General features: G+C 71.4%; 41 protein-coding genes. 15 read left to right on the top strand and 26 right to left on the bottom strand.

The window, feature by feature from the left end; genetic code table 11:
* From ACGFIB_RS36520 to ACGFIB_RS36510, 3 genes are all read left to right on the top strand, one after another.
* Positions 1-515: hypothetical protein (locus tag ACGFIB_RS36520; protein WP_393378035.1), on the top strand; the 515-nt coding region annotated here is incomplete at its 5' end.
* 167 nt (positions 516-682) lie between these two features.
* Positions 683-1,303: a hypothetical protein gene (locus ACGFIB_RS36515; RefSeq protein WP_393378033.1), complete on the top strand. Its 621-nt coding sequence runs from the start codon at positions 683-685 to the stop codon at positions 1,301-1,303.
* On the top strand, positions 1,300-1,857 hold the full coding sequence (locus ACGFIB_RS36510; RefSeq protein WP_142576203.1) for a hypothetical protein: 558 nt from the start codon (positions 1,300-1,302) through the stop codon (positions 1,855-1,857). Before ACGFIB_RS36515 ends, ACGFIB_RS36510 begins: the two co-directional genes overlap by 4 nt.
* A gap of 133 nt (positions 1,858-1,990) precedes the next feature.
* Here the strand turns inward: ACGFIB_RS36510 and ACGFIB_RS36505 are convergent, their stop codons facing one another.
* The 14 genes from ACGFIB_RS36505 to ACGFIB_RS36440 all read right to left on the bottom strand — a co-directional run bounded on the left by ACGFIB_RS36505 (position 1,991) and on the right by ACGFIB_RS36440 (position 16,716).
* Positions 1,991-3,472: an endo-1,4-beta-xylanase gene (locus ACGFIB_RS36505; RefSeq protein ID WP_393378031.1), complete on the bottom strand. Its 1,482-nt coding sequence runs from the start codon at positions 3,470-3,472 to the stop codon at positions 1,991-1,993.
* A gap of 409 nt (positions 3,473-3,881) precedes the next feature.
* Positions 3,882-5,435 carry an acyl-CoA synthetase gene (locus ACGFIB_RS36500; protein WP_357266768.1) on the bottom strand — a complete coding sequence of 518 codons (1,554 nt, stop codon included), beginning with the start codon at positions 5,433-5,435 and terminating at the stop codon, positions 3,882-3,884.
* A gap of 134 nt (positions 5,436-5,569) precedes the next feature.
* Positions 5,570-6,028 carry a MaoC family dehydratase gene (locus ACGFIB_RS36495; RefSeq protein ID WP_357252839.1) on the bottom strand — a complete coding sequence of 153 codons (459 nt, stop codon included), beginning with the start codon at positions 6,026-6,028 and terminating at the stop codon, positions 5,570-5,572.
* Positions 6,025-6,915 carry an amidohydrolase family protein gene (locus ACGFIB_RS36490; protein ID WP_191055294.1) on the bottom strand — a complete coding sequence of 297 codons (891 nt, stop codon included), beginning with the start codon at positions 6,913-6,915 and terminating at the stop codon, positions 6,025-6,027. Before ACGFIB_RS36490 ends, ACGFIB_RS36495 begins: the two co-directional genes overlap by 4 nt.
* Positions 6,916-6,925: 10 nt before the next feature.
* Positions 6,926-7,852, bottom strand: coding sequence for an SDR family oxidoreductase (locus ACGFIB_RS36485; protein ID WP_393378029.1), 927 nt, complete (start codon positions 7,850-7,852; stop codon positions 6,926-6,928).
* 140 nt (positions 7,853-7,992) lie between these two features.
* Positions 7,993-9,240 (bottom strand): 2-hydroxyacyl-CoA dehydratase family protein, encoded by a 1,248-nt coding sequence (locus tag ACGFIB_RS36480; RefSeq protein ID WP_357266772.1) that lies wholly within the window; start codon positions 9,238-9,240, stop codon positions 7,993-7,995.
* Positions 9,228-10,379 carry a 2-hydroxyacyl-CoA dehydratase gene (locus tag ACGFIB_RS36475; protein WP_393378026.1) on the bottom strand — a complete coding sequence of 384 codons (1,152 nt, stop codon included), beginning with the start codon at positions 10,377-10,379 and terminating at the stop codon, positions 9,228-9,230. The genes ACGFIB_RS36480 and ACGFIB_RS36475 overlap by 13 nt, the downstream gene beginning before the upstream one ends.
* 1 nt (position 10,380) lies before the next feature.
* The gene (locus ACGFIB_RS36470; protein ID WP_393378024.1) at positions 10,381-11,631 is read right to left on the bottom strand and encodes a CaiB/BaiF CoA transferase family protein; all 1,251 of its coding nucleotides are present in this window, start codon (positions 11,629-11,631) and stop codon (positions 10,381-10,383) included.
* Positions 11,624-12,745, bottom strand: a complete 1,122-nt coding sequence (locus ACGFIB_RS36465; protein ID WP_393378022.1) for a CapA family protein — start codon at positions 12,743-12,745, stop codon at positions 11,624-11,626. The genes ACGFIB_RS36470 and ACGFIB_RS36465 overlap by 8 nt, the downstream gene beginning before the upstream one ends.
* The gene (locus ACGFIB_RS36460; RefSeq protein WP_393378021.1) at positions 12,742-13,563 is read right to left on the bottom strand and encodes an amino acid ABC transporter ATP-binding protein; all 822 of its coding nucleotides are present in this window, start codon (positions 13,561-13,563) and stop codon (positions 12,742-12,744) included. The genes ACGFIB_RS36465 and ACGFIB_RS36460 overlap by 4 nt, the downstream gene beginning before the upstream one ends.
* Positions 13,560-14,420 carry an amino acid ABC transporter permease gene (locus tag ACGFIB_RS36455; RefSeq protein WP_357252856.1) on the bottom strand — a complete coding sequence of 287 codons (861 nt, stop codon included), beginning with the start codon at positions 14,418-14,420 and terminating at the stop codon, positions 13,560-13,562. The genes ACGFIB_RS36460 and ACGFIB_RS36455 overlap by 4 nt, the downstream gene beginning before the upstream one ends.
* Positions 14,417-15,310, bottom strand: coding sequence for a transporter substrate-binding domain-containing protein (locus ACGFIB_RS36450; protein WP_357252859.1), 894 nt, complete (start codon positions 15,308-15,310; stop codon positions 14,417-14,419). The genes ACGFIB_RS36455 and ACGFIB_RS36450 overlap by 4 nt, the downstream gene beginning before the upstream one ends.
* Positions 15,311-15,460: 150 nt before the next feature.
* Positions 15,461-16,384 carry a PaaX family transcriptional regulator gene (locus tag ACGFIB_RS36445; protein ID WP_393378018.1) on the bottom strand — a complete coding sequence of 308 codons (924 nt, stop codon included), beginning with the start codon at positions 16,382-16,384 and terminating at the stop codon, positions 15,461-15,463.
* A 116-nt stretch (positions 16,385-16,500) separates the two neighbouring features.
* Entirely contained in the window at positions 16,501-16,716 is a 216-nt protein-coding gene (locus ACGFIB_RS36440) for a hypothetical protein (protein WP_393378016.1), read from the bottom strand.
* A gap of 418 nt (positions 16,717-17,134) precedes the next feature.
* On the opposite strand from ACGFIB_RS36440, the gene ACGFIB_RS36435 reads away from it, so the two are divergent.
* From ACGFIB_RS36435 to ACGFIB_RS36415, 5 genes are all read left to right on the top strand, one after another.
* Positions 17,135-17,257: a hypothetical protein gene (locus ACGFIB_RS36435; RefSeq protein WP_393378014.1), complete on the top strand. Its 123-nt coding sequence runs from the start codon at positions 17,135-17,137 to the stop codon at positions 17,255-17,257.
* A gap of 157 nt (positions 17,258-17,414) precedes the next feature.
* Entirely contained in the window at positions 17,415-18,335 is a 921-nt protein-coding gene (locus tag ACGFIB_RS36430; protein ID WP_393378013.1) for an alpha/beta hydrolase family protein, read from the top strand.
* Positions 18,335-19,732, top strand: coding sequence for an alpha/beta hydrolase family protein (locus ACGFIB_RS36425; RefSeq protein WP_393378011.1), 1,398 nt, complete (start codon positions 18,335-18,337; stop codon positions 19,730-19,732). The genes ACGFIB_RS36430 and ACGFIB_RS36425 overlap by 1 nt, the downstream gene beginning before the upstream one ends.
* A gap of 589 nt (positions 19,733-20,321) precedes the next feature.
* Positions 20,322-20,516, top strand: a complete 195-nt coding sequence (locus tag ACGFIB_RS36420; protein ID WP_142576182.1) for a hypothetical protein — start codon at positions 20,322-20,324, stop codon at positions 20,514-20,516.
* A gap of 33 nt (positions 20,517-20,549) precedes the next feature.
* Positions 20,550-22,058, top strand: a complete 1,509-nt coding sequence (locus ACGFIB_RS36415; RefSeq protein WP_357266795.1) for a non-reducing end alpha-L-arabinofuranosidase family hydrolase — start codon at positions 20,550-20,552, stop codon at positions 22,056-22,058.
* A gap of 85 nt (positions 22,059-22,143) precedes the next feature.
* Here the strand turns inward: ACGFIB_RS36415 and ACGFIB_RS36410 are convergent, their stop codons facing one another.
* The 5 genes from ACGFIB_RS36410 to ACGFIB_RS36390 form a co-directional block, all read right to left on the bottom strand.
* Positions 22,144-22,329 (bottom strand): hypothetical protein, encoded by a 186-nt coding sequence (locus ACGFIB_RS36410; protein WP_393378008.1) that lies wholly within the window; start codon positions 22,327-22,329, stop codon positions 22,144-22,146.
* A complete protein-coding gene (locus tag ACGFIB_RS36405; protein WP_393378006.1) occupies positions 22,326-23,366 on the bottom strand; it encodes an ABC transporter ATP-binding protein in 1,041 nt (346 codons plus the stop codon). Before ACGFIB_RS36405 ends, ACGFIB_RS36410 begins: the two co-directional genes overlap by 4 nt.
* Complete coding sequence (locus ACGFIB_RS36400) at positions 23,363-24,124, bottom strand: ABC transporter permease (RefSeq protein ID WP_393378004.1); 762 nt, start codon at positions 24,122-24,124, stop codon at positions 23,363-23,365. The genes ACGFIB_RS36405 and ACGFIB_RS36400 overlap by 4 nt, the downstream gene beginning before the upstream one ends.
* A 137-nt stretch (positions 24,125-24,261) precedes the next feature.
* A complete protein-coding gene (gene modA, locus ACGFIB_RS36395) occupies positions 24,262-25,053 on the bottom strand; it encodes a molybdate ABC transporter substrate-binding protein (RefSeq protein WP_393378001.1) in 792 nt (263 codons plus the stop codon).
* A 9-nt stretch (positions 25,054-25,062) separates the two neighbouring features.
* Positions 25,063-25,476, bottom strand: coding sequence for a TOBE domain-containing protein (locus tag ACGFIB_RS36390; RefSeq protein WP_142575717.1), 414 nt, complete (start codon positions 25,474-25,476; stop codon positions 25,063-25,065).
* A gap of 180 nt (positions 25,477-25,656) precedes the next feature.
* Between ACGFIB_RS36390 and trpM the strand changes: the two genes are divergently transcribed.
* A complete protein-coding gene (trpM, locus tag ACGFIB_RS36385; protein ID WP_378757233.1) occupies positions 25,657-25,821 on the top strand; it encodes a tryptophan biosynthesis modulator TrpM in 165 nt (54 codons plus the stop codon).
* Positions 25,822-26,187: 366 nt separating this feature from the next.
* Positions 26,188-27,015 carry a tryptophan synthase subunit alpha gene (gene trpA, locus ACGFIB_RS36380; protein ID WP_393377998.1) on the top strand — a complete coding sequence of 276 codons (828 nt, stop codon included), beginning with the start codon at positions 26,188-26,190 and terminating at the stop codon, positions 27,013-27,015.
* Here the strand turns inward: trpA and mgtA are convergent, their stop codons facing one another.
* The 5 genes from mgtA to gap form a co-directional block, all read right to left on the bottom strand.
* Positions 27,016-29,511 (bottom strand): magnesium-translocating P-type ATPase, encoded by a 2,496-nt coding sequence (gene mgtA / locus ACGFIB_RS36375; protein WP_393377996.1) that lies wholly within the window; start codon positions 29,509-29,511, stop codon positions 27,016-27,018.
* An 88-nt stretch (positions 29,512-29,599) separates the two neighbouring features.
* On the bottom strand, positions 29,600-32,107 hold the full coding sequence (locus ACGFIB_RS36370; RefSeq protein WP_393377993.1) for a cation-translocating P-type ATPase: 2,508 nt from the start codon (positions 32,105-32,107) through the stop codon (positions 29,600-29,602).
* A gap of 96 nt (positions 32,108-32,203) precedes the next feature.
* Positions 32,204-32,332, bottom strand: coding sequence for a hypothetical protein (locus tag ACGFIB_RS36365; RefSeq protein ID WP_357252891.1), 129 nt, complete (start codon positions 32,330-32,332; stop codon positions 32,204-32,206).
* A gap of 7 nt (positions 32,333-32,339) precedes the next feature.
* Positions 32,340-33,350 (bottom strand): zinc-dependent alcohol dehydrogenase, encoded by a 1,011-nt coding sequence (locus ACGFIB_RS36360; RefSeq protein WP_393377990.1) that lies wholly within the window; start codon positions 33,348-33,350, stop codon positions 32,340-32,342.
* Positions 33,351-33,475: 125 nt separating this feature from the next.
* Positions 33,476-34,468, bottom strand: a complete 993-nt coding sequence (gene gap / locus ACGFIB_RS36355; RefSeq protein ID WP_393378037.1) for a type I glyceraldehyde-3-phosphate dehydrogenase — start codon at positions 34,466-34,468, stop codon at positions 33,476-33,478.
* 167 nt (positions 34,469-34,635) lie between these two features.
* Here gap and ACGFIB_RS36350 point away from each other — a divergent pair, with 167 nt between their 5' ends.
* The 5 genes from ACGFIB_RS36350 (at position 34,636) to pdxR (ending at position 40,904) form a co-directional block, all read left to right on the top strand.
* Positions 34,636-35,337, top strand: coding sequence for a CBS domain-containing protein (locus ACGFIB_RS36350; protein WP_393377987.1), 702 nt, complete (start codon positions 34,636-34,638; stop codon positions 35,335-35,337).
* A 158-nt stretch (positions 35,338-35,495) separates the two neighbouring features.
* Positions 35,496-35,918 (top strand): Hsp20/alpha crystallin family protein, encoded by a 423-nt coding sequence (locus ACGFIB_RS36345; RefSeq protein WP_357252902.1) that lies wholly within the window; start codon positions 35,496-35,498, stop codon positions 35,916-35,918.
* 185 nt (positions 35,919-36,103) lie between these two features.
* Complete coding sequence (pflB, locus tag ACGFIB_RS36340; protein WP_393377984.1) at positions 36,104-38,377, top strand: formate C-acetyltransferase; 2,274 nt, start codon at positions 36,104-36,106, stop codon at positions 38,375-38,377.
* Positions 38,377-39,186: a pyruvate formate-lyase-activating protein gene (gene pflA / locus ACGFIB_RS36335; RefSeq protein ID WP_357252908.1), complete on the top strand. Its 810-nt coding sequence runs from the start codon at positions 38,377-38,379 to the stop codon at positions 39,184-39,186. The genes pflB and pflA overlap by 1 nt, the downstream gene beginning before the upstream one ends.
* A 218-nt stretch (positions 39,187-39,404) precedes the next feature.
* Positions 39,405-40,904, top strand: a complete 1,500-nt coding sequence (pdxR, locus tag ACGFIB_RS36330) for a MocR-like pyridoxine biosynthesis transcription factor PdxR (RefSeq protein ID WP_393377982.1) — start codon at positions 39,405-39,407, stop codon at positions 40,902-40,904.
* A gap of 9 nt (positions 40,905-40,913) precedes the next feature.
* Here the strand turns inward: pdxR and ACGFIB_RS36325 are convergent, their stop codons facing one another.
* Both ACGFIB_RS36325 and ACGFIB_RS36320 read right to left on the bottom strand, forming a co-directional pair.
* Entirely contained in the window at positions 40,914-42,287 is a 1,374-nt protein-coding gene (locus ACGFIB_RS36325; RefSeq protein WP_393377980.1) for an FAD-binding oxidoreductase, read from the bottom strand.
* A 283-nt stretch (positions 42,288-42,570) separates the two neighbouring features.
* Positions 42,571-43,398, bottom strand: a complete 828-nt coding sequence (locus ACGFIB_RS36320; RefSeq protein ID WP_393377978.1) for a MarR family winged helix-turn-helix transcriptional regulator — start codon at positions 43,396-43,398, stop codon at positions 42,571-42,573.
* Positions 43,399-43,804: the final 406 nt, after the last annotated feature.

Raw genomic sequence — 43,804 nt, 5'->3', positions numbered from 1 at the left:
ACATCCGCGTCAACGGCACCTACGCCGCCAAAGTCGCCGTCAGCGACATCCACACCACCTACACCTGGTCATGGAACCCCTTCACCCCCGGCACCGTCGACGTCACCTACACCCTCGCCAACACCGGCAACGTCCGCCTGGCCCCCGACAGCCGCATCCTGACCTCCACCCTCGCCGGCCAGAACAACTGGGACGACACCTCCGCCGCCAAAGCCCGGGAAATCATGCCCGGCGGCAAACGCACCTTCGCCGCCCACATCACCGGCGCCTGGCCCCTGGGACCCATCGACACCACGATCATGGCCATCCCCTCCCCCGCCGGTAAACCACTGCCCGGCGTCACCGCCGAACGCATTGCCATCGACACCACCCTGTGGGCCATCCCCTGGCCCCAACTCGCCCTCCTCACCCTCCTGCTCCTCACCCTCCTCACCATCCGCATCACCAGCACCCGACGCCGCAAGCGCATCGAAAAGCTCATCCTCAACACCCGCGGCACCCCCCTCGGAGCCTGAACACCCGGGTCCGCGAACGGGAGGAATCCGTTCCCCACCCGCAGGCCACTCCGACGCCCGGACCGAGGACTCACCCCACCCGATCACCGACATCCGCCCCTCAGGAGGTGGCGACCATCAACCGACCCAGGCAGCCGACGCCGGTCAGGCGTCCGATTTGGGGCCGCGTGCTCGCCCTCACGGTCGCGTTCGCGCTCGGCGCGCTCGTCGCCGGCGGTGTGGTGTTCGCAATGACGCGGCCGGACTCGATCGAGCAGATGGCCGACCAGATCCGCGCCGAGTCCGCTCTCCGGGACAAGACACAGATCAAGACTTTGACGGAGCTGGCCCGCACCACGCGGGACCGGCTCGTTCCCGTGCTCGACGGACTGGACCGGGCCATGCCCGCCAACGGCACCGCGGGGCCGGCCGTGGTGACCGCGTCCGACGTCGAGACCTGGCGGAAGGCGGCCACCGCGGCCGTCGAAGGCTTCGCCGACCCGCCGTCCGGTGAGACCGCCACCAATGTGACGAGGTCGAGTCTCGCCTCCGCCGTGCGGCAGATCGCCACGACCGTCGACACCTACGCGGCCGCGCGGGACCTCACCGGAGACGCCCGCACCACCGCGATGGGCCTGGCCGTGCGGCAACGCGCCGACGCGTTCTTCACCTGGTCGGTCGGAGCCACCGCCCTCGACGCCGTGAACGTCGACGCGGGCTACGGCCACCAGCATGTGTTCCTGCCGACATCATCCGGCGAGGGGGACCTCACCCCCGACACCGAACCCGAGGGGAGTCACGACTCGTGAACAAGACATTGAAATACGTCCTCACCGTCCTAACGGCCGGGCTCGTGCTGATGCTCGGCGCGCCGGCGGCCTTCGCCCACAGCGGGCCGATCAAGCTGGAGGTCACGGGGGACGGCGCCGACAACGTCAACGTGCTGGTCACGTACAAGAAGGACGGCCATCCCGTCACGGAGATCCTCAACGCGACGCTGGCCGCGACCTCGTCCGACGGCCGTTCCTTCGGGCCGGTGCCGCTCAGGTCGGCGCCCGAGGGCCAGAACCTCTACCACGCCGCCGAGCCGCTGCCGAACGGCGACTGGCGGGTCACCGTGACCGCGACCGAGCCCTCCAAGGCGCACACGACGGTGACAGTGAAGGCGGGAGAAATCGCCGCCTCGCCCGTGGCGGCGACCGGGCCGGCATCGGTCCAGGAGAGGTCCGCCGCGCAGAACGCGGCGGACGAAGGCGCGATGGGCATGCCCGTCAAGATCGGCATCATCGCTCTCGTGGCGCTCCTCGCCGTCGCGGCCTGGATCGGCCTCGTGCGGCGCAACCGGGCGAGCGTCCGGCGCTGAAGAAGCCCCAGGAGATCGGCGGCCGGAGACCCGGTGTGTCGATCACCACGATGGGCCGGGATGGGAATCCCGGCCCGATCCGGCCCGATCCCGGCCCGGTCCCGGCCCATCCCGGCGCTGTGCCGTGACGGGGTCAGGGGCTGGTGCAGGTGAGGGTGGGGGTGGCCGCGGTGCCGTTGGCGGTGAAGCCGAAGGTGGTGGACGCCCCGGCCGCGATCGAGCCGTTGTAGGCCGCGTTGCGGACGGTCACCGAGGATCCTGACACGCTCTGCGTGCCGTTCCACAGGCTGCTGAAGGTCTGCCCGCCCGGCCAGGTCCACTTCACGGTCCAGCCGTCGACCGCCGAGCCGCCCGCGCGCACCGTGACCTCCGACTGGAACCCGCCCGGCCAGCTGTTGACCGTCGTCAGGGTCGCCGAACACGCACCCGTCACCGGAGGAGTGGGGCTGGGACTCACCGACGGGCTGGGACTCACCGGCGGGGTGGGGCTGGGGCTGGCCGACGGGCTGGGACTCACCGGCGGGGTCGGGCTCGGCGAGGTGCCGGGGCCGCTGTCGAGGGCGTTCAGCGCCGCGGTGTACGCGGGCTTGGGCTGATAGCCGGAGTCCCACATCATGGGGGCGCCGTAACCGGGGAACGTCCCGGGGATCCACGTGTGGCCGTCGTCCACGCCCCACTGCGAGACGCCGACGCAGCGGGAGACCGCCATGCAGGCGCTCACGACCTTGCCGTAGTCGGTGCCCTGCTGCTGCAGTTCGGACGAGTCGGCCGGCATCGGGATGCGGTCGTCGAGTTCGGTGATGGCGACGTCCAGTCCCAGGTTGGCGAAGCGCTGCATGTTCGCCTGCAGGGACGAGGGAACCTGACCGACGATGAAGTGGCTCTCGAAACCGATGCCGTGCAGCGGAACGCCCCGGGACACCAGCGACTGCGCCAGTGAGTAGAGCGCGTTGCTCTTCGCGTTGGTGCCCTCGATGTTGTAGTCGTTGATGTACAGCTTGGCGTTCGGGTCGGCGGCGTGCGCGGCCCGCAACGCGTTCGCGATGTAGTCGGCGCCCATCGCCTTGTAGAACACGTCCTGGCGCAGCGTGCCGTCCTCGTTGTACGGCTCGTTGACGACGTCCCAGGAGTAGACCTTCCCCTTGTAGTGGGTGGCCTCGTTGGTGATGTGGTTCTCCATCGCGCTCTGGACCTGGTTCAGCGGCAGGCTGCTGACCCACGAGGGCAACTGGTTGTGCCACACCAGGGTGTGCCCGCGCACCCGCATGCCGTGGGACTGGGCGAAGGAGACGATCTGGTCTCCCGATCCGAAGTTGAACGAGCCTCTGGACGACTCGGTGGCGTCCCACTTCATCTCGTTGCCGGGGGTCACCATGTCGAACTGGGCCGCGGCGAGGTTGACCTCGGCGCTGATGCCGAGGTCGCCCCGCGTCAGCGCGGTGCCGAAATACCGCCCCTTGGCCTCGGCCGACGCCTTAAGCGTCGACGCCGCCTGCGCGGGCATCGCCAGGCCGACCGCGACGGCGGTGGCCGCGGTCACAACGGCGGCCACAACAGCGGCCGGACCGCGGGCGCGGCCTCCTGACCGGTCCATCGGATGGTTGGGCGGTTTCATCTCGGCCCTCCAGTGGTGATTCAGAGCTGTGTGCGGGCATGGCACGGGCGTGCGGAAGAGATCGGCGGCCTGCGACGCTCCCGTGACCCCGGATCTCGGCTCCGGACCGTGCGGGGAACGACCGTGAATTGTTAGCGTTAACAATTCACCTTCTCGACGTCCCCTTAGCCCGATGGTGGTGAGCGGAGCAAATTACGACACGGACCGGTCCGTCAAGAACGCGGCCGTGCGCCTCCGCAAGGGCTCCGCCCCTCACCTGCCGTCCCACCGCCGCATATCCGCCCCGGCTCCCTTCGCCCGCGCGCATCCGTCGCTGAAACGTTCACCGTCCCGGAGCCGGCGCACATCACCGCAGTCGCGGTTGACGCGGCGCGGAAAACGTCCCGCCGCGCCTGATGGTGGGACGTGGTCACGGTGAAGAAGTGGAGCTGCCGGCGTTCGGCAGCGGGAGGCGGCGCAGCTGGAGTTTCTGGATTTTTCCCGAGCCCGTCTTCGGCAGGTCGTCCGCGATGTCGAAATAGACCGGCAATTTGTATTTGGCCAGGCGGGGGCGGAGAAAGTCGCGCAGCTCGTCGGCGGTGACACTCGTGCCGGGGCGGAGCACCACGAACGCGCGGCCGACCTCGCCCCATCGGGCATCGGGCACGCCGAGCACCGCGACCTCGGCGATGGCCGGATGCTCGAAGATCGCTGCCTCGACTTCGGCCGGGTAGACGTTCTCCCCGCCCGAGATGTACATGTCCTTGACCCGGTCGACGACGTACAGGTGGCCCTCCTCGTCCAGAACGGCGACATCGCCGGAGCGGAACCAGCCGCCGTCGGAGAACGCGGCGGCGGTCGCCTCCGGGTTGCGCCAGTAGCCGGGGGTCACGTTCGGCCCCTGAATGAGCACCTCACCCGGCTGTCCCGCCGCCGCGTCCGTGCCGTCGGGCTGGACGACCCGCACATCGGCGAAGAACACCGGCACTCCTGCCGAGCCCACCTTGCGCACACTCTGGCCGGCCTCAAGGAAGGTGGCGCCGGGAGCGGTCTCGGTGAGCCCGTATCCCTGGCAGAACACCAGGCCCCGCTCCTGGTAGGTGCGGATCAGCGCGGTGGGGATCGCCGCGCCCCCGGACATCAGGGTACGCAGCGACGACAGATCCGCGCCCTCCCATCTGGGCGACTGTGCGAACGCGGCGAACATCGTGGTGACCCCGAACATCCAGGTGACAGCGTGCTTGTCCATGAGGTCGTAACACTCGTCCACGTCCCACGACGGCATGATCACCGAACAGCCGCCCTTGAGGAAGGTCGGCAGCAGGGTCTGGTTCAGGGCGGCGACGTGGAAGAGCGGCGCGCCGATCAGCGTCACCTCGTCGCCGGCGACATCGACGCCGAGCAGCAAATTGAAACAGTTCCACACGAGGTTGCCGTGGGTCAGCATCGCGCCCTTGGGCCGCCCGGTCGTACCCGAGGTGTAGAGGATGAGCGCCGTGTCCTCCAGCCGCACAGGCGTGTCGATCGGGGTGGGATCGCCCTCCGCGAGCCAGGTCTCGTAATGCCGCTCCCCCGGCCCAGGAGCACCCAGCGCGACGACCTGCCGGGCGGGAGCCGCGGTGCGCGGCGGCAGGGCCCGGACCACCTCGGCGCACTCGGGCGCGTAGACCAGGACCTCGGCGCCCGAGTGGTCCAGCATGTAACCGATCTCGGGCGCGGCTAGACGGAAGTTCAGCGGCACGAAGATCGCCCCGAGCACGTGCGAGGCGAACATCGTCTCGACGAAGGCGACGTGATTGCGGCCGAGGTAGGCGACCCGATCACCGGCCCCCACTCCCGCCGCGCGCAACCGCGACGCCAGCCGTGTCGTCCGTTCGTGAACCTCGGCGTAGGTGAAGGGCCGGTCCGCCAAGATGAACGCGGTCCGGTCCGGTGTCATCCGGGCCCGGCGGGCGGGCCACCCTCCCAGTCCGGCGTTGCGCATCGGTGTTCGACCTCCTGTGAGCGGGGGGATCGGGGAAGGCGTCAGGACCGAGCAGGTGCGGCGGCTCGCGGCCGCCGGCGAGGCCGGCCCGGGGGCCGCCGGAGGCGGCACCGGGCACGGCGCCCGACCAGGGTTCAGGCGTAGTGCCGGTAGATCGCCCGGGCGACGCAGGCGGGCTTGTTCGCACCTTCGATCTCGACGGTGAAGTCGAGCAGCATCTGCACGCCGTCGCCGGGGACGTCCTCCACGGAGACGACGACGGCGGCGAGGCGGATCCTGCCGCCCACCTTGACCGGGCTGGGGAAGCGGACCTTCTCCAGCCCGTAGTTGATGCTCATCTTCACGCCCTGGATGTCGAGCAGTTCGCCGAACAGCGGGATGACCAGGGACAGGGTGAGGTAACCGTGCGCGATCGGGCCGCCGAACGGCCCGTCCGCGGCCCGCGCGGGGTCGACGTGGATCCACTGGTGGTCGTCGGTGGCGTCGGCGAAGGTGTTCACCCGCTCCTGGGTCATCTCCAGCCAGCCGCTGTGGCCGAGATCCTTGCCGGCCAGCGCCCTGATCTCGCCGAGCCCGTGCGCCGTGGTGGTCATGCGTCTGTCGTCCTCTCCTGCGTGCCGAGCCCGAGCAGGCGTACGGCGTTGTCCTTCAGGATCTTCGGGCGGACCTCGGGCTTGATCTCGAGCTTGTCGAAGTCGGCCATCCAGCGGTCCGGGGTGATCACCGGGTAGTCGGAGCCGAAGAGCACCTTGTCCTTCAGCAGCGTGTTGGCATACCGCACGAGCTGCGGCGGGAAGTACTTCGGCGACCACCCCGACAGATCGATGTAGACGTACGGCTTGTGCGTGGCGACGGCCAGCGCCTCGTCCTGCCACGGGAACGACGGATGGGCCAGGATGATCCGCAGCTCGGGAAAGTCCACGGCCACGTCGTCCACCAGCATGGGATTGCCGTACTTGAGCCGGATGCCGCCCCCGCCGGGCACGCCCGCGCCGATGCCGGTCTGCCCGGTGTGGAACAACGCCGGAACGCCCAGCTCCTCGATCGCCTCGTACAGCGGGTACGCCACGGGGTCGTTGGGGGCGATGCCCTGGATGCTCGGGTGGAACTTGAACCCGCGCACGCCGTACTCCCCGACCAGCCGCCGCGCCTCGCGCACGCCCGCCCGGCCCTTCCACGGATCGACGCTGGCGAACGGGATCAGCACGTCGGCGTGCTCGGCGCAGCTGTCCGCGACCTCTTCGTTCGAGATGCGCGGGTGCCCGGTGGCATGCTCGGCGTCCACGGTGAACACCACCGCGGCCATCTTCCGCTCCCGGTAGTAGGCGGCCAGCTCCGCGATGGTCGGCTGCCGGTGCCCGTGGGCCTTGAAGTAGTCCTCCGAGGCGCCGAACAGCTCCGCGCTCAGCGCGCCATGCCCGTCCTTGGAGATCTCCGCGTGGGTGTGCACGTCGATCGCGACCAGATCGGCGACGTTCATGACGGCCATGTCAGACCCCCTGAACGTCGGAGGCGGGGACCTTGGGCGCGGGGATGCCGTACGTCTCGGGGTCGGCGCCGACGCCCGACTGCCAGGAGGCGGCGATGGTCCCGGCCGTCCACCCTCCGTCGGCGAACGCGACAACCTTCTCACCGGGGTGCGACCACAGCGCGAGGCGGTCGCCGCCGATCCCGATCGCCTGGCCGGTCACCTCCGTGGAGGCGTCGGAGGCGAGGAACACGACGAGCCCCGCCACGTCCTCGACCGTGCCCAGCCCCTCGTCCCTGCGCAACCAGCCCGGGAACGGCTTCCCGGTCCGCTCGGACTCCTCGATGATCGGCGCGAACACGGGAATGGTCTTGGTCATCTCGGTGGCCGCCACCGGGACGACCGCGTTCACCGTGATGTTCGCCCTGGCCAGCTCCAGCGCCCAGGTCCTGGCCATCGCCACGATGCCGGCCTTGGCCGCCGCGTAGTTGGTCTGCCCGAAGTTCCCGCGCTGGCCCGCCGGCGAGGAGATCAGGATCAGCCGGCCCCCGCTCCCCTGCTCGCGCATCCGGATCGCCGCGGCCCGCGCGCAGGTGAACGTGCCGCGCAGGTGCACATCGATCACCGCGTCGAAGTCGTCGTCCGACATCTTCCACAGCACCCGGTCGCGCAGGATGCCCGCATTGGTGACCATCACATCCAGCCGTCCGAACTCCTTGACCGCGGTGGCCACCAGCCGGTCGGCCACCTCGGCGGATCCGACCGGGGCGACGACGCTCCGTGCCCGGCCGCCGTCACCGGTGATGGCCTCGACGACCTGCGCGGCCGCGTCGGCGTCCACGTCGTTGACGACCACCGCCGCCCCGGCCGCGGCAAGCGCTTCGGCGTACGCGCGGCCGAGCCCGCGGCCGGCACCGGTGACAACGGCGACCTTGCCGGAAAGATCCATGGGATTCCCCCTGAGTTGTACGGCGATTGCAGCGAATATATGACAGTTATATGACGACCGTCAAAGATATGCCCAACGTATGTCCACTCGTACCGGGCCGCGACGTCGCCTCCTGAGCCTGCCGTCGCCGGACATCCAGGTCAGGCCAGGACGACGTTCTCCAGCCACTGACCGACGCGCCTGACCACCTCGTCGTCGAAGGTGCGGGCGTCGACGTTGTCGGCGTGGATCTCGATCACCGGGAACCCGGCGGCCTCCAGTGCCCTGGCGGTGAAGTAGCTGCCGCGGGGGTCGTCGGAGACCAGGTGGACCACGCCGTCGATGCCGTGCAGGCGGGCCTCCTTGACGTACCACTCGCTCGACCACGGCGGCGTGTAGAGCTGGTCGGTGAAGGCGGCGAACCGCGCCGCCAGCGCCCTCATGGGGTCGTCGCCGTGGCGGACGTACCCGTCGGCGGCGATGGCCAGGTACATCGACCAGACGAAGACCGCGCCGTACTCGTCCTGGAAGCGCTGGTAGAAGCCCATGTCGTACCAGAGGCCGCGGCCGATCCACATCAGGCGGGCCCGCTCGTCCGGGCACGCGGCATGACCCGCGTCGACCCGGTCGCGCACCTCCTCGTAGAAACGCCGGGCGATGTCCCGGGCCCACTCGGTGCCGCGGTGCCACTGCGGGAGCATGACGCTGGGGATGCTGTCGACGACGCCGAGCGGGGCGGGCCGGGTGCGGGCGATGAGGTCGCGGGTCTTCCTGTTCCACTCCTCCTGCTCGTTGACCAGGGCCATCACCTCGCGGAAGCGGGACTCGCGGAACCGCCTGCCGGTGGTGGTCTCCAGGAACCTGACGAGGTTCTCCAGCTCCGCGGTGAGCAGGTCGAGCCTGGCCGGGCCGACGGCCTGCTCCCAGCGGTGCGGCATGAGCTCCCACCAGTTGGCGGGCACCTCGTTCTCGGCGGCGCTCTCCAGCGGGTAGAAGGTGACCCCGGGCTCGTGCCCCCAGATGTCGAAGACCTTGCGGGTGACGTCGCCGGTGGCGTCGCCGACGACGATGTCCGGCCTGGGCAGGCCGCCCCACGGGCCGGCCTCCGGTTCCGGGTCGAAGGCGGAGCCGAGGGTGACCGAGTTGTACTGCTCGGAGTAGTCGGGGTAGCCGCGCTGCCGCACCAGCTCCAGGTAGTGCCCCGAGCGCTGCTTGGCGGCCACCAGGGACGCCCACCACTGGCTGACCGCGTACGGGATGTCCATCGTGCGGAAGATCTCGTGCGGGACGTCCGCGTTGAGCAGGGCGAACGGCTCGCCGTCGGCGACCCGCCGCCGCAGGTCGGCGAACCACTCGCGCTGGTGCCTGCCCGCCTCTGCCGCCGTGGCGAGGGTTTTCACACTGCGCATGGATGTTCCTTCCGCAGGGCGGCCAGGTCGGCACGCCCGTACTCCTGGCGCTCCAGCAGCACGGCGGGAATGTCGAGCGCCGCGCGCTGCGCCGGGAAGTCCCAGGCCGGGGCCTCGTCGCCGATCCTGGAATAGCCGACGAACAGCTCGGCCCGGCAGTGCCGTACGGCCCGCGCCGCGTGCGCGGCGCGCTCGCCCACGGTGGCCCGGTGGGCGGTCGGGCCGCTGTGGTGGTAGTGCTCGGCCAGCGCGTCCAGGCCACCGGCGCCGACCGGCTCCCCGAGGAACAGGTCGCCGAAGGAGTGGTCCTCGCCGACGATCACGTAGCCCTCGGACTCGACGGCCTCGTACACGTGCGGCGTGTCGTGGTCGCTGCCGCTCAGGAAGACGCGCCGCCCGGGGTGCTCCCCGAGCCGTCCCGCCTCGGCGAGCAGCCGTTCCAGCAGCGCGATGTGCTCGTCGACGGGCAGGGCCGCGTTGGCCACCGCGAGGAACTGCCGTCCCGTCAGGCGGGCGGGCACCGCCCTGCGCAGCTCGGCGACGGCGGTGAGCAGCCGGCGCCGCTCGTCGTGCGCCGCCACCGCCCCGGCCAGGTCGAGGGGACGGCCGGTCCAGGCCTCCAGCCTGGCCGCGAACTCGCCGATCCTGCGGCGGTTGTACCGCGCGGTCGTGCGGTGCGGCAGGTGCAGGATGTCCACGAGGTACGCCTCGGGCAGTGCGGTGCCCGGCTCCACGCGGCGCAGCTCGCGCAGCGCGTAGAACAGCCGCAGGGACGCCTCGCAGTCGTGCGAGACCACGATGCGGTCCAGGTCGCCGAAGGATCCGGCGAGCAGCCGGGTGAGCACCGAGCGGGCCATCGGGTCCACCCCGCGGCCCAGGTATCGGTCTCCGAGCACGGAGCCGGAGTCCGGGTCTCCCGTGAGGCGGACCGCGTGCACCCCCGCGGCGGTCAGCAGCTCGACCGGCACGTCCGCCCCGACGTAGCCGACGACCGGCGTCCGGTCGCCGGCCGGACCCGTAGAGACGGCCGGGCCCATCGAAACGGCCGGGTCCATCGAGACGGACAGGCGCGTCGAGGCGGCCGTACGTGCGCCGCGCCGGGCGTACGCCTCCTCCAGCGCGGCCAGCGCCGTGGGCATGTCAGATCACCCCCTCCTCGGCCAGGGCCTTCAGCTCGTCGTCGGAGTAGCCGAGCAGGCCGCCGTAGATCTCGGCGTTGTGCTCGCCGAGGCCGGGCGCCGGGCGGTCGAGCCTCGCCTCCGAGGCGGAGAAGCGGATGGGCACGCCGGTCCCGTACAGGTCCGCCTGGCGGCCCTGGCCCGGACGATGGCGCGGATGCTCCAGCGGCACGACCTCCTCGCGCTCCAGCACGAGCGGGTCGCGCACGGCGTCGCCGGGCTCGCGCACCTCGGCGGCGGGGACGCCGTTCCGAGTCAGCGCGTCGAGGATCACGGCGAGCGGGCGGTCCGCCGCCCACGCGCCCACCAGCTCGTGCAGCTCGCCGGCGTTGGCCACGCGCGCGTCCCTGGAGGCGAACCGCGGGTCCGCGGCCAGCTCGTCGCGTCCCATCGCCGTGAACAGGCCACGGGCGAAGGCGTCGGTGGGGCCGCACAGCGCGAACCAGCCGTCCGCGGCGGGGAACGTGCCGAACGGCGCGAGCCTGGGCACGGTCGTCCCCGTGCGCATGGGCAGTCCCAGCTTCTCGTAGGCGTCGAACGGCTCGCACGCGACCAGCGAGGTCAGCGCCCCCAGCATGGACACGTCCACGTGCTGGCCCTGGCCGGTCGCGTCGGCCCGCAGGACCGCGGCGAGCGTGCCGATCACCGCGTACAGCGGCGCGACCAGGTCGCCCACCGGAAGCCCGAAGCGGACGGGCGGCTCGCCGGGCGCGCCCGCGGTCATCATCACGCCGCTGAGCGCCTGGATGATGGTGTCCATCGCCTTGCCCGAGCCGGGACCGCCCTGCGCGCCGAAGCCGCTGATCGACGTGCACACGATGCGCGGGTTGATCGCGCTCGCCCAGTCGTGGCCGATGCCGAGCCGCGCCATGACGCCGGCGCTGTAATTGTCGATCATGATGTCCGCCGCCCCGACCAGACCGGCCAGGACGTCGCGGGCCTTGGGGTGCTTGAGATTGAGCGTGACGCTCTGCTTGTTGCGGCCCCGCAGGAGCATCGACACGGACATGTCGTCGTCCCCGTGGCGGCCCAGCGTCAGCCCGTCCGCCCCGAGATAGGGGGCGTTGTTGCGGGAGGTGTCGCCGCCGGTCAGCGGGTTCTCCACCTTGATCACGCGGGCGCCGAGCCCGGCCAGCAGCAGGGTCGCGTACGGTCCGGACAGTGCGGTGGTCAGATCGATCACCATGCGGCCGGCGAGCGGACGGTCAGCCACGCAGCACCACCTCGTCTCCCTCCCAATGGAACTCCGTCTTCAGGCCCGCCTGCCGCGTGATGTGCTCGATGTACGACACGACCCGCCGCCCCTCCTCGTCGTCGCCGAGCGGCACCGGCCTGCCCGCGCCGTCGATCCAGCAGGGCACGAGGCCTGCTGACACCAGCCCGTCCCGGTCGAACCGGCAGACCGCGATCGCGGTGTTCCGGCTCTCGGGATGGAAGGGGTAGTACGGCATGTCCGGGTCGGGCGCGAAGCCGTACAGCTCGACTCTGCGGCGCGCCCATTCGGCCCGTTCGCCCGCGTCGCCCGTCGCGGGCGTCAACGCGTGGGTGACGGTCACGAAGTTGCCCAGGCCGTGGTAGATCGGCCTGCCGCGGTACATCTCGACGCCGCGCATGATGTGGGCGTGGTGGGCGAACACGGCGTGCGCGCCGGCGTCGACGGCGGCCCGCGCCACCGGCCCCTCGTACATCGCCAGCACGGCGGGCGTGTGCCCGACGCCCTTGTGCAGCGACACCAGCACGACGTCGGCCTCGGCGGCCAGGGCTGACACATCCTCGGCCATCCGCTCCAGGGAGGCGGGGTCGGCGAAGGTGTAGACGGCGGGCGGCCCGCCGGGGCTGGCGTGGTCGAGCTCGTAGTGGGTCAGCACCTTGACGTACGCGCAGCCCGGCTTGCGGCTGGTCGCCCAGGACTCGCGGGGGCCGACGCAGTTGTAACTGAGCACGCCGATCCGCAGCCCGTCGCGCTCCACGACGGCGGGACGGCGGGCCTCGCCGAGAGTCAGGCCGGCGCCCGCGGTGGCCAGTCCGGCCTCGGTGGCGTACGTGATCGTGTCGGCCACCCCCTGGTCGCCGACGTCGTAGACGTGGTTGCCCGCGAGCGTCACCACGTGGAAGCCGGCGTCGGCGACCGCGGACAGCGCGGCGGGATCGGCCGGCGGGGCGGGGACGTCGGTGCTGACCTGGGCGGTGGACGTGCTGTGGGGCACCTCGATGTGGCCGATCACCACATCGCCCCGGGCCAGCGTCTCCCGGGCGGGGGCGAAGAAGGACGCGGGGTCGGGCTCGTCGACGACGAGGTCGCCGACGGCCATTACCGTGAAGCTCAAGAGGTGGTCTCCTCCTTCGGGAGGCGTTCGTCGGAGATTTGCGCCGCGCGCCCGGAGAAGCGCGACAGGAAGGCTCGCAGCCGGGGCGAGGCGGGGTTGTCGAAGATCTCCTCGGGAGTGCCCGTCTCGACGATCTGGCCCTTCTCCATGAAGACGCACCGATCGGCCACCTCGCGGGCGAAGCTCATCTCGTGCGTCACGATGATCATGGTCATGCCGCCGCGGGCCAGGTCGAGCACGACGCTCAGCACCTCGTCCACCAGCTCGGGGTCCAGGGCGCTGGTGGGCTCGTCGAACAGCATGATCCGCGGGTTGGTCGCCAGGGCCCTGGCGATGGCGACGCGCTGCTGCTGGCCCCCGGAAAGCGTCCGGGGATGGGCGTCCGCCTTGTCGGCGAGCCCCACCCGCTGCAGCAGCCGCAGCGCCTCCTCCCGCGCATCTTCCGGCCTGCGGCCGTGGACCAGCACCTGCGCCTCGATGACGTTGCGCAGCACGCTCCAGTGCGGGAACAGGTTGAACTGCTGGAAGACCATGCCCATGCGGCCGCGCTGGGCGGCCACCCGCCGGTCCGGCAGGGGGCGCAGGTGGCCCCGATGGAACTCGTAGCCGAGCAGCTCCCCGTCGAGGTACATGGCCCCGCCGTCGATGCTCTCCAACTGGTGGACGCAGCGGACCAGGGTGGACTTGCCCGAGCCGGACGGGCCGATCACGGTGACGACCTCACCCTCGTGCACGTCCAGGCTCACCCCGTCGAGCGCCACGTGGTCGCCGAACCGCTTGCGCACGTCACGGACGCGCAGGACCGGCGTGTCGCTCACCGCTGCCCCTTTCCGAAGTGCCGCTCCAGGCGCCGCTGGCCGAAGGACAGGCTGATGACCACCACGAGGTACCAGGCGCAGGCCACGACCAGGAGCGGCACGATCTCGTAGGTCCTGTTGTAGATCACCTGCACCGAGTACAGCAGGTCGGCCATCGCGATCACGCTGACCAGGGAGGTGCCCTTGAGCAGGCTGATGAACTCGCTGCCGGCGGGCGGGACGATCACCCGCATCGCCTGCGGGAGCACGACCTTGACGAAGCTCTGCCGCGCTGTGAACCCCATCGCGCGGGCCGCGTCACGCTGGCCGCCGTCCACGGCCAGGATGCCCGCCCTGACGATCTCGGCCATGTACGCCGCCTCGTGCAGGGTGAGCCCGATGACGGCCGCGGTCAGCGAGCTGATCACGGAGTTGGTCGGCCACGAGACGAACGTCGGGCCGAACGGGATGCCCAGCGGGATCCGCGGCAGCAGATAACCGAGGTTGAACCAGAAGATCAGCTGGACCAGGGGCGGGATGCTGCGGAAGACCGTGACATAGACGCCGCAGGCCCAGGCCACCGGGCGGAAGCCGCTCAGCCGGCCCGCCGCGAGAAGCACCCCGAACGCGCTGCCCAGCAGCATCACGATGACGGTGAGCAGCAGCGTCATGCCCAGGCCGCGCAGGACGTTCGGGTCGAACAGGTACGTGCCGACCACCGGCCACTCGAACCGCGGGTTGGTGACGAGGAACCAGGCGAACTGCGCCACGAGCACGAGCAGCACGACTCCGGCCACCCAGCGCAGGGGGCGGACGCGCGGACGGGCGGCGGCGACGTCCACGGCCTGTGGCGCCACCGTCTGTGGTGCCACGCTCATTGCGTCGCCGCGGTGTTCATCTTGGGCTCCGGCACCGCCACGCTCTGGAGCCCGTACTTGTCCATGATCTTCTTGTACTCGCCGTTCTTGAAGATCTCCTTGAACGCGTCGAGCATCGCCGGGCCGAGGCCGCTGGACTTGGGCACGAGCATCGCCAGCTGGTCGACGCCGGCGCCCTGCTCCTCGGTCTGCGTCACGTAGGTGAAGGCGTCCTTCTCCTTGGAGAGCACGTCGAGCGCGGCGCTCTCGGTCATGCCGGCCGCGTCGGCCCGGCCGGACTTGGCGGCGAGGATGGTGCCATTGGTGTCGGCGAAGCCGATGAAGTCGAGCCCCGGCCTGCCCTGCTTGGCGCACCACTCGGTGAGGCGCTTGGCCTGGTCCTCCACGATGCTGCCGGCGGTGCCGGCGACGCGCTTGCCGCACAGGTCACCCGAGCTCCCGATGGCCGCGGACCCGCCCTTGGGGATGAGGTAGGAGGTCCGGGTGACCATCCACACGAGCGCGTCGAACTGCTTCTCCCGCTCGGCGCTGTCCTTGACCGGACCGTTGAAGGCGTCGTATCGGGAGGCGAGCATGCCGGACAGCGCCGCGGGCAGGCCGCTGACGATCGAAATCTCGGTGCGGACCCCCAGCGCCTTGCCGAGGGCGTCCTGCAACTCCTTGTCGATGCCCGTGACGGTCTTGCCGTCGTCGGCGACGATCCGATAGGGCGGATGGGAATCCCCGGCAAATCGGATGACGCCCGCTTCCTTGATGCCATCGGGCAGGGCGTCGTACAGAGCCGTCGCGCCCGCCGGCCGCTGCGTCTCGCCGCCGTCTCCACCGCAGGCCGCGGCGCTGACGAGGGCCAGAGCCGCCACACCCGCGAGGATGGTCCTGGGCATTCTCATGGTGGTCCTTCCACGACCAGCTAACGATGCAGTTAATTTGGCGGTCGTTGGGATAAGTGTCACACCTATAGGTGCACACCTGTCAAGAGGCGGCTGTGCAGCGGAGACGTGCGGGGCGAGCCGGAACGCCGCCCCGTCGCCGGGAAACGATCAGGTGAGCGCGAGGATGGAACTGGTCCGGTGGTGGGCGACCAGCTCGGCCAGTTCGGGCTCGAACTCCGCGACGATCTGCTTGACGCGGAACTCGGCGAGCGGCCCGAGGGTGTCGTAGATCTCCACGAAGAGGTCTCTGGCCGCGGCACGCGGCCAATCGGCGGGCAGCAGCTCCGCCGGCAGGTCGGGATCGTGGTTGGGGAACGTGCGCCAGGTGTCCATGATCCCCGTACGCGCCACCAGGGCCTCGGACGCGCCGACCACACCCTTGCGAACGCGCTGCAGCAGAGGCGAGTACTGGGCCACGAACCCCTCATAGGTGCGCCGGAGCTGGTCGAAGTCCCACGCCTCCTGCGGGGCGCGCATGCCCGCGAGATCCAGGGCCTCGGCGCGGAAGATCGTCGACGTGGGGACCTCCAGCTCGGCGAGCACCTTCGCCGCGCTGTCGGCGTCGGCGGTCGGCGAGACCCACAGCCCGTCGTAGAGCGGGGCGAAGCCGAGCCAGCGCAGCCTCGCGCGCAGCGCGTGGCGCAGGTCGCGCTGTTCCTCGGAGATGGAGAACGCCGCCATCACCCATCGCCCGTCCCACGCGCCCTGTTCCAGGCCGAAGGACATGATCCGCTGCCGCCCCTCCAGCATCACCGCGGCGGCCCGGTCCGTCAGGCGATAGTAGGTGCGTCGCCCGATCTTGGACGACTCCAGCAGATCCCGCTTGGTCAGGCGGCTGAGCGCGGCCCGAGCGGCCACGGCGGAGACGCCGAACTCCTCGGTCAGCCGCACCAGTGCGGCGGACGGCAGTTGCTCGGGCCTGCTGATCCAGTAGTCCCCGAGAAGCGTCGTGATCAGGTGCTGCGGAGGTGCGCCCACCTGGAAACGCGGGAAGTCGAGGTCCGCTGCCTCGGACCTTTCACCATCATTCACAGCAGAAGTATATTGACAACGCTTGGGCGTGCGCTCGTTATCAGAATGTCATGCTTCTTTTAACGACCCCGGACCGCGGGTCGCAGGTGCCGCACGACGGCAGCAGGCAGGAACGATCAGGGGGCAGGACCCTGGCCGCCGCCGGACAGCAGGTCCAGGCGGTCACGGTCGGTCGTCTCGTCGAAGCTCGTGCGACGGCGAGTCGCCGGCGACTCCAGGGCCGACACCTGCGCGAATGTGTGGTGCGCGGCCAGCCCGGCCAGCTCCGGGTCGAACTCGGAGAGGATCTCGCGGAACCGCCGCTCCGCCGGTTCCCCGAGCGAGTCGTACATCCCACACCGCGTCGAAGAGTATGCCGAGGTGCAGCCGGCGCATGTGCGTCACGATCACGTCCGACGCCCGGGGCGGCAGTCCGTACGCGCGGCGACGCGGCCACCCGGCGTCCCTCCATCGTCAGACTCCTCAGCCGGTGGGGGTGCCCCAGCCGGCCGCCTCCCGAACACGGGCGCGCTCACCGGGCTCGACCTGGCTGAGTTTCACGTCACCCGGCCCCGCTTTCCGGGCCCCCTCCGGCGATCCCGGCCGCCGGTGCGCTGCTGCGACGCGAGGGACGCAACAGTTCATCGACCGGTCGTCCCAGTTCAGCAGCCAAATTATGTTCGGCACAAATCTTACGGTCGTCACAGAACTGTTGACAATGCTCTGAGGCCTGCCTACTTTGGCTCGACCGCCTGCATGTGAGGAGCCTCGATGTTCCGAAAGTCAGCTCCGGGCGTCGTCGCGGCGAGTGCGGCGATCGCGCTCCTGTCCGTCTGCGGTGCCGGCCCCGGCACCGCGGGCGGACAGGCCGGCGAGCTGGAGATGTTCGACTGACTGGAGTTCGGCCCAGGTCGGCACCGCTGCGCCTTGTCCCCCGCTGCCTTGTCCCCCGCTGCCAGGTGCCCCGCCCGCCACTCGCGGGCCTCGTCGACCCCGATCCGGCACCCCCTGCCCGTCCATGACGCTGGATGACCCTGGAGGAAAACGCGACATGCCTACTCGCTCCATGACCGTGCGGACCCTGCTGGCGGCGGCCGCAGGGGTGGTCGTCCTCGCCGGCTCCGGCGCCGCCGCGGCCTCGCCCGCCCAGGAGCCGCCACCGCCGAAGCCCCCCGCGGCCGGCCCCCCGGCGCCCACCATCCTGCCCACGGTCCGGGAGGCCGCCGTGGGCCTGCCCGGGCACACCGTCTATCGCCCGGCCGATCTCAAGGCCCTGCGCAAGGCCAGCCTGCCCGTGATCGTCTACGGCAACGGCGCCTGCGCGAGCAGCAACCTGGAAGGGATCACGTTCCTCACCGGCCTGGCCTCTCAGGGATACATCGTCGTGGCCAACGGCGGGCTGGACGAGTTCCCCGTCCCCAACACCCCCGAGAACACGATCGCGCACCCCGAGGCGCTCCTCGCGGCCGCCCACTGGGCCACCGAGTCGGGGCAGGCACGCAAGCAGTTCGACGGGCGGGCGGACACGACGCGGGTCGGCGTGCTCGGCCACAGCTGCGGCGGTGTCGAGGCGCTCGCCGCCGGGACCGACCCCCTGATCGACGCGGTCGCCGGATTCAACACCGGATACTTCGAGGAGCCGGTTTTCGGCGGCTACGGGCGCGACCGTCTCGCCGATCTGCACACGCCGACGCTGCTGGTCAACGGCGGCCCGGACGACGTCGCCTACCACAACAGCATCGACAACTACGCCCTGCTCGACGTCCCCGCCGCCCTTGTCGGTGACACGGCGGCCGGCCACACCGGCCTGATCGCGGGTCTCGAGGCCACCAAGGGCTGGCAGGTGGCCGCCGACTGGTTCGACTACGTCCTACGCGGAGACCGGACCGCCGGGGCGCGCTTCGTCGGCCCCGGCTGCGGACTGTGCTCCGAGAACGGATGGACGGCCGAGTCGAAGGGACTGTCGCTGTGATGCGCCGTAAAGTGACCGCGTGCCTGGCCTTGGCGCTGGCGACCGCCGTCGGATGCGGCACCGCCGCCGCGGCCTCCGCCGGCACCCCCGGCGGCACCCCCGGCGGCACACCGTGCCTGCCGGACTCCCCCGCCCACCCCACCTGCATCAGCGGCACCCTCGATGACGGCACGCCCTACGAGTTCGTCGTCCCGGCCCGATGGAACGGCACCGTGGTGGTCGCCCTCGACTTCGCCGGCACGGGCAGGAGCGAGCCCCTGACCGCGCGATTGCTGGCCGACGGCGTGGCCCGCGGCGGGACGAGCCGGGCGATCACCGGCTGGGACATCCGCTCCGCCATCGACAACCAGGCCGAGGCGCTGGCCCGCTTCGAGGACGCGTACGGCCGGGCACGCGAGGCGATCGCCTCCGGGACCTCGATGGGCGGTTTCGTCGCCGCCGGCGTCGCCCAGGTCCACCCCGGCGCCTTCGACGCCGCCGTCCCGATGTGCGGCGGCCTCGGCGGGTCCGTCGGCCAGTGGAACCAGAAGCTCGACACGGTCTTCGTGCTCGAGCGCCTGGTCGCGCCGGGGCTGCCGGTCGTCGACATCCCCGCGGACATCGAATCGGCCCGGAAGGCATGGATCGACGCCCTGGCCGCGGCGCAGCAGACTCCCGAGGGGCGGGCCCGGATCGCGCTGGCCGCCGCGATCGGCCAGTTGCCGGCCTGGGGACGCAACCCCGACGGGTCCGCGCCGCCGCCTCCGGACAGGGGGGACGCCGCCGCGCTGCAGCAGGGCGCCTACCTCGCGCTCGCCGGTGGGCCACTGCCGTACATCGGGCAGGCCATGAGCAGCCGGCGCCAGATCATGGACGTGGTCGGCGGGAACCCGTCCTGGAACACCGGAGTCGACTACGACAAGCAGCTGCGCCTCGCCGATCCCGCCCTCGGGCGTGCCGTCCGCGACCTGTACAAGGCGGCGGGTCTGGACCTCGCGGCCGACCTGAAGACCCTGGCCGCCGCGCCCCGCGTGGCCGCGGACCCGGACGCCGTCAGGCGCTTCTCGCGCGGCATCGTCCTGGACGGCAGGCTGCGGATCCCCGTGCTGACCGTGTCCGGCACCGGTGACCAGATCTCCACGGTCGCCCAGCAGCAGTCGTACGGGGAGAATGTGCGCCGCGCGGGGGCGAACTCCCTGCTGCGCCAGACCTACACCGAAACCGTCGGCCACTGCGACTTCTCACCGGCGGAGCAGGAGGCGGCGCTGACGACGATGCTCGACCGGCTGCGCAGCGGTCACTGGCCCGCGACGTCGGCCCCGGCGATGAATGCCCGTGCGGCGGCGTCGGCCGCCGACCCGGCCCCTCGATATGTCCCGTTCACCCCGCCTCAGTTCAACCGCCCCTATCCCGGCTGAGCCGCACGGGCCGCTGCCCGCACCACCCCGGTGCGGGCAGCGCGACGCATCCCACGACGCATCCCGCGCCGTACGCCGCCGGCGCGAGACCGGGGATCGGTCCCGTGGATCCGCCCGGGGAGCGGACGGCCTGCGGCTGCGCGGGTGATGACACGACGCGACGAAGACGAGCGTGTGGGGCGGTCGTCCCTGCCGCCGTGGACCTCCTCATCGGTGACTCTCCGGGAGGCGGCCCCAGGGACGTGGTGTCTGTCCGCCGGACCGCCCCGCACCATGGCCTCCGGATGGTGGCCACAGGCGACTGTTAGCGCTAACAATTTGTCTTGCCGCGTTTTCCTTCTTCTCTGTCAGTTGGGCTGTGGTGGCAGGTCGGAGCAAATACGAGGCGAAGAGGCGATGTCAAGGACGGCGACGCGTATCCGCACAGGAGCGGTGGACGGGCACGCGGCTCATCAGGCGTTATCAGGGGTCGCCGCCCGCGACCGCGAGAGCGCCCCCTGAAACTTTCTCAGAAGGCTTGACACATTTCGGCAGGATTTCCCACACTGTGTCCTCGAGGCGGCTTCCTCCTGCCATCTGGTGGCGCGCGGTGAGGACCGTCGTTCGCGACGCCCTGGTGGTGTGCGTTCCCCGATCACGGGACGCGGCGTCGATCGCGCGGAGCGACCCCCCGCGTGTTCGCTTTTCCTGCAACGGCTCCATCGCCGTCGGCGGCTCCACGACCTTCGGGTTCACCGTGAACGACACCGCGGCCACCCCGACCGCTACCCGCACCAGCCCCTGACGGCGGCCGGACATGATGATGAGGAGAACACAGATGCGTCTGCCCTGGCGAGCGCGGTCACCGCGCCCCTCCGCCGTCACGACCGGGGCGCCGCCCCGGCGGGCCTCGCGCCGCGGCCTCGTGATCGGCGCCATCCCGGTCCTGCTGGCCGGAGCCGGCGGCCTGCTGATCACACAGCCCGCCCAGGCCGCCGTGGCCTGCCGGGTCGACTACGCCATCAGTTCGAGCTGGCCGGGCGGCTTCAACACCAGCGTCACCATCAACAACCTGGGTGACGCGGTCAACGGCTGGCAGCTGACCTGGTCCTTCGGCGCCGGAGAGCAGGTCACCCAGATCTGGAACGCCACCCACAGCCAGTCCGGCTCGACGGTGACCGCCACCAACGTGTCCTACAACGGCAGCATCCCCAGCGGCGGCAGCACGAACTTCGGATTCAACGGTTCATCGAACGGCTCCCCCCAGGTGCCCACCTCGTTCTCCCTGAACGGTGTGGCCTGCACCGGCAGCCCGGGCTCGCCCAGCCCCTCCCCCACGCAGTCGCCGACACGCTCCCCGTCCGCGTCCCCATCCGCGTCTCCGTCTGCGTCCCCGTCCCCGTCTCCCTCCCCGTCCCCGTCTCCGTCGGTCACCCCGACGTGCAATCTGCCGTCGTCGTACCGCTGGAGCTCGACCGGCGCGCTGGCGAGCCCGAAGTCGGGCTGGGCCTCGCTCAAGGACTTCACCAACGTCGTCTACAACGGCAAGCACCTCGTCTACGCGACGACGCACGACACCGGATCGAGCTGGGGCTCGATGGCCTTCAGCCCCTTCACGAACTGGTCCGACATGGCCTCGGCCACCCAGACCAAGATGAACTCCGGCACGGTCGCGCCGACGCTGTTCTACTTCGCTCCCAAGAACATCTGGGTGCTCGCCTACCAGTGGGGCGGGACCGCCTTCTCCTACCGGACCTCCAGCGACCCGACCAACCCCAACGGCTGGTCCGGGCAGCAGACCCTGTCCACCGCGAGCATCTCCGGCTCCGGCACCGGCCCGATCGACCAGACGCTCATCGGCGACGGCCAGAACATGTACCTGTTCTTCGCCGGGGACAACGGCAAGATCTACCGGCAGAGCATGCCCATCGGCAACTTCCCGGGCAGCTTCGGCTCGAACTACACGCAGATCATGAGCGACTCCACGAACAACCTGTTCGAGGGAGTCGAGGTCTACAAGCTCCAGGGCCAGACCAAGTACCTCATGCTCGTGGAGTCGATCGGCTCGCAGGGCCGCTACTTCCGCTCCTACACGGCCAACAGCCTGGACGGCTCGTGGTCGGCGAACGCCACGAGCGAGAGCAACCCCTTCGCCGGCAAGGCCAACAGCGGCGCCACCTGGACCAACGACATCAGCCACGGTGACCTGGTCCGCAACAACCCCGACCAGACCAAGACCGTCGACCCCTGCAACCTGCAGCTGCTCTACCAGGGCCGCAGCCCCAGCTCCGGCGGCGACTACGGCCTGCTGCCCTACCGCCCCGGCCTGCTGACCCTGCAGCGCTGACGGCATGACACGGGTCCCACCCGCAGGTTCCTGACCATCGCGGCACGGCGCACACCGAACCAGGTGAGCGCCACCACGGACGCGATCAGGACCGGGAGGACCCGGAACGGCGGGCTCGGCGCAGGCCGAGCCCGCCCCGGACCGCCGGTTCGCCGAGGACCTGTGGGGCATCGCGCCCGCCCGGCGCGCTGTGGGTGCGCAGGCCGCGGCGCGACCGGCCGAGGCGGATGGCGTCGCAGTCGTGGCGGTCGTCCGCCCGAGGCCCGCTCATGCCGGGTAGGCGTGGGTCTCGGTGGCCTTGACCGAGGCCCAGATCCGCTGACCCGGGCTCAGCTCAAGGTCGGCCAGGGCGGCGGGGGTGATGTCGGCGAAGGCGGTGATCGGGCCGTCGAGGTGGACGCGGACGTTGTCGCCGTGCCGCTCGATGCCGCCGATCGTGGCCTGCCACAGGTTGCGGGGGCTGCCGTCGGGGCGGGTGCGGTAGAGGGCCACGGCGGCGGGCGAGAAGGCCACGAACGCGGGCCCGTCGAGCTGTTCGGAGGTGTGCAGCGGCAGTTCGCCGACCTCGACCCGGGTGCCGTCGCCGATCCCGCGGTAGAGGTTGAGCCCGACGAGGCGGGCGACGTACCCGGTGCGCGGGCGGCGGGCGACCTCGGCGGGGGCGCCCTGCTGGACGACGACGCCGGACTCGATGACGACCAGCCGGTCGGCCAGCACCATCGCATCGAGCGGGTCGTGGGTGACCAGCACGGTGGCGCCGTCGAAGTCGGCCAGGTGGCGGCGCAGCTGGGAGCGGATCTCCAGCCGGGTGTGCGCGTCCAGCGCGGCCAGCGGCTCGTCCAGCAGCATCAGCCGGGGCCGTACGGCCAGCGCCCGGGCGAGGGCGACGCGCTGTGCCTGCCCGCCCGACAGCCGGCGGGGCTTGTCCGTCGCCCGGTCGGCCAGTCCGACACGCTCCAGCAGTGCCACGGCGACGCGGCGCGCCTCGGCCTTGGACACCCCCTGGCAGCGCGGCCCGAAGGCGACGTTGTCAAGGGCGGACAAGTGGGGGAACAACAGGTAGTCCTGGAAGACCATGCCGATCGGGCGCTGTTCGGGGGCCAGGTGGTGCAGCGGCCGGCCGTCCAGGCTGATGTGCCCGCCGGACATCGGGATCAGCCCGGCCAGGGCGCGCAGCGCGGTGGTCTTGCCCGCGCCGTTGGGCCCGAGCAGCGCGACGACCTCTCCTGGTGCGACGTCGAGCGTGATGTCCAGGGTGAAGGCGGGTCGGTGGACGACCAGGGTCGCCCGCAGGCCGTCGGGGGTCATGGGCTGTTCACCCACCGATCGCGCAGACTGGCCAGGACGACCACCGAGACGGCCAGCAGGACCAGGCTGAGCACGATGGCCGCGTCCGGATCGGTTTCCAGCGCCAGATAGACCGCCAGCGGCATCGTACGGGTGGTGCCGGGGAAGTTGCCGGCGAAGGTGATGGTGGCGCCGAACTCGCCGAGCGCCCGCGCCCAGCACAGCACCGCTCCGGCCACGACTCCGGGCATGATGAGCGGCAGGGTGACCCGGCGGAAGACGGTCCAGCGGGAGGCGCCCAGCGTGGCGGCGGCCTCCTCGAACCGCCGGTCCGCGGCGCGCAGCGCCCCCTCGACGCTGATCACCAGGAACGGCATGGCCACGAACGCCTCGGCGACGATCACTCCGGGGGTCGTGAAGGGCAGCGTGATCCCGAAGGCGGACTCCAGCCACTGCCCGACCAGCCCGCGCCGCCCCAGCACCAGCAGCAGCGCCACACCGCCCACCACCGGCGGCAGGACCAGCGGCACGGTCACCAGAGCCCGCACCACCCGCCGGCCCGGGAACTCGACCCGGGCCAGCAGCCAGGCCAGCGGCACCCCGCACAGCACGCAGACGACCGTGGCGGCGGTGGCGCACACCAGCGACAACCGCAACGCCTCCAGCACCTGCGGCTCGGCCAGCCGCTGAGGCAGCGTGGACCAGGGCGCCCGGATCACCAGCCCGGCAAGCGGCAGCACCAGGAAGGCCAGCCCCGCCACGGCCGGGAGCACCAGCATCCACGGCGGGCGGCCGGATCGGAGGGCGGCCGAGTGGCCGGCCGCGCCGCTACGCGTGTCCGGGCGGCCGGGTGGGCCCGGGCGGCCGGGTGGGTCTGAGCGGCCGGAGCGCCGCGCCTGCGAAGAGGTCATGCGGGTCAGGGGGCCTCGAAGCCGGCCTTGGTCAGCACGTCCTTGCCCTGCTGCGACAGCACGAGATCAACGAACTGCTTGGCGAGATCACCGGCGGGAGCCTTCGACAGGGTCGCGATCGGATAGTCGTTGATCGCCTTGTCCGCCTCGGGGAAGGCGATACCCTGCACCTTGCCCGCCGCGGCGATCACGTCGGTCGTGTAGACCAGCGCGGCGTCCACCTCGCCCAGCTCGACCTTGGTCAGCGTGGCCTTGACGTCCTGCTCCAATGTGACCGGCGTGACCTTCAGCCCGGCCGCGTCCAGCGCCTTAACGGCCGCCGCCCCGCACGGCACCTGCTCGGCGCACAACGCCACCTTCACCTTGGGATCGGTCAGGTCCTTCAGCTCGGCCACCTTGGCCGGGTTGTCCTTCGGCACGGCGATCTCCAGCCTGTTACGCGCGAAGGTGGTCGGCCCGCTCGCCAGCGACGCATCGGTGACGGTCTTCATCGTGGCCGGACTGGCCGCGGCGAACACGTCGGCCGGAGCTCCCTGGACGATCTGCTGGGCCAGCGTCGCGCTGGAACCGAAGTTGAACTTCACCGTCACCCCCGGGCGGGCGGCCTCAAAGGTCCTGCCGAGCTCCGTGAACGTCTCGGTCAGCGACGCGGCCGCGAACACGTTCACTTCCTTCGCCCCGCCGGCCGCCGAAGTCGAAGACGTGGCCGGTTCCCCCGAGCCGCAACCGGACAGCCCGGCGAGCACCAGCGCGACGGGCACGGCGATCGCCCGTCGGGAAAGGCGCCTGAACACCAAGGCGGCTCCTCAGGAGGTAGTGACCACGCGCTCGTGGCCGGGAATCTCGACGACGACGTTGGTGGATTTGATCACGGCGACCGCCACCACCCCTGCCTCCAGGCCCAGCTCGTCGGCGGCCTGCCGGCTCATCAGCGACACCACTCGGAACGGCCCGGCGGCGATTTCCACCTGCGCCATCACCGCGTCCCTGACGACCTCGGTGACGATCCCGCGGAAGCGGTTGCGCGCCGAGGACCGCCGGCCGTCGCCGGTCGTCTCGACCTGCGACCGGGCGAAGGCGGCCAGGTCGGCCCCGCTGATCTGCCGGTGGCCGTGCTCGTCCCGCACCGCGGCCAGCCGGCCCGCGTCCACCCACCGGCGGACGGTGTCGGAGCTCACCCCGAGCAACGCGGCGGCCTCGCTGATCCGAAACGTCGTCACAGACCTCACTCTATCCCTCGCATAATCCAGGATGGACACCCCTCTGCCATCGCAGTAGCGGCCGCATATAGGTGTCTCGGGTGGCATCTACGAGAGAGGGGGGTGCGCCCGCACATTCACGGGACCGGCGCCCGGGGCCGCGCCGTGGTCCGGCCCCGAGCCGGGGGATAACATCCTGCTGTGTCTGTCGCCATCCGCCTCGCCCCCGGGCGTCGGCCGCGCGGTTGCCGGGCCCCGGCGCGGCGCGTGCTCGGCCGCAGGGTGCGCTATGTGCTTGGCGCCGAGGCCGGTCAGGTGAACGGGATGCGATGGTCCGGCACCCCCCGTGCCGTACGAGGTATCTAAGCGAGGTCGCTCTCCTCACCTCCGTCGTTCCTGCCCGGAATGCGGGACGACGAGGCTTACTCAAGGCTCCCTACCAGCCACCTGGAGCCGGGCGAAGCCCGTGCCCACAGCGTACGTGCATGATCTGCGATTTCCAGCGCGTCATCGGCGTGGAGGCTCATCGGCTGCGAGGCCGCCGGGCATCGCGTGGAGACCGGGCGAGGGAGAGCCCCACGCACCCGCCGGCGCTGTCGACGCCGGCACCGACCCCGGACCGGACGGGCTGATCCTGGTGAACCCGTCGGCCCGGGGCGACAAGGACATGGAGACCGCCGCGCGGCACTTCGAGCAGGACGCCGGCGCGGCCAGGGCAGGGGAAGCGAAAAAGTGAACGGAAACCTGCGGCTTCTGGCCGACACACTGGCCCGGGCGAAGCGAGAGAACAGGGCCGCGCTCATCACGTACATGACGGCCGGCTTTCCGACCGTCGACGACGGCATCGCCGCCACCCAGGCGATGCTGAACAGCGGAGCCGACATCGTCGAGATCGGCCTGCCGCACAGCGACCCGGTGCTCGACGGCCCGGTGATCCAGGCCGCCGACGACATCGCCCTGCGCGCCGGCGTCCGGATCGCCGACGTCATCCGCACCGTGCGAGAGGCATACCAGGCCACCGGCAAGCCGATCCTGGTCATGTCCTACTGGAACCCGATCGACAGGTACGGCCCCGAGCGCTTCGGCAGCGAGCTGGCCGAGGCGGGCGGCGCAGGATGCATCCTTCCCGACCTGCCCGTGGAGGAGTCCGCGCTGTGGCGCGAAACCGCGGCCAGGCATGGCCTCGCCACCGTCTTCGTGGCCGCGCCGAGCACCACCGACGAGCGGCTGCGGGAACTCACCACGGCGGGAACGGGGTTCGTCTACGCCGCGTCGCTGATGGGAGTCACGGGCACGCGGGACGCCGCCGGCACGTCCGCCGACGCGCTGGTGCGGCGCATCAGGGCGACCAGCGACCTCCCCGTCTGCGTCGGAATCGGGATTTCCGACGCTGCGCAGGCTGCCCGGACGGCTCGCTTCGCCGACGGGGTGATCGTCGCGTCCGTACTGGTCAAGGCGGTCCTCGACGCACCCGACGCCGCAGCGGGGACCGCGATCGTGGCTGAGCTCACGGCCGAGCTCAGCCGTGCGACCCGTCGGCACGCGGAATCACCGTGGTGATCAATCGCGCCGGGCCGGCTGCAGCCTGCGGCTGAACGGCGTGGACCGGCGATGCACCCGGCGGTGGGGCGGCAGGTGTCGCTCGCGTGGGGCAGGCACGGTGCGGAAGCGCCGTTTCACCGCCTCCACGAGTGCCAGGTAGACGATCAGGACGACGGCGACGGTGCCGAGAATCGCCGGTGGGATGGGCGCCAGCCCCAGATCGGGCGCGAAGGGCGCATACGGCAGGGCGAGTCCGGCCGCCACCACGGCCCCCACCGCGATCACGAGCGCCGCGGCGGGCCGGCTCCGCCAGAACGGCGTCCGGCGGGTCCTGACGATGAAGATCACCAAGGTCTGGGTCGCGAGGGACTCCACGAACCAGGACGCGCGAAACAGCGGCGGCGCGGTGTGGAAGACTCGCAGCAGCAGCGCGAACATGGCGAGGTCGAACACCGAGCTGAGCGGTCCGAAGACCAACATGAACCGGCGGATCAGCCCGAGGTCGAAGCGGGCGGGCCGGGCGAGTTGCTCGCGGTCGACGGCGTCGGCCGGGATGGCGAGCTGGCCCGCGTCGTACAGCAGGTTGTTGAGCAGCACCTGGCTCGGCAGCATCGGCAGGAATGGAAGCACCGCCGAGGCGGCCGCGGCGGAGAACATGTTTCCGACGTTGCTGGCCGTCCCCATCAGGAGGTACTTGATGGTGTTGGCGAAGATGCGGCGGCCTTCGACGATGCCGTCGGCGAGCACGCCCAGGTCCTTTTCCAGGAGCACGACGTCGGCCGCGTCCCTGGCGACATCGGCTCCGGTGTCGACGGAGATGCCGACGTCCGCGCGGTGCAGGGCGAGCGCGTCGTTGACGCCGTCGCCGAGATAGGCGACGTCCAGGCCACCGCTTCGCTGGATGCTCACGATCCTGGCCTTCTGCTCGGGGCTGACCCGCGCGAACACCGTGGTCGCCGGAAGGGCATCGGTCAGGGCGGCGTCGTCGAGGCGCTCCATCTCCTCACCGGTCAGCACTCCGGAGACGGGCAGGCCGATCTTCTCGCACAGCCCGGTGGCGACGGCGGGGTGGTCACCGGTGAGGATCTTCACGGTGACTCCGAGCGCGGCCAGGCGTCGGAGCGCCTGCTCCACTCCGGGCTTGGGCGGGTCGCTGAACACCAGGAACCCGGCCAGGTCCAGATCGGACTCCACCAGTTCGCGGGCCCCGGGACGTACCGCGACCGCGACCAGGCGGGCGCCCTCGGCGAACAGCCGCCCGGCGAGCGCGCGGGACTCCTCCGGCACGGTCCGGCATCGGGCCAGCACCGCTTCCGGGGCTCCCTTGACGATGGTCAGCGTGTCGCCGGCGGGGTCTTCGACCAGCACGGATGACATGCGCCGCTCGTGGTCGAAGGGTTTGGCGTCGACCTGCCGGTAGCCCTCCGGCGTCCACTCCCCCGCGACGGCATCCGTGCCGGCGACGGCGTCGTGGAGGGCGTCGTCGAGCGGCCCGGAGCCGGGCGGGTCCGCGCACAGCACCCCGAGACGGAACGGGCCGAGGGCATCGCCGCGGTCGGGGGTTCCGTCGGGACGCAGAGCCTGACGCAGGGCGATCTTGGCTTGGGTCAGGGTGCCGGTCTTGTCGGTGAACAGCACCTCGACGTCGCCGAGGTCCTCGATGGCGACAAGGCGTTTCACGAGCACTTTCAGCCTGGTCAGGCGGCGGGCCCCGGTGGCGAGGCCGGTGGTGACGACCGCGGGCAACAGCTGCGGAGTGACGCCGACCGCGATGGCGAGTGAGAACAGCATGGCGTCGAGCAGCGGGCGGCCCACCACCAGGTTTGTGACGAACACCCCGGCCGTCAGCGCCGCGGCGACCCACACCAACAGCCCGGAGAACCTGCGCAGCCCGATCTCGAAGGCCGTCTCAGCGTGCCGCTCGCCCAGGCCCGCGGCGATCGCGCCGAAGGCCGTACGGGCGCCGGTTCGGGACACGGTCCCGGTGGCGGTTCCCGCGGTGACGACCGTGCCCATCAGTGCCGTGTCGCCCGGTTTCCTGCGGATCGGCAGCGACTCCCCGGTCAGCACCGACTCGTCGCACTCGACGTCCCGGCCCTCGGTCAGCTCGATGTCGGCGGGAACCACGGCGCCCGGCTTCAGCTGGACCACATCGCCGGGAACCAGGTCGGTCACGTCGCGCTCGACCAGCGTGCCGCCGCGCAGCACGCGCGCCCGGCTGCGCATGTGCTCATGCAGCGCTTCCACCGCACGCTCGGCGCGGTACTCGTTGGCGAAGCCCAGCCCGACGCTCAAGGCGACGATCACACCGATCACCACCGCGTCGGTCCGCTCCCCGACGAAGAACGACACGGTGGCGGCGACCAGCAGCAGCATCAGCAGCGGGTTGCGGAGTTGCCGGGCCAGCACCGCGAGCAAGCGCGCCCGGTGGCTGCGCACCGCGTTGGGGCCGACCGTGGACCGGATGGCCGCTGCCTGCTCGTCGGTGAGCCCTGTCACGGCCGGTTCTGTCACGGTGGGCACGTCACTCGCTGGGCCGGTCATTTCGATGGGCTCCACTTTCTGGATCACGCTTCCTGGATAACGCTTCCTGGATTACCGTTCAGCGCTGTGCGGGGGCGCCGGCTCGTCCCCGCGTCCGCCAACCGCCGCCGTTCCCGCCGGAGCGCACCATGTCGCACGCCAGCACCGAGAGCGCGGCGGCGCCCAGTGCCATCGCCCAGCCGGTGGGCGGCACAGGCACCAGCGCGAGCGGCGCGCCCAGCGCCGGGATCACCGTCACGAGGATCTGCAGCGCCGCGGTGGCGGTCACCGCGACGAGGACAGGACGGCTCCGCCACCAGCCGCGCTCGAAGGTCCGGCGGCGGGCCCGGACCACGTAGGCGAGGGTCAGCCGGGCGAAGACCAGTGCGAGCACGGCCTGGCTGCGGACCTGTTCCTCGCTCCAGCCGAGGCGGCGGGCGACCTCGACGGCCGCGAAGACGAGCGCGCCGACGGCCACCGCGCGCAGCGCGATCCGGGTCAGGACCGGCCAGGAGAGCAGGCCGCCGGTGGGGCGCAGTGCCAACGGGTCGCCGGCGGGCCGGTCGACGCCGAGCGCGATGGCGGGGATGCCGTCCAGCACCAGGTTGATCCACAGCAACTGCACGGGAAGCAGCGGCACGACCAGATCCGGCCAGGCGATCAGGCCGGCCAGGACGATCAGGATCTCCGCGAGGTTGCCGGTGAGCAGATATCCGACCATCGAGGCCACGTTGTGGCGCAGGCGGCGTCCTTCGCGTACCCCTGCGACGATGGTGCCGAGGTCACCGTTGGTGACGACGACGGAGGCGGCCTCCCGGGCCACGTCCGTTCCCTCCTCTCCGGCCATGGCCACCCCCACGTCGGCGTTGCGCAGTGCCGGGGCGTCGTTCACACCGTCGCCGGTCATCGCCACGACCTGGCCGTCCTCGCGCAGGGCGCGCACCAGGTCGAGCTTGGTGCCGGGGTCGACGCGGGCCAGCACGGCCGCCTCGCGCAGCCGGGCGAACCGTTTCGGACGATCGGCGTCCGCACCTTCGAGGGCCTGGAGCGCGGCGCCCGTCACCACGGGGTCGGCGTCGATGCCCACCTCCCCGGCGATGGCGCGGGCGGTGTCGGCGTGGTCGCCGGTCACCATCACCACGCGGATGCCGGCGGCGCGGCAGTCCGCCACCGCCCGCGCCGCCGAGGGGCGGATCTCGTCGCTGAGCGCGACTAGGCCCAGCGGCTTCAGCCCTGTGGCGTCCAGATCGTCGGTGCGCAGGCCGGCGAGCGCGAGCACCCGTAGGCCGCGGTGCGCCAGACCGGGCACCGCCCGCGCCAGCCGCTCGGTCTCCGGGCCGGGAACGCACCGGGCGAGCACCACCTCCGGAGCGCCCTTGACCGTCAGCAGAGTCCCGTCCCCGGCCGCCGCGGTGATCACGGCCATCGACCTCGTCTCGGCGTCGAACGGCCGGACGGCCAGGCGTTCCTCGCCGGGCGGCAGCCTCACCCCGTGCCGCTCGGCGGCCACGGCGAGGGCGACGTCGACCGCGTCCCCTAGGTTGTCGCGGGCGTCGTTGCAGCGCAGCGCGGCACGCCACAGGTCGCTCTCGGACACCGCCACCTGGTCGGCCACGGTCAGATGCCCGGTGGTCAGCGTGCCCGTCTTGTCCGTGGCGATGACGGTGGTCGCGCCCAGCGCCTCGATGGCCGCCAGCCGCCGGACGATCACACCGAGCGCCGCCATGCGCTGTGAGCCGAGCGCCAGTGCCGTGGTAACGGCGGCGGCCAGGCTTTCCGGAACGGCGGCGATGGCCAGCGCCACCCCGGCCAGGATGATGTCGAGGAGCGCGGCCTCGCCCCGCTGGACCCGGGTGAGTCCGATGAGGATCACCACGACGCCCGCCACGACGGCGACCAGGCCGATCCGCCGCGACACCTGCGCGAGCTCCACCGCCAGCGGGCCCTTGACGCCGCCGCCCAGCGCGGAGGCGATGCGCCCCATCTCGGTGCGGGCACCGGTGCGGGTCACCTCGGCCACTCCCGAACCCCGCACGACGAGCGTCCCGGCGAACAACTCGTCGCGGCGGTCGGCGAGCGTGCCGCCTGCTCCGTCCGCTCGCGAGGCCCGTTTGTCGGACGACAGCGACTCCCCGGTGAGCATGGACTCGTTCACGGCCAGGGCGTTCGCCTGCGACAGCCGCGCGTCCGCGGGGACGCGGTCTCCGGCCGCGACCTGCACGACGTCGCCCGGGACGACCTCGGCGGCGGGCACCCTCCGTACGACGCCGTCGCGGACGACCTTGGCCATGGGCGCGGTGAGGGTGCGCAACGCCCGCACGGCGTGGTCGGCCTTCGCCTCCTGGCTCACCCCGATGACCACGTTGACCAGGAGAATGGTCAAGATCGCCGCGCCCTCGGGAATCTCGCCGAGGACGAGCAGAGTGACCAGTCCGGCGATCAGCAGCAGGATCGACATCGGGTCGGCGAGCTGGCGAGCGGCCCGGACGGGCAGGCGTGGCGGCCTCGGCTGCGGGAACTGGTTCGGCCCGTACTCGGCCAGCCGCTCCGATGCCGCCTGCGCGCTCAGTCCGGTCGGCTCATGCACGCTGATCTCCATGCCTCCAAGCAGATCACTCGGGCGTACGGGAGGGCCGCAGGCCAAAGCCATCTCGCCGGAGGACCTTGGGCCCACGCGTCCGCGTCAGGCGGGCCGGGACGGCGAGGCGGCGGCCAGGAGCACCGCCGCGACCGACAGCCGCAGCCAGACGCCGGCCCTGCCGGACCAGGCCCGCCGAGCGACGTCGGCGGGCCGGGAATCGAGGGTGGTCATGACGGCCTCACAGTTCGAAGACCAGCCGGGCGGGGATCCGGCCGGCGAGGAGGTCGTCGAAGGACCGGTTGATGTCGTCCAGTTTGCGGGTCTCGTACTTCACCGTCGTGCGGCCGGCGGCGTGCAGGCGGAAGACCTCCGCCAGGTCGGCGCGGGTGCCGACGATGGACCCGATCACGCTGATGCCGCCCAGCACCGTCTCGAAGATGGGCAGCGGCATCACGTTGTCCCGGGGCAGCGAGACCAGCACCAGGCGCCCACCACGACGCAGGGACGCGTGCGCCTGCTGCAGGACACGCGGATCGGCCGCCAGGACGACGGCCACGTCGGCGCCGCCGAGGTCGCGAATCGCTCGCACCGGGTCGTCCACCGCGGCGTTCACGACGTGAGTGGCGCCGAGTTCACCGGCGAGGAGGAGCTTTTCGCCCGTCACGTCGACCGCGACGGTCTCGGCGCCGAAGATCTGCGCGTACTGCTGCGCCAGATGCCCCAGCCCGCCGATGCCGAAGATCGCCGCACGCTCGGCCGGACGGAGCCCCGAGGCCTTGACGGCCTTGTATGTGGTGACCCCGGCGCAGGTCAGAGGAGCGGCGTCGAACGAGCTCACGGCTTCGGGCACGGGGACCACATGGCTGGCGTAGGCGGCGACGTATTCGGCGTGGCAGCCGTTCAAGCTGTAGCCCGTGTTCAGCTGGGACTCGCAAAGCGTCTCCCGCCCGCTCACGCAGTAGTCGCAGATGCCGCACGCGTAGCCCAGCCACGGGACCGCGACCCGCTCCCCCACGGCCCGGCCGGTGACGCCGGCGCCGACGTCCTGGATCACGCCGATGCCCTCATGTCCGGGCGTGAACGGCAGAGCCGGTTCGACCGGCCAGTCCCCCCGGGCGGCGTGGATGTCGGTATGACACAGTCCGCTGGCCTCGACACGCACCAGCACCTGGCCGGGCCGCAGCTCCGGCACCGGAAGGTCGCGGATCTCGATCGGGCCGTCGAACCGGGTGACCACCGCTGCATGCATTGCCTTCTCCTTTCATCGGGCTTCCGGCGTCCTCCCGCGGCGTCTGCGCGGACAGAGCCGGACGGGCCCACCGCACCGCGACGAGGACGCCCGCCGCCGCGGACACGTGCGGGATGGAAAGACCGTCACTCGGCCATGCGGGCCGCCGTCTCGACGAGCCGGTTGGCGTAACCCCACTCGTTGTCGTACCAGCCGAAGACCTTGACCAGTTCGCCGTCCGCCTGGGTGAGGGCGGAGTCGAACACGCAGGAGGCGGGGTCGCCCACGATGTCGCGGGACACGATCGGGTCGGTGCTGTAACGCAGCACGCCCCTCAGTTGCCGATCGGCGGCGTCGGCGAAGGCCCGGTTGACCTCCTGCACCCCGGCCGGGCGGGACAGCAGCACGGCGAGGTCGGTGAGTGACCCGTCCTCGACCGGGACGCGCAAGGCGACGCCGTCCAGCCGGCACGCGAGCTCGGGCAGCACCTCACCGACCATCCGGGCGGCCCCGGTCGTGGTCGGCACGATGTTCACGGCCGCCGAGCGGGCCCTCCGCGGGTCCTTGTGCGGGGCGTCCAGCAGCCGCTGGTCGGCGGTGTACGCGTGCACGGTCGTCATGAAGCCGCGGACGACGCCGAAGTTCTCGTGCAGCACCTTCACCATCGGGGCCACGCAGTTGGTGGTGCAGGAGGCCATCGAGACGATCTCGTGACGGCAGGGGTCGTAGGCCGCGTCGTTGACGCCGGGGACGATCGTGACGTCCACGCTCTTGCCGGGCGCGGAGAGGAGCACGCGGCGGGCGCCGCCCTTGAGATGGCGGGCCGCGTCGTCCCGTGTGCGGAACCTGCCGGTGGCCTCGATGACCAGATCGACGCCATAGGCGGCCCAGTCGATGTGCGCCGGATCGCTGTGCGCGGTGACCGGGATGCTGCGGCCGTCCACGTCGATGGAGGAGGCGCCCGCGGTCACCGGCACGCCGAGGGGGCCGTGCGTGGAGTCGAACCTGAGCAGATGGGCGAGGGTCGCCGCGTCCGCGAGGTCGTTGATCGCGACGACCTCGATGCCCGAGGGCAGCGCGCGGCGCAGTACGGCCCTGCCGATCCTGCCGAATCCGTTGATGCCGATCCTCATGGTGATCCTCCTCACCGCCGGTTCGCCGCCATCGTCCGTCCCGGCGCGGAGCGGCCGTAGAGGCGTAAGTGCTGCGGACAGAGGCGCAACAGCCCTCGTGCGAAGGCCTTCCGCCTCTCCGCCCGCGCCTGGTGGCCGCGATGGGATGCGGGAGGTGACACGAGGAGGAAGAGATGCGCGTGAAGGTCGCCCAGGTCATGGCCCGCGACGTCCCTGCGGTTGAGGTGGGCACACCGTTCAAGACCGTCGCCCAGGTGCTGATCGCCGCGGACCTGGGCGCCGTGCCCGTGGTCGACGCCGGCGACCGGGTCGTCGGCGTCGTCACGGACGCGGACCTGCTGCTCAAGGAGGAGTTCAAGGAGCAGTACGCCAACGAGGGCTACCGGCCGCCGCTGCGCGCCCGGCTGCGGCGCCTGTTCGGCCGGACGGGGCGCGGATGGCGCGAGAAGTCGCGCGGCGACACGGCCGCCGAGCTGATGACCTCCCCGGCCGTGACGATCGGCGCGGGAACGGCGGTGGTGTTCGCGATCCGGCTCATGGACGAGCACGGCGTCACGCATCTGCCGGTCGTCGGCGAGGACGGCACACTCGAGGGCATGGTCGGCCGGCACGACCTGCTGCGGGTCTTCACCCGTCCGGACGCCGACATCGGCCGCGAGATCATGACCGACGCGTTCGGCCGTTCCTTGTTCCGCGACCTGGCCGGGGTGACCGTCACGGTCGAGCAGGGTGTCGTGACGCTGACCGGTCGTCTGCACTGGCGCAGCGACGCGCTGACGGCCTCCCGGCTGGCGCACGGTGTCAACGGTGTGGTGGACGTGATCGACCACTTGGAGTGGGAGGAAGACGACACCCACACCTGGCGCCACCGATGACAGGATCCCCGCGCGGCGCCGAAGGCCCCACCGGCAGGGGACGCACGACCCGCGGGCGGCCGGTGTTTCGAGGTCCTTCGGATGGGACGTCCGGCCCTGCCGGAGGGGAGGCGGCGGGTGTGTGCTTGGTGCGTCGTCATCGAGACAAGGAGGTCACGATGAACCTCACGGAGCGGAGCCAGGGACGGTTCCCCTTCCCGGAACTGCTGGAGCTGCTGGAGAGCCCGGTCTACGGGTTCCGGCCGTTCGGCCAGATCATCAGGGTGGAGGACTTCGTCGCGGACGGCCGGTACGTGCTGCGGGCCGAGCTGCCCGGCATCGACCCCGACAAGGACCTCGAGGTCAGCGTGGGCCACGGGATCCTCCACATCCGGGCCGAGAAGACCAAGGAGGTCAAGGACGCCAAGGAGCCGCGCCGCTCCGAGATCGCCTACGGCGCGTTCTCCCGCTCGGTCACGCTTCCCCCGACGGCCAAGGCCGAGGACGTGGCGGCCGTCTACAGGGACGGAGTCCTGGAGATCACGGTCGGCCTGGAGGAGGAGAACACGACCGCGGGCCGCAGGATCCTCGTCCAGCACTGACCGCGAGACAGGCCCTCGCAGCCCCGGAGGGCGGACGAGACGGGCGGGGAGCCGGCCGGGCCCCCCGCCCGTCCCCCCTCCACCGCGCGGATGGCTTTGGTCCCCCTGATCGGTGACCTCCGCTCGCGGACGCGGGCGGCGGCGGGGACGACAGTGGGGGCGGAACCGAGGAAAGGGGACGGGCGATGACGGTCACGGAGGTCAGGACGCAGGGCCGCGCACAGGCGACCACGCAGGAAGCGTGGCGCGGTTTCCGCGGCACGACCTGGCGCGGGTCGGTGGACGTGCGCGACTTCATCCAGGCCAACTACACACCGTACGAGGCGGACGAGTCGTTCCTGGCAGGGCCGACCGAGCGGACCCGCGCGGTGTGGGCGGAGGTGTCGAGCCTGTTCGGCGAGGAGCGCCGGCGCGGGGTGTACGACGTCGACACCGCCACGCCCTCCTCGATCACCTCGCACCGTCCCGGCTACATCGACTCCGGCCGTGAGCTGATCGTCGGCCTGCAGACCGACGCCCCGCTGAAGCGGGCGATCATGCCGGCGGGCGGGCTGCGGATGGTCGAGAACGGTTTGGCGGCGTACGGCTACACGCTCGACCCGAAGGTGCGGGAAATCTTCACCATGTACCGCAAGACGCACAACGACGGCGTCTTCGACGCCTACACCCCCGAGATCCGGGCGGCCCGCCGCGCGGGGATCATCACCGGCCTGCCCGACGCGTACGGTCGCGGCCGCATCGTCGGCGACTACCGGCGCGTCGCGCTGTACGGCGTGGACCGGCTGATCGAGGCCAAGCGGGCCGAACTTCGCTCGCTGGACGGGGATTTCTCCACCGACGCGGTGATCCGCGACCGTGAGGAACTGGCCGAGCAGATCCGCGCGCTGGACGAGCTGAAGCGGATGGCCGCCTCCTACGGCTACGACGTCTCCCGGCCGGCCGACACCGCGCGCGAGGCCATCCAGTGGCTGTATTTCGCCTACCTCGCCGCCGTCAAGGAGCAGAACGGCGCGGCGATGTCGCTGGGCCGCACCTCGACCTTCGTGGACGTCTATCTGGAGCGGGACCTCGCCGAGGGACGGCTCGGCGAACAGCAGGCGCAGGAGCTCGTCGACGACTTCGTCATCAAGCTGCGCATCGTCCGCTTTCTGCGCACCCCCGAGTACGACCAGCTGTTCTCCGGCGACCCGACCTGGGTGACCGAGTCGATCGGCGGCATCGGCGCGGACGGCAGGCCGCTGGTGACCCGCACCAGCTACCGCTACCTGCAGACGCTGCGCAACCTCGGCCCGGCCCCGGAGCCGAATCTGACCGTCTTCTGGTCGCCGCGGCTGCCCGAGCCGTTCAAGCGCTTCTGCGCGGCCCTGTCCATCGAGACCAGCTCGATCCAGTATGAGAGCGATGAGCTGATGCGTCCGGCGTACGGCGACGACACCGCCATCGCCTGCTGCATCTCGGCCGCCCCCGTCGGCAAGCAGATGCAGTTCTTCGGCGCCCGGGTGAACCTCGCCAAGGCCCTGCTGTACGCGATCAACGGCGGCCGGGACGAGATCAGCGGCGAGCAGGTCGGCCCCGCCTACCCCGCGCTGACCGGCGACGTGCTCGACTACGACCAGGTCGCGGCGGCGTTCGACCGGATGATGGACTGGCTGGCCAAGACGTACGTGAACGCGCTGAACGTCATCCACTACATGCACGACAAGTACGCCTACGAGCGCATCGAGATGGCGTTGCACGACTACCCGGTCAGGCGCACGCTCGCCTGCGGCATCGCCGGCCTGTCGGTGGCCGCCGACAGCCTGTCGGCCGTCAAGCACGCGACCGTCCGGGTGGTTCGTGACGTGACCGGGCTGGCCGTCGACTACGTGGTCGAGGGCGACTACCCGGCGTACGGCAACAACGACGACCGCGCCGACGCCATCGCGGTGGACCTGGTGCGGTCGTTCATGGACAAGATCCGCCGCCACCCGTCCTACCGGGACGCCGAGCACACCCAGTCGGTGCTCACCATCACCTCCAACGTGGTGTACGGCAAGCACACCGGCAACACCCCCGACGGGCGCAGGGCCGGCACGCCGTTCGCCCCCGGCGCCAACCCGATGAACGGCCGCGACCGGCACGGCCTGGTCGCCTCGGCGCTGTCGGTGGCCAAACTCCCCTACGCGCAGGCGCAGGACGGCATCTCGCTGACCAGCACCGTCACCCCCGACGGGCTGGGCCGCACGGCCGACGACCGGGTCGCCGACCTGGTGGGCGTGCTCGACGGCTACTTCGACGCGGGCGGCTTCCATATGAACGTCAACGTGCTCGACCGCGCCACCCTGATCGACGCGATGGACCACCCCGAGAAGTATCCCCAGCTCACGATCCGGGTCTCCGGCTATGCCGTGAACTTCGTCCGGCTCACCCGGGAGCAGCAGCAGGACGTCGTCGACCGCACCTTCCACGGACGGCTGTGATGCGCGACAGGCTCCTCGACGACTCCACCGCCCGGCTCCGCCAGGACGCCGCCGCCGAGCTCCGCGTTTCAGAGCCGGCGGCGGGTGGCGGCGTCATCGAGTCGTGGGACCTGTCGGTCGGGGTGGACGGTCCCGGCACCCGCTTCGTGGTGTTCACCTGCGGCTGCCCGCTGCGCTGCCTGTACTGTCACAATCCCGAGACCTGGCGCATGCGCGACGGCCGCCGCGTCACCGTGGACGAGGTCATGACCGAGGTGGACCGCTACCGGCGGTTCATCTCGGTGGCCGGCGGCGGGGTGACGGTCAGCGGCGGGGAGCCGCTGCTGCAGCCCCGATTCACCGGCGAGCTGCTGCGCCGCTGCCATGACAGCGGCCTGCACACCGCGCTGGACACCTCGGGCTTCCTCGGCGACCGTGCGAGCGACGCGCTGCTGGCCGACACCGACCTCGTGCTGCTCGACATCAAGTCATGGGACCCGCAGGGCTACCGGCGGCTGACCGGGGCACGCCTTGGGCCGACCCTGCGCTTCGCCCGGCGCCTCGCCGACCTCGGCCGCCCGGTCTGGGTGCGGTTCGTCCTGGTCCCCGGCCACACCGACGCCGAGGACAACGTGGACGGCCTCGCCCGGTTCGTCGCGACGCTCGGCAACGTCGAACGGGTCGACGTGCTGCCCTTCCACCGCATGGCCGCCGGCAAGTACGCCCGGCTCGGGATGGCGTTTCCCCTGGCCGATGTCGGGCCCCCGGACCGGGCTCTGCTGGAACGCGTACACGCCCGGTTCGCCGCGCACGGCGTCACGAGCGTCTGATCCGTGCCGCCAGGCGTACAGGCCGAGCATGCGGCAGCCGGCTGCGACTCGGTACGAGACCCCGAGGGGCGGCGGCAGATGCACAACCGGGCCGAGCGTCGACATCGACGGCGGCAGCGCGGTCCGGTGGAGCAGCGACACCCAGGACAAGAACCTGCAGCTGATCACCGCTTTAGACACTTGGCTGGAATTGGTACACGCCGGTAGGGTCCGATTCTGTGGACCGTTTGAGGACCAATTCGAGGCTGGCCGAGGACGTGCTCATCGAACTGGACCGTGACGCCGGGGTGTCACTGCACCGGCAGATCGAGGCGTCCATCCGCGCGAGCATCCGGGCCGGTCGGTTGCGAGCGGGTGCGTCGCTGCCACCCAGCCGCACCCTCGCGGCCGGGCTCGGGGTTTCCCGCGGGGTGGTCGTGGAGGCCTATCAGCAGCTCGTGGCCGAGGGCTACCTTGCCAGCCGATCGGGCGGATACACCCAGGTCGCCGCGTCGATGCCGCCGGCCGCCGCCGGCGCGGGCTCCGCGGCTTCGATGGCGCGGCCGGCCGCGAGCAGTGCCGGTCTCAGGGCCGGTTTCGGGGCAGATTCCAAGGCAGATTCCGGGGCCGACTCCAGGGCCGGCTTCAGGGTCGACTTCGGATACGGGCGCACCGACGTGTCGCAGTTCCCGCGGGCCGCCTGGCTGCGTTCGGTTCGTACCGTGCTCACCACCGCACCCAACGACCGGTTCGCCTACCTCGACGGGCGCGGCGTGCTGGAACTGCGCCAGGCCCTGTGCGACTACCTCAACCGGGTACGCGGCACGCAGGCCGTCCCCGGCGACGTGGTCGTCTGCAACGGCTACGGACAGGGCATCTCGCTGCTGATCCAGGTGCTCGCGCGGCGCGGCGCCAGGCGGATCGCCCTGGAGGACCCCTCGTCCGACGACGATGCCCGGGTGCTGGCCGGGGCCGCGGGACTGGAGGTGGTCGGCATCCCGGTGGGTCCGGACGGCGTTCAGGTCGACGCCCTGGACGCGGCCGACGCCGACGCGCTGGTCCTCACGCCGTCGCACCAGTGGCCAACCGGCGGGGTGCTGTCGGCGGCGGCCAGGGCCGAGGTGATCCGCTGGGCCAGGCGCCGCGGCGCGATCGTGGTCGAGGACGACTACGACGCGGAGTACCGCTACGACCGCTCTCCGGTGGGCGCCATGCAGGGCCTGGCGCCCGATCACGTCGTCTACTGCGGTACGGCCAGCAAGACGCTCGCGCCGGGGTTGCGACTGGGCTGGATGGTGGTGCCTCCCCAGCTGGTCGCCGACGTCGCCGCGGCGAAGCTGCTCGCCGACCGCGGTTCGTCGGTCATCGACCAGCTGACGTTCGCCGACTTTCTCGGCCGCGGCGAGTTCGACCGTCACCTGCGCCGGATGCGTCCGGTGTACCGGCGCCGCCGCGACGCGCTGCTGGACGCGCTGCGCACCCATGTGCCGGAGCTGCGACCGGCCGGGATCGCCGCCGGGCAGCACGTGGTCGCCTGGCTCCCGCCCGGCCTCGACGAGGCGGCGGTGGTGGCGGCAGCGGCCCGGCATGGGCTCGGCATCCAGGGCGTCGGGCGGTTCCGGATCGCCGGCGCCGGGCCCGGTGGCCTGATCTTCGGCTACGCCATCCTCAGCGAGAGCGCCATCGCCGAGGGAGTCGCGCTGCTGGCGACGGCCATCCGGGAGGTACGGGGATCCTGACGCGGCCCGTCACAGTGCCGGACGACTGTTCTGGGCCGGACGGATGTTCTGATTCAGGTGGAACACGTTCGCCGGGTCGTAGGCGGTCTTCACCGCGGTCAGCCGGGCCAGCTTCGCGGCCGAGTACGCCCGCCGCACGCCGCGCTGCCCATCGGCCAGTTCGTCGGCCGTCAGCGAGTTGACGTAGATGCCGCTGGCGTACGGCTCAAGCGAGGCGCCGGCGGCGCGGGCGGCACTCATCCTGGCGTCGTCGTCGGCCGGGTCGGTCCAGCGGGCGCCGGCGCCGAACTCGAACATCGTGCCCCGGTGGCTGAACGCCGCGTCCGCTTCCGGGACATCGGCGATCGCGCCGCCGTGCGCCTGCAGGCCGACACCCGGCAGGTCCGGACTCGCGCTCAGGTCGGGGCAGCCGCGCAGCAAGAAGACCTCGATCGCCGCGGTGGGAAAGCTCCGCAGGTAGTGCCCCTTGGAATAGCGGCGGTACGCGTGGCCGCCGGTGGAGTCCTCGCGTTGCTGAAGTTCGAGGTAGGACGGTGTGGTGACGCGGGAGGCGACGGGACGCCCGAGTGCCCGCATCGCGGGCAGCAGCAGGCGGCCCTCGGCCGGGTCGCCGACCCACACGAACCCCAGCGTGGCGATCGGGCCGGCGGGAGTGCTGCCGACACCGGCGGTGAACGTCGCCTGCCGGGGCGCGACGGCGTTCAGGTCGCGCCAGCCCTCGATGACCGGGACGGCGTCCTCGGCGCGGAAGTCGAACTCGGCGACCAGCGTCCGCGTGCCGGTGTAATGCAACTGGAACTCGAACTCGGTCACGATGCCGAAGTTGCCACCACCGCCGCGCAGGCCCCAGAACAGGTCGGGGTTGTCGGTACGGCTCGCGGTCACCACGTCGCCCTCGGCGGTGACCACCGTGTAGGAGACGACGTTGTCGCAGGCCAGGCCGTACTGGCGAGCCAGCCAGCCCATGCCGCCGCCGAGCGTGAGGCCCCCGACGCCGGTGTGTGAGACGTTGCCGGCGGTGGTGGCCATGCCGTACGCCTGGGACGCGCGGTCCAGCGCGCCGAGCAACGCGCCGCCCTGCACCCGGGCCCGGCGACGGGCCGGGTCGACCCGCACGCCGCCCATGGCCGTCAGGTCGATCATGAGACCACCGTCGGGCACGGCGAAGCCGGCGGCGTTGTGGCCACCGCAGCGCACGCCGATCTCAAGGTCCAGTTCGCGGGCCATCCGCACGGCGGCGACCACGTCAGCGACGCTCGCCGCGCGGACGATCATTCGTGGACGCCGGTCGATCATGGCGTTCCAGACGGTACGGGCGGTGTCGTAGCCGGCGTCGCCAGGCGTGAGCACCTGGCCGTCGAAGCGGGTCGCTGTCGTTGTCATGCCACTCAGCCTGGCAGGAATCGGTACCCTCGATAAGGTCCGATCCCGTAAGCCAAACGAGGACCAATTCAGGATCACACGAATTCACGGCCACGCCGTATGCGGGAACCGGGCGCCGGCCGGGGCCAAGCACCGCACTCTGCGCTCCACACTGCGCTCCACCCTGCTCTCCACACTGCGGGAGCCGGCCCCGGCAGCCGGACGGCGTGATCCCGCGCGACGACCTGCTCGCTTCGGTGGCCGGGCCGGGGTCGTGGCCGTCCCGGCAGCTTGATGCGCCCGCTCAGTTGTCGAAGGCCCTTACCGCGGCGGCGATCGGATCGAGCCCCGCAGTCAGTTCGTCGAGCTCGTCGGCGCTGAGCACGTCGTAGGCCGGCGCGGCCAGCTCGTCGGTGAGGGCCTCGATCCGCTCCTTGGTCGTGCGGCCGGCGTCGGTGAACCCGCCGGCGGCGTCCACGAGGCCGCGGCCGCGCAGCCCGTCGACCACGGCGGTCAGCCGTGCCTTGGGCAGGTGGTGGATCCGGCCGAACTCCTCCGCTTTCATTCCGAGGGACAGAGCGAGCAGGACGTGGGCCTCGGTGCCGCCGATGCCGTGGGCGAGAAGGGCGGCGTTGTGCCCGTCCCCGCGGTGCTCGCGCAGCAGCGTCGCCGCGTGCCATAGTCTGGCCACCGGCTCTTCGGGCGCCTCCAACGCCCGGAGCCCGGCGTACAGGGGTCGGCCCTGGGTCGGCGCGCTGACCGCTGCCCGGGTGGCGAGGTCGGCGGCCCGCACCAGACCGGGCGAGTCGGCGAGCTCTCCGATCATCTGCCGCAGGGCGGCGGCGCTGCCCCGTTCGCGCACGGCGATCGCCTCCTGTGGGGTGACCTTCCCCCACACCCAGGGGATGTGGCGTGCCACCTCGCCGTCGGCGAAGTTGTAGAAGACCGCGTGCACCACCTCGGCCGGTGCCAGGCCCAGCGGGGCGGCCCGGCCCGCGAAGTATCCGTCCCAGTAGTTGCGCATGCCCAGGGCCAGGAACGCCTCGTTCGGCACCTCGGAGAAAGTGACGGTGGCGATCGGCTCGACGAGCTCGAACATGCGGTGAACCTTGGCCTGGGGGTGCTGCTGCATCGGTCGGATCTCCTGTGGTCATGACAGCTGGTCGTGTCAGCTGGTCGTGTCAGCTGGTCGTGTCAGCTGGTCGTGTCAGCTGGTCGTGTCAGCTGGTCGTGTCAGCGCCCTCGTGGGCGGCCTCTCACCCTGGCTACGAACGACGCGCCTCGGATCCGACAACTCCGCTCGATAATTTCCCGGTCGATTCTGCCGGGCAGCGTCGGGGTGTCACCCTGTATGACCGTTCATACTGCGCTGACCTCGCCGCCACCACCCTCCCCGGCCCCGGGGGGTGGGCGCCGGCATGTGTTCGATGCGAAACTGCGCCGCATGAGGGAGAACGAGCCGCGGTCGCTGATTCCCAGCATGCGGCTGGACGATCTGCTGGCGGAGTTGCAGTCGCGTCTGGAGGCGGTGCTGGCCA

Origin of the sequence: Microbispora bryophytorum, from assembly GCF_043197435.1 — a bacterium.
Classification (GTDB): Bacteria; Actinomycetota; Actinomycetes; order Streptosporangiales; family Streptosporangiaceae; genus Microbispora; species Microbispora bryophytorum.
This window is presented reverse-complemented; position numbering and strand designations above follow the sequence as displayed.

Coding starts and splice junctions, on each gene's coding strand:
- ACGFIB_RS36425 (WP_393378011.1), top strand. CDS start 18,335: ATGCGCCGTAAAGTGACCGCGTGCCTGGCCTTGGCGCTGGCGACCGCC.
- ACGFIB_RS36360 (WP_393377990.1), bottom strand. CDS start 33,350: ATGCATGCAGCGGTGGTCACCCGGTTCGACGGCCCGATCGAGATCCGC.
- ACGFIB_RS36495 (WP_357252839.1), bottom strand. CDS start 6,028: ATGACCACCACGGCGCACGGGCTCGGCGAGATCAGGGCGCTGGCCGGC.
- ACGFIB_RS36440 (WP_393378016.1), bottom strand. CDS start 16,716: ATGTACGACTCGCTCGGGGAACCGGCGGAGCGGCGGTTCCGCGAGATC.
- ACGFIB_RS36455 (WP_357252856.1), bottom strand. CDS start 14,420: ATGAGCGTGGCACCACAGACGGTGGCGCCACAGGCCGTGGACGTCGCC.
- ACGFIB_RS36430 (WP_393378013.1), top strand. CDS start 17,415: ATGCCTACTCGCTCCATGACCGTGCGGACCCTGCTGGCGGCGGCCGCA.
- ACGFIB_RS36410 (WP_393378008.1), bottom strand. CDS start 22,329: ATGAGCGGGCCTCGGGCGGACGACCGCCACGACTGCGACGCCATCCGC.
- ACGFIB_RS36435 (WP_393378014.1), top strand. CDS start 17,135: ATGTTCCGAAAGTCAGCTCCGGGCGTCGTCGCGGCGAGTGCGGCGATC.
- ACGFIB_RS36350 (WP_393377987.1), top strand. CDS start 34,636: ATGCGCGTGAAGGTCGCCCAGGTCATGGCCCGCGACGTCCCTGCGGTT.
- ACGFIB_RS36415 (WP_357266795.1), top strand. CDS start 20,550: ATGCGTCTGCCCTGGCGAGCGCGGTCACCGCGCCCCTCCGCCGTCACG.
- ACGFIB_RS36400 (WP_393378004.1), bottom strand. CDS start 24,124: ATGCTGGTGCTCCCGGCCGTGGCGGGGCTGGCCTTCCTGGTGCTGCCG.
- ACGFIB_RS36485 (WP_393378029.1), bottom strand. CDS start 7,852: ATGGATCTTTCCGGCAAGGTCGCCGTTGTCACCGGTGCCGGCCGCGGG.
- ACGFIB_RS36480 (WP_357266772.1), bottom strand. CDS start 9,240: ATGCGCAGTGTGAAAACCCTCGCCACGGCGGCAGAGGCGGGCAGGCAC.
- ACGFIB_RS36345 (WP_357252902.1), top strand. CDS start 35,496: ATGAACCTCACGGAGCGGAGCCAGGGACGGTTCCCCTTCCCGGAACTG.
- ACGFIB_RS36500 (WP_357266768.1), bottom strand. CDS start 5,435: ATGCGCAACGCCGGACTGGGAGGGTGGCCCGCCCGCCGGGCCCGGATG.
- ACGFIB_RS36505 (WP_393378031.1), bottom strand. CDS start 3,472: ATGAAACCGCCCAACCATCCGATGGACCGGTCAGGAGGCCGCGCCCGC.
- ACGFIB_RS36450 (WP_357252859.1), bottom strand. CDS start 15,310: ATGAGAATGCCCAGGACCATCCTCGCGGGTGTGGCGGCTCTGGCCCTC.
- ACGFIB_RS36475 (WP_393378026.1), bottom strand. CDS start 10,379: ATGCCCACGGCGCTGGCCGCGCTGGAGGAGGCGTACGCCCGGCGCGGC.
- ACGFIB_RS36325 (WP_393377980.1), bottom strand. CDS start 42,287: ATGACAACGACAGCGACCCGCTTCGACGGCCAGGTGCTCACGCCTGGC.
- ACGFIB_RS36405 (WP_393378006.1), bottom strand. CDS start 23,366: ATGACCCCCGACGGCCTGCGGGCGACCCTGGTCGTCCACCGACCCGCC.
- pflB (WP_393377984.1), top strand. CDS start 36,104: ATGACGGTCACGGAGGTCAGGACGCAGGGCCGCGCACAGGCGACCACG.
- ACGFIB_RS36365 (WP_357252891.1), bottom strand. CDS start 32,332: ATGACCACCCTCGATTCCCGGCCCGCCGACGTCGCTCGGCGGGCCTGG.
- ACGFIB_RS36320 (WP_393377978.1), bottom strand. CDS start 43,398: ATGCAGCAGCACCCCCAGGCCAAGGTTCACCGCATGTTCGAGCTCGTC.
- ACGFIB_RS36490 (WP_191055294.1), bottom strand. CDS start 6,915: ATGAACGTCGCCGATCTGGTCGCGATCGACGTGCACACCCACGCGGAG.
- pflA (WP_357252908.1), top strand. CDS start 38,377: ATGCGCGACAGGCTCCTCGACGACTCCACCGCCCGGCTCCGCCAGGAC.